Annotated in this window: 58 protein-coding genes, 1 pseudogene and 2 riboswitches (1 of these 61 running past the window's edge); of the genes and pseudogenes, 49 read left to right on the plus strand and 10 right to left on the minus strand. The window is 43.0% G+C overall.

Translation table 11 applies throughout. From position 1 onward, the window contains the following. Positions 1-139 precede the first annotated feature (139 nt). Entirely contained in the window at positions 140-688 is a 549-nt protein-coding gene (locus AE2B122_RS11135) for a TetR/AcrR family transcriptional regulator (RefSeq protein ID WP_175074130.1), read from the minus strand. Between the two features lie 117 nt (positions 689-805). Between AE2B122_RS11135 and AE2B122_RS11140 the strand changes: the two genes are divergently transcribed. Beyond that, positions 806-1570 (plus strand): SDR family oxidoreductase, encoded by a 765-nt coding sequence (locus AE2B122_RS11140; protein WP_175074131.1) that lies wholly within the window; start codon positions 806-808, stop codon positions 1568-1570. A gap of 204 nt (positions 1571-1774) precedes the next feature. Here the strand turns inward: AE2B122_RS11140 and AE2B122_RS11145 are convergent, their stop codons facing one another. Continuing rightward, a complete protein-coding gene (locus tag AE2B122_RS11145) occupies positions 1775-2371 on the minus strand; it encodes a TetR/AcrR family transcriptional regulator (RefSeq protein ID WP_175074132.1) in 597 nt (198 codons plus the stop codon). Positions 2372-2510: 139 nt separating this feature from the next. Here AE2B122_RS11145 and AE2B122_RS11150 point away from each other — a divergent pair, with 139 nt between their 5' ends. From AE2B122_RS11150 to AE2B122_RS11170, 5 genes are all read left to right on the plus strand, one after another. Further along, positions 2511-3281 (plus strand): SDR family NAD(P)-dependent oxidoreductase, encoded by a 771-nt coding sequence (locus AE2B122_RS11150; RefSeq protein WP_175074133.1) that lies wholly within the window; start codon positions 2511-2513, stop codon positions 3279-3281. 114 nt (positions 3282-3395) lie between these two features. Next, a complete protein-coding gene (locus tag AE2B122_RS11155) occupies positions 3396-5036 on the plus strand; it encodes a sensor histidine kinase (protein WP_175074134.1) in 1641 nt (546 codons plus the stop codon). Then, positions 5002-5703 carry a response regulator gene (locus tag AE2B122_RS11160; RefSeq protein ID WP_095270780.1) on the plus strand — a complete coding sequence of 234 codons (702 nt, stop codon included), beginning with the start codon at positions 5002-5004 and terminating at the stop codon, positions 5701-5703. The genes AE2B122_RS11155 and AE2B122_RS11160 overlap by 35 nt, the downstream gene beginning before the upstream one ends. A 125-nt stretch (positions 5704-5828) precedes the next feature. Continuing rightward, positions 5829-7124: a CitMHS family transporter gene (locus AE2B122_RS11165; protein ID WP_175074135.1), complete on the plus strand. Its 1296-nt coding sequence runs from the start codon at positions 5829-5831 to the stop codon at positions 7122-7124. 80 nt (positions 7125-7204) lie between these two features. Next, complete coding sequence (locus tag AE2B122_RS11170) at positions 7205-7714, plus strand: type 1 glutamine amidotransferase domain-containing protein (RefSeq protein ID WP_095218879.1); 510 nt, start codon at positions 7205-7207, stop codon at positions 7712-7714. A gap of 37 nt (positions 7715-7751) precedes the next feature. Here AE2B122_RS11170 and AE2B122_RS11175 read toward each other — a convergent pair whose 3' ends face one another. After that, the gene (locus tag AE2B122_RS11175) at positions 7752-8390 is read right to left on the minus strand and encodes an NAD(P)-dependent oxidoreductase (protein WP_095218878.1); all 639 of its coding nucleotides are present in this window, start codon (positions 8388-8390) and stop codon (positions 7752-7754) included. A gap of 152 nt (positions 8391-8542) precedes the next feature. On the opposite strand from AE2B122_RS11175, the gene AE2B122_RS11180 reads away from it, so the two are divergent. Then, positions 8543-8980 carry an Rrf2 family transcriptional regulator gene (locus AE2B122_RS11180; protein WP_095218877.1) on the plus strand — a complete coding sequence of 146 codons (438 nt, stop codon included), beginning with the start codon at positions 8543-8545 and terminating at the stop codon, positions 8978-8980. A gap of 36 nt (positions 8981-9016) precedes the next feature. On the opposite strand, the gene hmpA is transcribed toward AE2B122_RS11180, so the two are convergent. Further along, positions 9017-10192, minus strand: a complete 1176-nt coding sequence (gene hmpA / locus AE2B122_RS11185) for an NO-inducible flavohemoprotein (protein ID WP_175074136.1) — start codon at positions 10190-10192, stop codon at positions 9017-9019. Between the two features lie 160 nt (positions 10193-10352). Here hmpA and AE2B122_RS11190 point away from each other — a divergent pair, with 160 nt between their 5' ends. After that, positions 10353-10784: an Rrf2 family transcriptional regulator gene (locus tag AE2B122_RS11190; RefSeq protein WP_095270796.1), complete on the plus strand. Its 432-nt coding sequence runs from the start codon at positions 10353-10355 to the stop codon at positions 10782-10784. 75 nt (positions 10785-10859) lie between these two features. On the opposite strand, the gene AE2B122_RS11195 is transcribed toward AE2B122_RS11190, so the two are convergent. Beyond that, positions 10860-11477, minus strand: a complete 618-nt coding sequence (locus AE2B122_RS11195; RefSeq protein WP_095218871.1) for a cupin domain-containing protein — start codon at positions 11475-11477, stop codon at positions 10860-10862. 192 nt (positions 11478-11669) lie between these two features. Between AE2B122_RS11195 and AE2B122_RS11200 the strand changes: the two genes are divergently transcribed. The 16 genes from AE2B122_RS11200 to AE2B122_RS11275 all read left to right on the plus strand — a co-directional run bounded on the left by AE2B122_RS11200 (position 11670) and on the right by AE2B122_RS11275 (position 27300). Continuing rightward, positions 11670-13415 (plus strand): cell wall metabolism sensor histidine kinase WalK, encoded by a 1746-nt coding sequence (locus tag AE2B122_RS11200; RefSeq protein WP_175074137.1) that lies wholly within the window; start codon positions 11670-11672, stop codon positions 13413-13415. An 82-nt stretch (positions 13416-13497) separates the two neighbouring features. Continuing rightward, positions 13498-14169, plus strand: a complete 672-nt coding sequence (locus AE2B122_RS11205) for a response regulator transcription factor (protein ID WP_095270805.1) — start codon at positions 13498-13500, stop codon at positions 14167-14169. A gap of 15 nt (positions 14170-14184) precedes the next feature. Further along, entirely contained in the window at positions 14185-14331 is a 147-nt protein-coding gene (locus AE2B122_RS11210) for a teichoic acid D-Ala incorporation-associated protein DltX (RefSeq protein WP_038558452.1), read from the plus strand. Between the two features lie 17 nt (positions 14332-14348). Then, a complete protein-coding gene (gene dltA / locus AE2B122_RS11215; RefSeq protein ID WP_175074138.1) occupies positions 14349-15854 on the plus strand; it encodes a D-alanine--poly(phosphoribitol) ligase subunit DltA in 1506 nt (501 codons plus the stop codon). Then, positions 15851-17008 (plus strand): D-alanyl-lipoteichoic acid biosynthesis protein DltB, encoded by a 1158-nt coding sequence (dltB, locus tag AE2B122_RS11220; RefSeq protein WP_175074139.1) that lies wholly within the window; start codon positions 15851-15853, stop codon positions 17006-17008. The genes dltA and dltB overlap by 4 nt, the downstream gene beginning before the upstream one ends. Positions 17009-17023: 15 nt before the next feature. Next, the gene (gene dltC / locus AE2B122_RS11225; protein WP_095270815.1) at positions 17024-17260 is read left to right on the plus strand and encodes a D-alanine--poly(phosphoribitol) ligase subunit DltC; all 237 of its coding nucleotides are present in this window, start codon (positions 17024-17026) and stop codon (positions 17258-17260) included. Next, positions 17260-18420, plus strand: a complete 1161-nt coding sequence (dltD, locus tag AE2B122_RS11230; RefSeq protein ID WP_175074140.1) for a D-alanyl-lipoteichoic acid biosynthesis protein DltD — start codon at positions 17260-17262, stop codon at positions 18418-18420. Before dltC ends, dltD begins: the two co-directional genes overlap by 1 nt. 103 nt (positions 18421-18523) lie before the next feature. Beyond that, positions 18524-19108: a membrane-spanning protein gene (locus tag AE2B122_RS11235; RefSeq protein WP_095218864.1), complete on the plus strand. Its 585-nt coding sequence runs from the start codon at positions 18524-18526 to the stop codon at positions 19106-19108. Positions 19109-19307: 199 nt separating this feature from the next. Next, a complete protein-coding gene (locus AE2B122_RS11240) occupies positions 19308-19751 on the plus strand; it encodes a GNAT family N-acetyltransferase (RefSeq protein WP_175074141.1) in 444 nt (147 codons plus the stop codon). Then, on the plus strand, positions 19741-20355 hold the full coding sequence (locus AE2B122_RS11245; protein WP_175074142.1) for a YitT family protein: 615 nt from the start codon (positions 19741-19743) through the stop codon (positions 20353-20355). Before AE2B122_RS11240 ends, AE2B122_RS11245 begins: the two co-directional genes overlap by 11 nt. A 126-nt stretch (positions 20356-20481) precedes the next feature. Further along, positions 20482-21678, plus strand: a complete 1197-nt coding sequence (locus AE2B122_RS11250) for an ornithine--oxo-acid transaminase (RefSeq protein WP_095270825.1) — start codon at positions 20482-20484, stop codon at positions 21676-21678. Next, positions 21642-22607 carry an aldo/keto reductase family oxidoreductase gene (locus AE2B122_RS11255; RefSeq protein ID WP_245840346.1) on the plus strand — a complete coding sequence of 322 codons (966 nt, stop codon included), beginning with the start codon at positions 21642-21644 and terminating at the stop codon, positions 22605-22607. The genes AE2B122_RS11250 and AE2B122_RS11255 overlap by 37 nt, the downstream gene beginning before the upstream one ends. A gap of 157 nt (positions 22608-22764) precedes the next feature. Continuing rightward, complete coding sequence (locus tag AE2B122_RS11260; RefSeq protein ID WP_095270827.1) at positions 22765-23388, plus strand: TetR/AcrR family transcriptional regulator; 624 nt, start codon at positions 22765-22767, stop codon at positions 23386-23388. Between the two features lie 180 nt (positions 23389-23568). Further along, positions 23569-25047 carry a DHA2 family efflux MFS transporter permease subunit gene (locus AE2B122_RS11265; RefSeq protein WP_175074283.1) on the plus strand — a complete coding sequence of 493 codons (1479 nt, stop codon included), beginning with the start codon at positions 23569-23571 and terminating at the stop codon, positions 25045-25047. 256 nt (positions 25048-25303) lie between these two features. Then, a complete protein-coding gene (locus AE2B122_RS11270; RefSeq protein ID WP_095218860.1) occupies positions 25304-25798 on the plus strand; it encodes a PH domain-containing protein in 495 nt (164 codons plus the stop codon). Then, positions 25798-27300 (plus strand): PH domain-containing protein, encoded by a 1503-nt coding sequence (locus AE2B122_RS11275; protein WP_175074143.1) that lies wholly within the window; start codon positions 25798-25800, stop codon positions 27298-27300. Before AE2B122_RS11270 ends, AE2B122_RS11275 begins: the two co-directional genes overlap by 1 nt. A gap of 59 nt (positions 27301-27359) precedes the next feature. On the opposite strand, the gene AE2B122_RS11280 is transcribed toward AE2B122_RS11275, so the two are convergent. Continuing rightward, positions 27360-27554: a YozQ family protein gene (locus tag AE2B122_RS11280; protein ID WP_095218858.1), complete on the minus strand. Its 195-nt coding sequence runs from the start codon at positions 27552-27554 to the stop codon at positions 27360-27362. Positions 27555-28019: 465 nt separating this feature from the next. Between AE2B122_RS11280 and AE2B122_RS11285 the strand changes: the two genes are divergently transcribed. Further along, positions 28020-28517 carry a GNAT family N-acetyltransferase gene (locus tag AE2B122_RS11285; RefSeq protein WP_095218857.1) on the plus strand — a complete coding sequence of 166 codons (498 nt, stop codon included), beginning with the start codon at positions 28020-28022 and terminating at the stop codon, positions 28515-28517. A gap of 27 nt (positions 28518-28544) precedes the next feature. On the opposite strand, the gene AE2B122_RS11290 is transcribed toward AE2B122_RS11285, so the two are convergent. Beyond that, positions 28545-28832: a hypothetical protein gene (locus AE2B122_RS11290; protein ID WP_038558483.1), complete on the minus strand. Its 288-nt coding sequence runs from the start codon at positions 28830-28832 to the stop codon at positions 28545-28547. A 227-nt stretch (positions 28833-29059) separates the two neighbouring features. On the opposite strand from AE2B122_RS11290, the gene AE2B122_RS11295 reads away from it, so the two are divergent. Then, positions 29060-29272 (plus strand): hypothetical protein, encoded by a 213-nt coding sequence (locus AE2B122_RS11295; RefSeq protein WP_038558485.1) that lies wholly within the window; start codon positions 29060-29062, stop codon positions 29270-29272. A gap of 43 nt (positions 29273-29315) precedes the next feature. Here AE2B122_RS11295 and AE2B122_RS11300 read toward each other — a convergent pair whose 3' ends face one another. Then, positions 29316-31064: a methyl-accepting chemotaxis protein gene (locus tag AE2B122_RS11300; RefSeq protein WP_175074144.1), complete on the minus strand. Its 1749-nt coding sequence runs from the start codon at positions 31062-31064 to the stop codon at positions 29316-29318. 130 nt (positions 31065-31194) lie between these two features. Here AE2B122_RS11300 and AE2B122_RS11305 point away from each other — a divergent pair, with 130 nt between their 5' ends. From AE2B122_RS11305 to AE2B122_RS11315, 3 genes are all read left to right on the plus strand, one after another. Continuing rightward, positions 31195-31668 carry a VOC family protein gene (locus tag AE2B122_RS11305; RefSeq protein WP_095270862.1) on the plus strand — a complete coding sequence of 158 codons (474 nt, stop codon included), beginning with the start codon at positions 31195-31197 and terminating at the stop codon, positions 31666-31668. Positions 31669-31849: 181 nt separating this feature from the next. Continuing rightward, the gene (locus tag AE2B122_RS11310; protein WP_175074145.1) at positions 31850-32659 is read left to right on the plus strand and encodes an N-acetylmuramoyl-L-alanine amidase; all 810 of its coding nucleotides are present in this window, start codon (positions 31850-31852) and stop codon (positions 32657-32659) included. A gap of 215 nt (positions 32660-32874) precedes the next feature. Continuing rightward, positions 32875-33963, plus strand: coding sequence for an N-acetylmuramoyl-L-alanine amidase (locus AE2B122_RS11315; protein WP_175074146.1), 1089 nt, complete (start codon positions 32875-32877; stop codon positions 33961-33963). Between the two features lie 36 nt (positions 33964-33999). Here AE2B122_RS11315 and AE2B122_RS11320 read toward each other — a convergent pair whose 3' ends face one another. Beyond that, positions 34000-34275 (minus strand): hypothetical protein, encoded by a 276-nt coding sequence (locus AE2B122_RS11320; RefSeq protein WP_175074147.1) that lies wholly within the window; start codon positions 34273-34275, stop codon positions 34000-34002. A 257-nt stretch (positions 34276-34532) separates the two neighbouring features. Between AE2B122_RS11320 and AE2B122_RS11325 the strand changes: the two genes are divergently transcribed. From AE2B122_RS11325 to AE2B122_RS11360, 8 genes are all read left to right on the plus strand, one after another. Then, positions 34533-34751 carry an AbrB/MazE/SpoVT family DNA-binding domain-containing protein gene (locus AE2B122_RS11325; protein ID WP_038558498.1) on the plus strand — a complete coding sequence of 73 codons (219 nt, stop codon included), beginning with the start codon at positions 34533-34535 and terminating at the stop codon, positions 34749-34751. An 11-nt stretch (positions 34752-34762) separates the two neighbouring features. Then, positions 34763-35260, plus strand: coding sequence for a cation:proton antiporter regulatory subunit (locus AE2B122_RS11330; protein WP_038558500.1), 498 nt, complete (start codon positions 34763-34765; stop codon positions 35258-35260). Between the two features lie 3 nt (positions 35261-35263). Further along, positions 35264-36481, plus strand: coding sequence for a cation:proton antiporter (locus tag AE2B122_RS11335; RefSeq protein WP_095218853.1), 1218 nt, complete (start codon positions 35264-35266; stop codon positions 36479-36481). A 152-nt stretch (positions 36482-36633) separates the two neighbouring features. After that, positions 36634-37602 (plus strand): MoxR family ATPase, encoded by a 969-nt coding sequence (locus AE2B122_RS11340; protein WP_175074148.1) that lies wholly within the window; start codon positions 36634-36636, stop codon positions 37600-37602. Next, positions 37592-38836, plus strand: coding sequence for a DUF58 domain-containing protein (locus tag AE2B122_RS11345; protein WP_175074149.1), 1245 nt, complete (start codon positions 37592-37594; stop codon positions 38834-38836). The genes AE2B122_RS11340 and AE2B122_RS11345 overlap by 11 nt, the downstream gene beginning before the upstream one ends. Then, entirely contained in the window at positions 38829-41021 is a 2193-nt protein-coding gene (locus AE2B122_RS11350; RefSeq protein ID WP_175074150.1) for a DUF4129 domain-containing transglutaminase family protein, read from the plus strand. Before AE2B122_RS11345 ends, AE2B122_RS11350 begins: the two co-directional genes overlap by 8 nt. Positions 41022-41270: 249 nt before the next feature. Beyond that, a complete protein-coding gene (gene guaA / locus AE2B122_RS11355) occupies positions 41271-42791 on the plus strand; it encodes a glutamine-hydrolyzing GMP synthase (protein WP_095270865.1) in 1521 nt (506 codons plus the stop codon). Between the two features lie 273 nt (positions 42792-43064). Continuing rightward, positions 43065-44801, plus strand: coding sequence for a hypothetical protein (locus AE2B122_RS11360; protein WP_175074151.1), 1737 nt, complete (start codon positions 43065-43067; stop codon positions 44799-44801). An 85-nt stretch (positions 44802-44886) separates the two neighbouring features. On the opposite strand, the gene AE2B122_RS11365 is transcribed toward AE2B122_RS11360, so the two are convergent. Next, positions 44887-45939, minus strand: a complete 1053-nt coding sequence (locus AE2B122_RS11365; protein ID WP_175074152.1) for an aromatic acid exporter family protein — start codon at positions 45937-45939, stop codon at positions 44887-44889. Positions 45940-46118: 179 nt separating this feature from the next. Here AE2B122_RS11365 and AE2B122_RS11370 point away from each other — a divergent pair, with 179 nt between their 5' ends. From AE2B122_RS11370 to purL, 12 genes and pseudogenes are all read left to right on the plus strand, one after another. Continuing rightward, on the plus strand, positions 46119-47633 hold the full coding sequence (locus tag AE2B122_RS11370) for a UDP-N-acetylmuramoyl-L-alanyl-D-glutamate--2,6-diaminopimelate ligase (RefSeq protein WP_175074153.1): 1515 nt from the start codon (positions 46119-46121) through the stop codon (positions 47631-47633). 96 nt (positions 47634-47729) lie between these two features. Further along, a riboswitch (purine riboswitch) is annotated at positions 47730-47831 on the plus strand. 113 nt (positions 47832-47944) lie between these two features. Further along, positions 47945-49279, plus strand: coding sequence for an NCS2 family permease (locus tag AE2B122_RS11375; protein ID WP_095218847.1), 1335 nt, complete (start codon positions 47945-47947; stop codon positions 49277-49279). A 164-nt stretch (positions 49280-49443) separates the two neighbouring features. Continuing rightward, the gene (locus AE2B122_RS11380; protein ID WP_175074154.1) at positions 49444-50214 is read left to right on the plus strand and encodes a tryptophan-rich sensory protein; all 771 of its coding nucleotides are present in this window, start codon (positions 49444-49446) and stop codon (positions 50212-50214) included. A 45-nt stretch (positions 50215-50259) separates the two neighbouring features. After that, positions 50260-50834, plus strand: a pseudogene (locus AE2B122_RS11385) (DUF2179 domain-containing protein). Then, positions 50797-51015 (plus strand): NETI motif-containing protein, encoded by a 219-nt coding sequence (locus tag AE2B122_RS11390; RefSeq protein WP_095270896.1) that lies wholly within the window; start codon positions 50797-50799, stop codon positions 51013-51015. Before AE2B122_RS11385 ends, AE2B122_RS11390 begins: the two are co-directional and overlap by 38 nt. 119 nt (positions 51016-51134) lie before the next feature. After that, a riboswitch (purine riboswitch) is annotated at positions 51135-51234 on the plus strand. A gap of 100 nt (positions 51235-51334) precedes the next feature. Continuing rightward, positions 51335-51826 carry a 5-(carboxyamino)imidazole ribonucleotide mutase gene (gene purE, locus AE2B122_RS11395; RefSeq protein ID WP_095218843.1) on the plus strand — a complete coding sequence of 164 codons (492 nt, stop codon included), beginning with the start codon at positions 51335-51337 and terminating at the stop codon, positions 51824-51826. Next, entirely contained in the window at positions 51813-52940 is a 1128-nt protein-coding gene (gene purK, locus AE2B122_RS11400; protein ID WP_175074155.1) for a 5-(carboxyamino)imidazole ribonucleotide synthase, read from the plus strand. Before purE ends, purK begins: the two co-directional genes overlap by 14 nt. Next, positions 52937-54232, plus strand: a complete 1296-nt coding sequence (gene purB, locus AE2B122_RS11405; RefSeq protein WP_175074156.1) for an adenylosuccinate lyase — start codon at positions 52937-52939, stop codon at positions 54230-54232. The genes purK and purB overlap by 4 nt, the downstream gene beginning before the upstream one ends. A gap of 25 nt (positions 54233-54257) precedes the next feature. After that, the gene (purC, locus tag AE2B122_RS11410) at positions 54258-54971 is read left to right on the plus strand and encodes a phosphoribosylaminoimidazolesuccinocarboxamide synthase (protein ID WP_175074157.1); all 714 of its coding nucleotides are present in this window, start codon (positions 54258-54260) and stop codon (positions 54969-54971) included. Beyond that, positions 54968-55219: a phosphoribosylformylglycinamidine synthase subunit PurS gene (purS, locus tag AE2B122_RS11415; protein ID WP_095218839.1), complete on the plus strand. Its 252-nt coding sequence runs from the start codon at positions 54968-54970 to the stop codon at positions 55217-55219. The genes purC and purS overlap by 4 nt, the downstream gene beginning before the upstream one ends. Next, a complete protein-coding gene (gene purQ, locus AE2B122_RS11420) occupies positions 55216-55899 on the plus strand; it encodes a phosphoribosylformylglycinamidine synthase subunit PurQ (protein WP_095270904.1) in 684 nt (227 codons plus the stop codon). Before purS ends, purQ begins: the two co-directional genes overlap by 4 nt. Then, positions 55883-57411, plus strand: partial view of a phosphoribosylformylglycinamidine synthase subunit PurL gene (gene purL, locus AE2B122_RS11425; RefSeq protein WP_175074158.1) — the 5' portion only. It continues 694 nt past the right edge of the window; 1529 of the gene's 2223 nt are visible here — the first part of the coding sequence; the start codon lies at positions 55883-55885; the stop codon falls past the right edge of the window. The genes purQ and purL overlap by 17 nt, the downstream gene beginning before the upstream one ends.

A 57411-nucleotide genomic window follows, 5' to 3' on the forward strand; every position in this document is an offset into this window, starting at 1 on the left:
TGTGGTAGATCCGCTTAACTTTTTATCTGAATATTGCAAGAGTGTATATCCTTTGAAATGCGTTGATGGGCGTTATTGTACAGCTTGAAAGCAATCGCAATAATTTCTAATTAGAACTTTTTTTATACTTGATTTAATGCTATAAGATTATTCCAACCTCGACTAATTTCCAGACAGCCTCGAATTCTCCTTTGAAGTCAATCTGTGACCAATTTTCGGCAAAGGAGGGGGCTGAAAAATAAGAAAACGCCACTAGTAACGCTTTTAGTGTGCTGTTGTTTTCAATTCTGCTTGCTTCTTTTAAGCTACTTAATAAATCTGTAAGGTGACGAGCTAAAACTGGTGGATTTCCATCAATATATGTCGTATATAACTTAAACATTTCTGGTTCACGACGATACGATTTATATTTTGATTCACTTAAAATCCAAAACCAATCATGAATGATTTCCTTCGTAGAGGAATAATTTTTAATGTCGAAAGGAAATAGTTTTGTTAGTTCATTATCAAGCCATGAAAGAGCAAGCTCTGTCCATAATTCTTCCTTTCCTGTGAAATATTTATATATTGCTGCATGACTCGTTCCTAATTCTTTGCCAACCTTTGAAAGATTAACTTTTTCCATCCCTTGTTCAGCTACCATACGGTGAGCAGTTTCTAATATAAGTTCTTTACTTAAAGTCTTCATGTATTAATTATACTACATAACTTACAGGTTACAAAAATTGACTTTTGTAACCTATTAGAGTAAGGTTTTATTTAAAGTTACAAAAAATAAAAATTGTAACCAAAAAGGAGAAAGTCTATGAAGCTTTCAAATAATACAATTATTATTACTGGCGGTACTTCAGGAATAGGTCTTGCTTATGCTAAAGAATTGTTAAAACGCGGGAATAAAGTAATTGTAATTGGTCGTAATCAAGAAACAATTGATCGGGTAATGAAAGATTGTAAAGGACTGATTGGTTTACAAGGGGACGTTTCAAGTCTTGACTCAATTCGCAGGATGGCGATATTCATTAAGGAAAACTATCCTGAAGCCAATGTTTTATTTAATTCAGCCGGAATTATGCGTTCTTTTAAATTACTTGATGAAGAAATGAAGCTTGAACAGGTGACAGCGGAAGTTGATATAAATCTTAATGGAACAATGTGGATGACCAAAGCTTTGCTGCCACAACTTTGTGAGCAAGATGAAGCAATGATCGTAACTGTCAGTTCTGGTCTATCATATATAACTTCACCTATTCATCCTGTTTACTCTGCTACGAAAGCAGGAGTTCATATGTATACTGACGCGCTCCGTATTCAGTTAAATAAGTCAGGGAAAAATATTCATGTAATGGAGTTGGTACCGCCGCTTGTTGCGGAAACAAATCTTGAATCGAATGGAACAGAAGCAGAGGGCATGCCAAGTATGTCTTTAGATACACTTGTTAAACATGGCATTAAAGGTATGGAAAAGAATAAGAAGCGTGTAGTTCCAGGTGCTTCGAAATTTCTGCGCTTTGCAGGAAAATACTTCCCTGATTTTCTGTCTAATTCAATGGCGAGAGAAGGGAAAATATAATTAATAGATTTATGATTTTGACACAGACCTTTAATATGGAGGGATTGCTATATTTGGAGACTGATTAATGTGATGTTTAACCAGTATGGAGATCTGGGCATTAGCTGCGAATTTTGATTCATGTCCTAGTTACAGATGATGCAGCAGCTCGTATGCTAGTGAATTCTTGATCAAGGGTGTGCCTAAGTAGGTACACCCTATTTTCTAATGCCTGATCATAACACTCTCGGTATGAAACCTGAAAATATGCAGCAGCTGTTCTGCCATGAAAGGAACAGGTTTATCGAACCCTTTTTGAATCCATTCAACAATCAATCCAATGATGCCATGGATGCGATACGTACAGAACAGTTCAAGGTCTATTTCTGCATCAATTTGACGAAAATAAAAAGCATAGTCTCTCCGGAAAAGGTAATGAAGCTGATCTATCATCTTTTCTTTAAAAAAATTGTCCGAAGTGCCGCCAAGCATTAGCTGGTAGAATGCTTTATTTTCCAGGAAATGATCGAACAGAACAAGGGACTCTGCTGGCAGGCTCCGAAAGTCTACCATTCCTAACTGTTCATATGGTTTTCGGAAAGCGATGGTCATTTCCTCAAGCATATCCTCAGAGAGTTCATCCAGAAGATCTTCTTTCTTTTCATAATGGGTATAGAAAGTTCCCCTGCTGACACCAGCTTCTTCGGTTATCTCAGAAATATGGATTTTATGAAGCGCTCTCTCCGCCAACAGTTTCATTAAAGCTTCTTTTAACGCGTGCTGGGTTCTTTCTACTCGTTTGTCGGGATAGGTGATGCTCACAGGTTTCTCCTCACTTTTATTGAACAGTATGGTCTGTCTTGTTCAAAATAAATTTCTATCTCTATTATCGCATATTGTCGCAGCAAATGGATTCTTCTATAGTGAAAATGTAAGCGTAGAACATAAGGGGGGAATAATCATGACATTTCCAGTTTTAGAAGGTAAAGTAGCAATCGTAACTGGTGCAGCAATGGGGATGGGTCTTGCGACAGCAAAACTATTTGCCGAAGCGAAAGCGAAAGTTGTCGTAGCAGACTTTAATGAAGAAAAAGGTAAAGCAGCAGTCGAAGAGATTGAAGCAGCTGGCGGAACTGCTTTCTTCGTAAAAGTTGATGTATCTGATTCAGCACAAGTAAAACAAATGGTAGAAGAAACAATAGCAAAGTTCGGACGTCTGGATGTTGCGATCAATAACGCAGCCCTCACACCGGATAATGCACCAGCAGCAGAATTCGATGAAGCGTACTGGAACCGTTTGATTTCGGTTGATCTAACAGGTACTGCGCTTTGTATGAAATATGAATTACAGCAAATGATTAAGCAAGGTGAAGGCGGCAGTATCGTTAACATTTCTTCTGTCAGCGGCTTCCGTCCACAGCCTAATAACATCGCATACGTTGTAGCTAAGCATGGCGTTGTAGGTATGACCAAGGTTGCAGCTCTTGAAAACGGTCCGATGAACATTCGTGTAAACACAGTCGCTCCTGGAGCAATTGATACACCGATGCTTAGAGGTTCCCTGGAAGAAACAGGTCAGACTGAAGAAGAATTTGCACCGATGCTAAGCCTTCTTGGCAGATTCGGTCAGCCGGAAGAGATTGCTCAAGCAAGCCTATGGCTAGCATCTGATCAATCTTCTTACGTGACTGGTACGACAATTCATGCTGATGCAGGTTATACAAGCAGATAACGAGTTTAGCACCCATTCCTTGAGTGGGTGCTTTTTAATTTTCATAACCTTTCTTCTTCCTACAGCTGTAAAGTAGTAAGATAATAGTAGAGGAGAACAAAGGGGACGACTTATATGGGGGAACTGCGGAGACGACTGCGTTTTGGTTTACTAGGTCAGATTGTCTTATTGGTGACAATATTGCTTATGATTAGTCTATTATTTGTAAGCACTCTAATCATAAGGAAGGTTGATGAGATAGTCGAGGAAGATGCAGGAAACACTGCGATGGTCGTCGCTAAGCTTGCTGCCAAGGATGACACAATTCTTCAGCATCTGGAGGAGAGGGATAATGACGATGCGATACAGCAGGAGTCGTTAAAGATCCAGCAAAATAGCGGTGCAGATTATGTTGTAATTGCTGATACGAATGGAATCCGAATTTCACATCCAGAACCGGAGAGAATCGGTAAACCAACCAAGACGAGCAATGACCAAGTATTAGAAGAAGGAAAGGAAGTCATATACGAAGGGTATGGTATTTCCGGCTATGCGGTTAAAGCAAAAACACCGATAAGAAATGAATCAGGTGATATCATTGGTGTAGCATCAGTCGGTTTTTTGAAGCAGAACTTAAATGATCAGATACTTTCCTATTTGCAGGAGGTAATCATCTGGTTCCTGCTCATCTTTGCTGTTGGTCTCCTTGGTGCCTATCTTGTGGCGAAACGGGTGAAAAAGCTGATTTATGGATTAGAGCCAGAAGAGATTTCCTTCTTATTTAAAGAGAAGGAGACAACACTGGCATCGATCAAAGATGCTACCATAGCCATTGATCGCAAAGGTTATATTACATCTATTAATCGTAGAGCCCAAGAGATATTTAAGCGTAAATCCGTGCTGGAGGATGCAATCGACCAGAAGAATCTGCGATCTCTTTATCAAGCAGTTTTGGCAGATGGGGAAGGAAGGTATAACAAATATACTTTTGTTGCTGGCGATATTTATATAGTAGATGCTTCTCCCATAAAAGAAGCGGAAGAAACATTGGGAGTCGTCTTTACATTACGTCCTGAAACAGAAGTGATTGACGTATCAGAGACAATTGTAAAAATGAAGCAGCAAGCAGATCAGATGCGTGCTTCTAATCATGAATTTATGAATAAGTTAAATACTTTGTACGGCTTGATTCGCTTACAAGAATATGACAAGGCACTCGTATTCATTTCAGAGGAAGTAGAGGAACAGCAAAGTGTCGTCAATTTGCTGATGGCAAGCATAAAGGAACCGATGATTGCAGCCTGCCTGCTAGGAAAATTCAATCGTGCCAAAGAGCTGAAGGTGTCATTGACGATTGATGAAGGCAGCAGCATGAACATTGACCTGCGACCGGAAGCAACAGAGAAGATTGTGACTATCATAGGAAACTTACTAGAGAATGCCTTTGAGTCCGCTTCGAAGCACCAGGGTACGGAAGGAAAGGTTTTTGTGTCTTTCACAGATCTAGGACAAGAAGTGATAGTCGATATCGAGGACAATGGCAAGCGGCTGTCTGAGAAGGAAAAACAGACAGTATTGGTGGATGGATATTCAACTAAAAAGGAAGCTGGCGATGGGCATGGTATTGGACTGACTATTGTACAGGCAGCACTGGAGAAACTGAATGGAGCTTTGTATTATGGAGATAGCGAAGCAGGAGGAACTCTCGCAACGATTGTTCTCCCGAAAGGAAGCGTGAAAAATGGACCGGATGAACGTTCTGATAGTGGAAGATAATGTAGAAGCATCAATGATATTTCAGAATTACTTGAATCAAATGGAAGGGTATCGACTAATTGGTGTTGCAGAAAATGGAGAACAAGCCAAAAGTCTGCTTCAGGCATTGAAGCCAGACGTGGTACTGCTTGATGTCTATCTTCCTGATACGAATGGTATCGATATCCTTTGGTTCATCCGCCAGAATTACCGCAAGACGGATGTAATTCTGCTGACAGCGGCGAATGATACGGAGACAGTCGGTGAGGCGATGCGTGGAGGCGTGTACAGTTATTTGATTAAACCGGTAGATGGTGATCGCTTCCAGCGTGTGCTTCAGGAATATGCTATCTATAAGAAGGAACTTCAATCTGGCAATGAAATCGGTCAGCAGCAAGTAGATGCTATCTTTCATCCTAATATACATACAGCAGAAGCAGTGGAACAGGAAGTCTATCCAAAAGGAGTAGACCGCCACACCTTGGAATCGGTACGACAGGCAATGAAGGAGCAGCAGAACAGCGAAAAGGCTGAGGAAATAGCAGCGAAGATAGGGGTAAGCCATTCTACAGTTCGCCGCTACTTGGAATATATGGTGTCGAGAAAAGAAGCGGAAGTGGAAGTCACCTATGGAACAGTCGGAAGGCCTGTCCGCAAGTATAAATACCGAGCCGAGAACTCATCCTAATAGCCGTGAGAAAAATAAAAAAAATGCACTTAACGTAAGTAAACTGTGCATTTTGTGAACACAATGTTACACTCCTTTCAATTGAAAGCGCTAACAATTAGCGCTGTTTGAAGGAGGACTTTCTTTTGTTATCTTTATTGGGCTTCTCCATGGTTGCTGTATTTATGTATTTGATAATGTCCAAAAAGCTATCGCCGCTTGTGGCGTTGACGCTTATTCCTATTCTCTTTGGTATAATTGGCGGCTTCACTTCTTCACTCGGGCCGATGATGCTGGAAGGTGTAGAAGGAATTGCGGCCACAGCTATTATGATTCTGTTTGCTATCCTTTACTTCGGAGTCATGATTGATGCAGGACTGTTCGATCCCTTGATCAATCTCATTCTGAAAGTTGTAAAAGGGGATCCGCTCAAAATTGTTGTTGGTACGTCAATTCTTTCTATGATGGTAGCACTTGATGGAGATGGTACAACAACATATATGATCACTGTTTCTGCGTTACTACCGCTCTATAAACGATTAGGAATGAATCGTTTGATTCTTGCAACAGTAGCTATGCTTTCAATGGGTGTAATGAATATCACGCCTTGGGGCGGTGCTTCTGCTATGGCTATGGCTGCTTTGAACCTGGAAGCATCTGAGCTGTTCATACCGATTATTCCTGTTATGGGAGTAGGGCTTGTTTATGCGATAACGGTAGCTTTCATCCTTGGGAGAAAGGAAAGGAAGCGTTTGGGGGTTGTGCAGCTGGATGATCAAACGCATAGAGAAATCAGTGCCGCAGAAGAGGTACCAGCTTATCGCCGTCCGAAGCTTGTTTGGGTGAACTTGCTGCTTACAATAGCGTTGCTTGTTTGCCTGATCATGGACTTCATTTCACTGACGATTTTATTCATGGTTGCTTTTGCCGTCGCTCTGATGATCAACTATCCACGTATGAGTGAGCAGCAGGAGAGAATGGCAGCACATGCGAAAAACGGATTAGCTGTCACGACGATAGTTATTGCTGCAGGTATTTTTACAGGTATCATGTCTGGTACGGAAATGATTGATGCGATGGCGAATACGCTTGTATCGATTATCCCAGAGTTCATGTCTCCTTATCTCGCAGTCATCATTGCCATTATCAGTGCGCCGTTTACTTTCTTTATGTCTAACAATGCATTCTACCTTGGCGTACTGCCGATACTTGCCGAAGCAGCACAAGCGTACGGTGTCAGCAAAGTCGAAATCGGTCGTGCGGCATTGCTCGGCCAGCCAGTTCACGTATTGAGCCCGCTAGTAGCCGCAGCCCATCTACTAATCGGTATGGTAGGCATTCAATTCGGGGAACTGCAGCGCTATGCTATGCTTTGGGCATTCGGATCAACAATTGTGATGACAATCGCGGCTTTGATATTCGGAGTTATCAGCATCGGGTGATAACCTGTGAGCGCGATAGTTGAATAGAGTGAGAACCCTCTGATAGTCTTAAGTTAAAGATAAAATAGGAGGGACTATATATGAGTAAAAAAATCGCAGTTCTAATTACAGATGAATTTGAAGATATCGAATATACAAGTCCGGTAAAAGCATACGAAGAAGCTGGTCACAGTGTTGTAAACGTGGAGTTCGAAGCTGGCAAAGAAGTTAATGGTAAGCACGGTGAGAAAGTGAAAATCGACAAAGCGATTTCCGATGTTGATGCAAGTGAATTCGATGCACTATTGATTCCAGGAGGTTTTTCTCCTGACTTGCTTCGCGGAGATGACCGTCCCGGTGAATTCGCGAAAGCTTTCGTAGAAAATGAAAAACCTGTATTCGCTATCTGCCATGGTCCACAAGTATTGATCGATACAGACTTGCTAAAAGGCAAGGATATTACGGGCTATCGCAGTGTCCGTAAAGACTTGATCAATGCTGGTGCGAATTACAAAGATGAAGAGGTAGTCGTAAGCCATAACATCGTCACAAGCAGAACACCGGATGATTTGGAAGCATTCAACCGCGAATCATTGAATCTGTTGAAATAAGAGGAAAGCGCTAGACCAAGTGGTCTAGCGCTTTTATTTATTCCTTTTCTCCAACAACAGAGAAACGTTCATTAAGATGTGCAGGTTTTTCAATTTCATCCAAGACAGCGATAGCATAGTCAGCGTAGCTGATATAGCTGTTGCCTTGTTTATTCAAAATCATGACCTCACCGCCAGTTTGGTAGCTGCCAGTCCGTTTGCCATCTGCATCGAAGAATCCACCAGGACTGATGTAGGTCCATTGGATACCTTCACTGCTTTCCAGTTCCTTCAGGTTTTCACCCATATTGGTAGCTGTCGGTAAAAAGGCAGCTGGGAAGTCAGGTGTTTCAGATACCCGAGTGGTTTTCTGTTCATCTACGAACAAGCTTCCAGCACCGCCGACAACGAGAAGACGAGTGGAAGGAGCATTCTTTAATGCTTCAATAAGAATCCGACCAGCTTCAATGTGCTGTTTTTCTTGGCCAGGAGCAGTATTGAAGGCGTTAACGATCACATCAAAGTCCTTGATATCGGATGTTTGGATATCAAATATGCCTTTTTCTAGTATGTTAATGTTCTGTTTTACTTTTGCAGCGCTGCGTACAATTGCTGTCACCTCGTGGCCGCGATCCATAGCTTCTTTTGTAATTAAGCTGCCTGCTTTACCTGTAGCTCCGATAATCCCTATTTTCATGGTAACTCCTCCTTGTGCTTATCTTGTAATTAATTTAGTTACATGTAGTATAATAAGTTACAGGTTATAACTTGTCAACACTTTCCTTTTACCCGTTTCATTTTGCGTTATACTATAGAGATAGGAATTCATTTGAAAGTGAGCTGGAAATTATGTCAATAAGCAGCCGTTTTGCTGTTGGTATCCATATACTGACACTTCTAGAGGTGAATAAAGACGAGGTGAATTCGTCTGAGTTCATTGCAGCCAGTGTCAATACGAACCCGGTCGTTATCCGTAAGATCATGGGTATGCTTAAAAAAGCGGAGCTGGTCAATGTACGCCCAGGAGTAGCAGGAGCGGAACTAGCACGTAAGCTTGATGAAATCACACTGCTTGATGTGTACAAAGCAGTGGAAGCAGTCCCGGAAAATGAACTCTTCAGTGTTCATGGAAATCCGAATCCACAATGTACGGTTGGCAGGAATATTCAAGCAGCTGTTCTTCCAATATTCGCTGGAGCACAGGCGGTCATGGAAAAAGCATTGGCGCATGTGACGATTGAGGATATTGTGCAAAGTATAGAAGAGCAAGATAAGCAGATTGAATAAAAAAAGCGCACTGCCGAGGCAGTGCGCTTACTTGTTTTATTGAGCTTTTTCAAGATCAGCAGCAGGGCCGAAGAACTCAAAATGAACTTGTTCTTTACTGATACCAGCGTGGTACAGTGTGGAAATGACGAATTCCATGAAACCAGCTGGACCACAGACATAAACATCGCTATCAGTGTTCACCATATCTTTAAGGATAGTTTCATCGATTCTCTTATCTTCATAATATGTCTGATACGTCAAATTAGGCATTCTTTCTTGAATGCTTTGGATCTGCTTAGTAAAAGCAGCAAACTCTGGAGTGCGTGCAGCTTGCAGGAAGACGACTTCCCGCTTGGAATCTTCTGCTGCAAGAGTCTCAAGCATACTCATGATTGGCGTGATACCAACACCGCCTGCGATAAAAGTAATCGGTTTGTCCGCATTTTTCTCAAGAGTGAAGACACCAGCAGGTGCACTTACTTCTAATTTGTCTCCTTCTTTTACTTGTTCGTGTAAGTAGACGGAAACCTTGCCATCCGGATCATTATCGTCTTCTTTCTTCACAGAAATACGGAACGTATCTGATGAAGGTGTCTTAGATAGACTGTATTGACGGATCATCATGTATTTTTCTCCAGGGATTGATACACGGACGGAAATATACTGACCAGGTTCGAAATCAGGCACGCGTTCAGAGTCAGCAGGTTTCAAGTAAAAGGATGTGATAACATTACTTTCTTGGACTTTCTTTTCGACAACGAAGTCTTTAAAGAATGCCCAGCCGCCTTCTTTCTTTTCATTTTCTTCATACATATTGGCTTCTACACCGATAAAAGCATCTGCGATGACGCCATAAGCTTCTTCCCATGCTTTCAGAATCTGAGGTGTCGCAGCATCTCCTAGAACCATCTTGATTGCTTTAAGCAAGTATTCGCCTACAACTGGATAATGTTCGGATTTTACACCTAAGCTGACATGCTTGTGAGAAATCTGTACGACCGTCGGCAGTATTGCCTCCAGCTTATCGATATGTACCGCAGCTGCATAGACAGCATTGGCAAGTGCAGTTTGCTGTTTGCCTCTTGCCTGGTTTGCATGGTTGAAAATGTTCAGAAGTTCAGGGTGCGCTTTAAACAATTCTTCATAAAAGACAGTAGTAATTTGAGTGCCATGCTCTTCTAGCACAGGTACAGTGCTTTTAATGATGTCGATAGTTTCTTGTGATAGCATTTTGGATTCCTTCTTTCTTTGATCTATCTCTATCATAGAACTAACAGTGGATAAAAGATATATTTTAAATACCACTTTAACAAAAGTGTCACATTCTCTTTATGCCCAATCAGTTATTCTGTTATGCTATAATCCTCAAGAAGAGGAGGATATAACCAAGATGCGATTGACGATGTATACTGACTTTTCCCTAAGAGTCCTTCTTTATTTGGGAACAAAAGAAAAAGACAAGCTGTCGACGATTCAAGAGATTGCGACAGCATATCATATATCCAAAAACCATTTGATGAAAGTAGCACATGAAATGCGCCAGGCAGGTTATATTGAAGCTGTGCGGGGGCGTTCAGGCGGTATTAAACTAGCACGTGATCCAAAAGAGATTAATATCGGAGCGGTTGTGCGGAGGATGGAAGATGATTTTCATCTCGTCGAATGCTTCAATAGAGAGAACAATACATGCCCGATTGCTTCTGTTTGCGGCTTGAGAGGAATATTAGGTAAAGCATTGCATGCATATTTGCAAGTGCTTGATGCGTATACGCTGCAGGATTTATTAGAGAATGAAGCAGATTTGCGAATGCTGCTCCGATGAACAAATTAATTTTGAACTAATATCTTTCTTAAATAAGAACAGCCTCTCCTCAAAAGGAGAGGCTGTTCTTATTTCTTATTTGAAACGATAATAGTGATACCCGTCTGTATTTTCTTGGTGAGAGGCTTTTTGTTCTTCAGACCGCTGCTGGCTGCATTCATCTGGCGGACCAATGATAATAGTCTGGTTGTTGAGCGGACGAAGTGTTTCCTGAAGCTTCGTCTTATCCAGACAATAGGTTTTAGCGAGTACTTCTGCTGGTGTCCTCGCTAAGATATCCGAACCGAAAATATATTCAGGGTATGGCGCATCGAAAATGGCCAGCAGATGTGTTTGATCTTCTACTGCTGTTTCCCAGTGCCACCAGCCTTGAGGGACATTTGCGACTTGACCGCGGGTGATGCGTATATTCTCGACCTTATTCGTAAAAGGATTAATCAGGGAAACTTGAGCTGACCCACTAATGCAGTAGACAAGTTCAGCAGCATTTTGATGGTAATGAGGTTCGACTGTTTTCCCTTTGCTCAAATAGATATCGAGAAGAGACACATTCCCAAGTGTATTCAATACATCCCGGCCGAGCCGGTTTATATAGTTCCGGTTATTCCGTGTGAATAGCCGGTTTTTATTCACATCGCTAAAATACTGGACATTACTCTTGGTGTAGTCCATGTACTCATTTTCTTTCCCCATACCTTCCCCTTCTTTCTGATGAAATGCTTCGGAGTTAGATTATGCAAGAGGCAGGCGTTTGGATTTTACAAAAAAAGGGTTCCGTATTTTTATAAATGCGTGTACGCTGATGAAGTGTGCGGACACACAAAAAACATATCTGTAAATTAAAGTATATATAACTAACTGTCGTAGTACATAAAGGGGTACCACATGAGAAAACGAGGCATAACGATCAAGCTGTTCGCTGTGACAGCTTTATTCTTCTTGGCATTTTACGCTATGATTATGATTTTTCAGCTTGTGTTCTTTGATAGCTTTTACCAGCATTATAAAACGAAAGAAGCTGCTGAGCATCTGCATGCATTGGCAGATGGCTATGAAGAGAATTCCTGGAGTGCAGAGGAGCTGACGAAGCACACGCTGTCTTATATGCAGGAGACGAAAAGTCCTTTGACGATTGTTGATGCAGAAGGATATCAGCTAGTACAAGATCCGTTCCATATTATGCTGCAAACAGAAGATGGGGATGTACTTGAAGTGGCATTATCCTTGTTTGTGACTGATTATGGTACCGACTTGGATGCGTTGAACATCAAAAAGGGAGATACGTTAGAGGTTAATGGAGAATCAGATTTGTCGGTCACTTCGGTCATTTATCCTTCTGTAATCAGTAAGGATGAGGAAAGTGTGGGTGAACATCTGGAAGAGAATGAAATAACTCTCCAAGGAAAAGTAAAAAGTGTTTCACTTCCCCAGGGTGGTATGTCAAATAGAGGGTTAGGCCTTCTTTATGATGCGCTGCTGGAATGGTTCCCGCTTGATGAAAATCTACTGAAGCAGCTTAACAATGGAGAAAGTCTACAGCTGAATTGGGTGGAACCATGGACTGGAAAGCATAATCTAGTACTGATGGATCCAATTGAGAAAGACGGCGAAATACAATATCTCTTCTCTGTCACTTCCTTACAGGAAACCAAAGATACGAATGAAGCACTGCGCGTTTTTTATCTTTATATCGGTATCGCCGGTATTTTACTCATTCTTTTGCTTTCTTTGTTTTACTCACGTCTTGTGAGCAGTCCATTGATCAAACTGAATGAGATGGCTAAAAAAATGGTACATCTGGACTTTTCATCGGTGAAGCCAATCAAGCAAAAAGATGAACTTGGCAGCCTTTCCAATAACATGCTGATTATGGCGCAGAACTTGGATGTAGCACTGGATGATTTGAAACAAGCCAACGAGAAGCTGAAGCAGGATATGGAGAAGCGCAAAAAGATGGAAAAAGCGCAGCGCGAATTCTTTGAGCATGCTTCTCATGAACTGAAGACACCGCTCAGTATCGTCAAAAGCTTTGCAGAAGGGCTACAGGATGGTATCAGCCCAGACAAGCACGATCACTATATTGACGTAATTATTGAGGAATCAGACAAGATGCAAGTACTGATCGGGGATATGCTGGATTTGGCCAAGCTTGAGAACGGAGCTATTAAGCTAAGAAAATCATCATTCCTGCTGAGTGAAATGATAGAAGATCTTTCCGATAAAATGTACTGCATGGCGAAGGATAAACAGGTTTCCATTGAAGTGATGCCGAGGAATGAGATGCCGATTACGGCAGATTATGAGTGGATGGAGCGAGTCATGCGGAATCTGCTTGTTAATGCAGTCCGTCATAGCGAAACAGATTCTGTCATTAGTATCCGTATCGAAACAGACCTGGACACTGCTCGCAGTGTGTTCATGATTGACAACAAAGGTTCTCAAATACCAGAAGAACAGCTGGATAAGATCTGGAATCGTTTTTACCGCACGGAATCCTCCAGAAGCAGATTGACAGGTGGCACAGGATTGGGACTTGCTATTGTGCAGCAAATACTCGATTTGCACCACTACAGCTATGGAGTCGAAAATACGCCAGAAGGAGTCCGTTTCATCGTGCAATTTTATCAGTAATGGGAAAAATTACTTATTTGGACACATGAAGGACATATGAGCTTGTTAATTTATGTATATCAGTTGGAAGGAAGGATTCGCGATGAGAAAGAAAGTGCTGCTTGTCGAGGATGAATTACGTATCCGGGAAGTAGTGGCGGACTATTTCAAAAAGGATGGCTGGGAAGTGCATGAAACAGATAATGGCAGCAGCGCTATTGATTGGTTTGACGCTATTTATCCCGATCTAGTCATTCTGGATATCATGATGCCGAAGATGGATGGCTTTGCTGTTACAAAAGAGGTCCGTGCAAAATCGGGTGTACCAATCATCCTGTTGACAGCCAAGTCCAGTGACGATGATAAAATCCATGGATTTGATCTCGGAGCAGATGATTATGTAACGAAGCCATTTAGTCCGAAAGTGCTGGTTGCACGGGCTAATTCTTTGATGAAGCGGGCAACCGAACATTACTTGCCGAATGGACATATGCTCAGCTTCGGTCATGCCGTGGTCAATACAAAATCACGTCAGCTGGAATTGGATAAACAGCAAGTCGAGTTGACACCGAAGGAATATGATCTCTTGCTGCTCCTGCTGCAGCATAAAAATAACGTCCTTTCACGTGAAACAATTCTGAATCATGTATGGGGCATAGATTTTGAAGGGGATAACCGCGTAGTGGACACGCATATTAAGAAGCTGCGTGCCAAACTTGTGGATGAATCTCATCATATTCGGACTGTTATCGGTACTGGATACAAATTTGAATAGAAGGCAGAGGAAAAAATGAATAAGATCAAGCAGCTGTATGCACATACAGGTGTTCGCTTTGTTGTGCATACCTGTTTCTATTTGGCAATCCTTGTCACCTTGTTCATGCTGTATGGCTTCCATACAGCCAACACAGGTAACTACATATATAACGATTTTTAATTGGAGAAGATATAACAATGAAACTTTTAACAACTATTGCACAGCATGCGGCAGGTAGCCCTGAGCAAACAGCATTCCGTAATGGAGAGGATGCAATCAGCTACAGGATGCTTTGGGAACGATCGGACAGACTGGCAGTTCTTATCCGTAACAGCTGTCAGCTTGAACGGCAGACACCAATTGTTGTGTACGGTCATATGGGAACGGATATGCCGGTATCCTTCCTCGCCTGTGTGAAGGCAGGCTACCCATACATACCTATTGATACATCCATTCCGATGGAGCGGGTGCGTCTAATCGTGGAAAAATCCGGTGCAGGCTTGGTCATCAATACAACGGATTATGACCTTGGGCTTGATAATGTGGCTGGTTTATATACAGCAGCTTTAAAGCTGGAACAAGAAGAGTGTATCAGTCAAAACTTGTGGGTGAAGGAAGATGAGGTATTCTATATCATCTACACATCCGGAAGTACAGGGAATCCAAAAGGTGTACAGGTCACAGCAGCGAACCTGCAGTCTTTTACCGATTGGATGACGAATGACTTTCCGCTCGGACAAGGAAAAGTGTTTTTGAATCAGGCACCATTTTCATTCGATTTGTCTGTAATGGATTTTTATCCAGCATTACAAAGCGGCGGTACCATCCATACGCTGATGAAAGATGTGATCAATAAGCCAAAGCTGCTTTTCGAGAATCTCCGTGGTTCTGATTTACAGATTTGGACTTCCACGCCATCCTTCGTCCAAATGTGCTTTCCGAATCCTGACTTCCACGCGGAGATGCTTCCAGAGCTTGATACCTTCCTTTTCTGTGGAGAAGTACTTCCACTGGCAGTAGCAAAAGAATTGAAGGAACGCTTCCCGGAAGCAAGGATATTCAATACATACGGACCAACAGAAGCAACAGTTGCCGTGACTTCGATTGAAGTTACAGAGGATTTACTGGCAAAAGAGGAAGCATTGCCAGTCGGCCGCCCGAAACCTGATATGCGTATTCTTGTCGTAGACGAAGCCGGTAATCCGCTCCCGGATGGAGAAAAAGGAGAGCTTATCCTCGTAGGGCCGAGCGTGACAAAAGGTTACCTTGGTGAGCCGCTGCTGACAGAAAAAGCATACGGCATTATGTGTGATATGCAAGCTTATCAAACTGGAGATGCTGGTTTTATCAAGGATGGTCTCGTATATTGTCAGGGCAGACTGGATTATCAGATCAAGCTGCATGGCTACCGGATGGAGCTTGAGGAAATCGAATTCCACTTACAGCAATCTGAGTATATTAAATCTGCCATCATCATTCCATATACGCCGAAAGAGGAAATTGAATACTTGATTGCTGCAGTCGTTCCAGAGGAACATGACTTTGAAAAGGAATATCAGCTCACAGCAGCTATTCGGAAAGACCTTGCTTTACGTCTGCCTGCTTATATGATTCCGCGTAAATTTACCTATCAGATGACTATCCCGATGACGATGAACGGGAAAGCGGATCGTAAGAAGATGAAGGAAGAGGTATTCGCATGACCCCGTATAGTTCGTTCCTTTTCTTTATTATTCTAGGCATTCTGCTCCTGCCGACGATGATTCTCGGTATCATGGGCAAGCATTTGCGTTATTACAATGTGTTCGTTTCGATTGCTGTCCTGGCCTTGATTTTTTCTGACGGAGATGAAGGATTTTATTCACTCGTCCTTTTCACCGTTCTGCAGCTGATTCTGATCAAAGGCTATATTTCGTACAGGCAGAAAAAGAATAGCAGTCTAGTATTCTATCTGATGAGTTTCCTATCGATATTGCCTTTGATCCTCTCAAAGATCCTGCCGTTCCTGGCAGTGGATAACTGGGCAAGCTTTCTCGGAATCTCGTATCTGACATTCCGGGCTGTTCAAATCATTATCGAGACGAGAGATGGATTGATCAAGAAGCAGTTATCGATTTATCAGCTGGTCAATTTCATGCTGTTTTACCCGACGATTTCTTCTGGTCCTATTGATAGATTCCGCCGTTTTCAGAAGGATGAAGAGAAGCTATGGGCGCAAGAAGAATACAAGGAGCTGCTTTATAAGGGTATCAATAAGATCTTCCTCGGCTTCCTGTATAAGTTCATTATCGGGTATGCAATCAACACCTATTTCATCATGAATCTCGAACATATAGCAGATGGCAGGTTCAGCTACCACCTGCTGTATATGTACAGCTACAGCCTGTATCTGTTCTTCGACTTTGCTGGCTATACAGCGTTTGCTGTCGGCGTCAGTTATATCATGGGTATCCGTTCGCCGGAGAACTTCAATATGCCGTTCATCAGCCGGAACATCAAGGAATTCTGGAACAGATGGCATATGTCGCTGTCGTTCTGGTTCCGAGACTATGTATTCATGCGTTTTGTCTTCTTGATGAAAAAGAAAAAATGGATACAAAACAAAATGCTCGTGTCGAATCTAGGCTATATCCTCTTATTCCTGTTGATGGGAGTATGGCATGGATTAGCGATTCAGTACATCGTCTATGGTGCTTATCATGCCCTGATGATGACAGCTTTTAATTTCTTTGAGACGTGGAACAAAAAACATAAACGCTGGCCGACCGGCAAAACCATGACAATTGTTTCGATTGTCATCACTTTCCATGTCGTCTGTTTCGGATTCTATCTGTTTTCCGGAAGACCATTTCAATAAAAGGGGAATTTACTAATGGATTTTAAAGAGAAAGTACTACAAGTTATTGCAGAAGTTTGTGAAGATGATGTTGTAAAAGAGGAGAACGATCTTGATATTTTTGAAGCAGGATTGCTGGATTCATTTGCTACAGTGGAGCTGATTGTGCAATTTGAAGAACAGCTTGGCATCAACGTACCGATTACAGAGTTCGACCGTGATACATGGAATACACCGAATGCAATTATTGATCGTCTGAATGAGCTGAAATAATGAAGAAGAAGTATCTATTCGGACCGATTATATTAGCATTGGTCCTGTTCGCTGCGCTCGTTTTTGTGCCGGCTTCCTGGCTGGCCAAACTGGTGCCAGCGGATCGTTTGGAAGAATCAGCAACGAGTCTGGAGCCGAATATGTTTCAGGGGACATACTTACAGAGTGAAATGCTTGCTGATCCGAAGTATGTTCCGATCTACGGGTCCTCCGAGCTGTCACGCTGGGACCCGTTTCATCCATCGAATTACTTCGAAGCAACTGGTGCTGACTTTACGCCTTACTTAGTAGGGAAAGGCGGTACAACATCCATCATTAATGATCTCAACTTTGCTACACATGCAGAAGAGCTGAAGGACAAGCAGATGGTCATCATCGTCTCGCCGCAGTGGTTCGTCAAGCATGGTACAGATGAGCAGCATTTTGCACCGAACTATTCCTCTTTACAGGCATACCAGCTGCCATTCAATAAAGAAATAGATGAACAGGTGAAGCGGGAATTGATGCAAAGGCTGATGTCATATGATGCGGTGAAAAATGACACGATGCTTTATGAGCTGTATGATGCGTACTTGAATGATGAGGAAATCAAGTTCAACCTATTAACCGCACCAGCTAAAGCTTACATATCAATGCTGAAGAAGAAGGACCTATATTACACACTTATCAAGGATGATCCATCGAACCGGCGTCAGTCTGATAAAGTAAAAAACAAGACTTGGGAGGAACTGCAAGCTCAAGCAGATGCGTATGGCGAAAAACGCACAAAGGATTCAAAATTTAATATCGACTATAAGGTCTATAAGCATAAAAAAAATCACATCAAAGAGATGGAAGGCAAAAACAAAGGGCATTCCTATGCGGAATCACCTGAATATGCAGATTTTCAGCTAATGCTCGATATTCTGAAAAAAGCAGATGCCAAACCGCTATTCGTCATCATACCGGTTAATGGAGAGTATTACGATTACACAGGTTTCCCGAAGCAGGGACGGGAAGACTATTATAATCGCATCAAAAAACAAATTGATGATAATGGTTTTACTTATGCCGACTATTCCGACCACGAATATGATCCGCATTTTATGCGTGATACGATTCATATTGGTTGGAAGGGCTGGGTCTACTTAGATGAGGATATAAAGAAATTCATTCAATAAAGAAGATGGTTCACCGAGCTGGTGAATCGTCTTTTTTCGTTTCTGCACTAGAATCCTCCTTAACTGGTTAGACTATGGAAAAAGAGTTAAGGAGAGATGAGGTTTGAAGAAAACGATTATTGTCTTGAGCTTTTTATTCATATGCTTCATGGTGGTCTCCTTTGTGATAGAACTGAAAAATGGAGATACGAATTCCTGGACCAAAGGCGGAGGCAGGGTGATTATGAGTGCACTGCCGCTAGGCTTGCTCTTTCTCAAGCGTAGCCCATTCCGTATACCTCATATTCTTGGATTTTACGGTCTGCTTGTTTGTACTTTCATCTTGGGTGCCATATTCCATTTTTATGATAAGTACAAGTGGTGGGATGTTACGCTTCATGTGGTAGGCAGTATGTATATTGCCTGGCTTGCCTTGGCTATCTATCGCTATAAAGTACTGCGACCAGCAGGCATCTATATTTCACGCTGGATCATCTTCCTATTTGTCTGCGGTATGGCGACAATAGGGAGTGCGATATGGGAAAGCGTCGAGTTCATCGGAGACATGACGGTGACAAGTGTCATGCAGCGGAGCGGAAATACAGATACGATGACGGATTTGATTGCTGGATTGCTCGGAGGAGTGATTTTAGGTATATATGCTTTATTTCGGAATAAGCCGCTGGAAGGGAAAGAGATACGTGGTTGAAGAGAGCTGCATTTTTTACTTGCAGCTCTTTTTTTATTGTTATTAGGTATTTGTTTTTTTACCCGTACACACTTCTCTGAAATAGGGTGAAACATATTTTTAAAAATAGCAAGGAGCCCTAATTTCACCTTTACATTATGTTGCATTTACAACATAATGATGTTTGAAGGATATATTAATAGTGAAGGTAGGTATTATTTTGGCTTCATATAAAATTATACAAGATAAAAATGATCTGGAAAAAGCAAAAGCGATACGGCTAGCTGTATTTGTAGAAGAGCAAGGAGTCGCGTTAGAGGATGAATTCGATCAGTTTGATGTGTTAGAAGACAGCTGCCAACACATCCTTGTCTATCATGAAGGAGAAGCAGTTGGAACTGGGCGTATTCGTTATGTAGATGATTATGCTAAATTGGAACGCATTTGTATGCTGGAACAGTATCGGAAGTATGGATTAGGCAGCGTTATCATTTCAAGTCTTGAAGAGATAGCGAAGCAAACAGATAAAAGGAAATATAAACTCCATGCGCAAGTCCAAGCTAAAGGATTCTATGAGAAGCTCGGTTATAAGGGCATTTCAGATGAATTCGATGAGGATGGGATTCCTCATCTTATTATGGAGAAACAGGAAAATGTGGGTTAGAGGCATACTCTTTTTTTCGGGTCTTCTCTTGATGACTCTAGGAATTGCCCTTACTATTGAAGCGGATTTGGGAACATCTCCTTTCGATGCGGTACTTGTTGGATTAGCGGATAGTGCGGGTATGACGGTGGGAATCTGGGAAATTATCCTTGCAGGTCTTTTCATTCTGGTAAATTCCCTTCTTACTCGAACAGCACCTGAATTAGCAGGGTTGCTGACTGCATTCGCAACTGGTCTTTTTCTCGATGGGTGGTTATTTCTGCTGGTAGGGATGGAACTTGAGTCGATAATCAGCCGAGCCGGTTTGTTCCTTTGTGCACAGCTTCTTCTTGCTGCAGGAACAGCTTTGTACCTGCATACAAAGTTCGCACCTATTCCGATTGATCGACTTATGCTTGTATTAATCGATAAATTACATTCAAGTGTAGCTGTCACTAAGACATTTTTGTACGCAGTCTGCCTTGTTTCTGCCTTTTTGCTTGCAGGCCCGATTGGACCGGGTACTGTACTGACTGTTTTATTAGGAGGCTTTTTGCTGCAATATGCTTTTATTGTTCTTCAGCGCCTAGGTATAATGCCAATCTATGAATCGTCTAAATCCTAACGGAAGACGATTCATTTTTTTATTTCTAATATAGCGCTTACATAGTGTTATTACTTTGTTAGAATAAAAGCAGAATGATTGCGCTGTATCATGGGCGCCAAATGAACCTGGAAAGGGGCAGTTGGGATGAAGGCTACAGATGCACAAGATTTGATGCAGTTGACAGAGCAATACGGAGCAAATAATTATCACCCGCTTCCGATCGTCATAGCGAAGGCGGAAGGAGTATGGGTAGAGGATACCGCTGGCAAGCGTTACATGGATATGCTCAGTGCCTATTCGGCAGTGAACCAAGGGCATCGCCATCCGAAAATTATCAAAGCGCTAATCGAGCAGGCACAGAAGGTTACGCTCACATCCCGTGCCTTTCATAATGATCAGCTAGGTTTATGGTATGAAAAAGTTGCATCATTAACTGGCAAGGACATGATTCTGCCGATGAACACTGGTGCTGAAGCTGTGGAGACAGCTTTTAAAGCAGCAAGGCGCTGGGGATATGATGTGAAGGGAATTTCAGATGAACAAGCAGAAGTCATTGTGTGCAGCGGAAACTTTCATGGCCGGACGATGACTGCAGTCTCACTATCCTCAGAAGCAGAATATCGCCGCGGATTCGGTCCGATGATCCCGGGAATTAAAGTTATTCCGTATGGTGATCTGGATGCTTTGAAGTCAGCCATCACGCCACACACTGCTGCCTTCATACTGGAGCCTATCCAAGGGGAAGCAGGCATTATCATCCCGCCAGAAGGGTATTTAAAAGCAGCATCGGAATTGTGTAAGGAAGAGAATGTCTTATTCATCGCTGATGAGATTCAAGTAGGGTTGGGACGTACGGGTAAGCGTTTCGCTTGTGACTGGGAAGATGTCACTCCTGACTTGTTTATCCTTGGAAAGGCCCTGGGCGGCGGAGTCTTCCCGATTTCCTGTGTGGCAGGGGATAAAGATGTCTTAGAAGTCTTCAACCCTGGCTCGCATGGTTCCACATTTGGGGGGAATCCATTAGCTTGTGCTGTTTCGATTGCAGCACTGGATGTGCTCGAAGACGAAGATCTTGCTGCCAGGTCTCAACGTCTAGGAACGTATCTCCAGGAACAGCTGCAGCAGCTAACTTCAGATAAGATCAAAGAAATCAGAGGCAGAGGATTGTTTGTCGGTATCGAATTGACGGAACCAGCAAGGCCGTACTGCGAAAAACTGAAAGAGCTTGGTGTGCTTTGCAAAGAGACACATGAGACGGTAATTCGCATTGCTCCGCCGCTGGTTATTACCGAAGATGAGCTGGAATGGGCTTTGGAACGATTGAAGCAAGTATTACAGTAAAAGACAAGGGAGAGATAACGATGAAGCTAGGAACGAGTGAATTGAATACAGCTCCGATTGCCCTTGGCTGTATGCGGATGAATGATTTGAATACGCAGGAAGCTGTAAAAGTAATTGAAGCAAGTGCTGAGGCTGGTATCAACCTATTCGATCATGCTGATATTTATGGCGCCGGAGCGTCAGAGGAAGTTTTTACTGCTGCACTTAAAGAAAGCACGATTAAGCGAGAGGATGTAATTCTACAGTCGAAATGCGGAATCCGCAAAGGGTATTTCGATTTTTCAAAGGAACATATTCAGTCCAGTGTGGATGCTATCCTCAATAGGCTGCAGACAGATTATCTCGATATCCTATTGCTGCATCGTCCGGATGCGCTGATGGAGCCAGAGGAAGTAGCGGAGGCTTTCCAGAAGCTGAAGGAAAGCGGAAAGGTAAGGTACTTTGGTGTCAGCAACCACCATCCTCATCAAATAGAGCTGTTGAAGCAATATGTAAAAGATGATCTGATTATCAATCAGCTTCAACTCAGTTTGATGCACACGCCTTTAATTGACGCTGGATTAAATGTGAACATGCAGAACAGAGAGTCAGTCGTGAGGGACAGCGGTTTACTTCCGTATAGTCAGCTTAACAAGATGACGGTACAGGCGTGGTCGCCATTCCAATTTGGTATGATAGAAGGCGTATTCGTCGACAACCCAGACTTTCCGGAAGTAAATGCAGCACTACAGGAACTGGCGGATAAGTATACCGTAAGCAAATCAGCGATTGCGATTGCCTGGATATTGCGCCATCCTGCCTCAATCCAAGCTGTTATAGGTTCTATGAATCCGGAACGAATCCAAGCTATTTGTAAGGCGCAGGATGTACGGTTGACTAGGGAAGAGTGGTACAAATTGTATCGAACAGCAGGTAATAATCTACCTTGATTAAATAATGACACAGGAGCGGATTGTCCTTTGGGCAATCTGTTTTTTAGTATGGTAATAACTAGTAGAATAAGCTTGACATGTGACACGGTGTCACATATAATCTATTTATCATCAATTGTGACACGGTGTCATATGTTTAGGCAGGAGGGAAGAAATGCCGAAGCAAACCTTTCTTTCTTTACCGGAAGATAAACAAAATACATTGATTCAATCAGCAAAAAAAGAATTTTCTCGTGTCCCCCTGCATGAAGCGTCTATAGCGAACATCATTAAAGATGCCGGAATACCTAGAGGCAGCTTTTATCAGTATTTCGAGGATAAAGAAGATCTGTATTATTATCTGCTGAATCAGGTAGCGCAGGAGAATAATAAAAAGCTGAATTCTATTCTTCAGGAAAAGAAAGGGAACTTATTCGAAGCCTTGTTAGAACAGTTCCGATATATGATTTCTTTACGTCATCATGAAGAGCATAATGACTTTCTTCGGTATGCTTTTCTGAATATGAACCATAGGAAAGAAAATACTATGGCAAACAACATATATAAAGAAAGCTTGAAGAATGAGCGCTCTCAAACACTTGAGATGGTGGATATCTCTTTTCTGAATATAGAAGATAAGCAGGAGCTATCGCATGTCATTCGAATTGTCGGAGCTATTACTTTTCATAATCTTGTGCAGGTATTCGTTCATGATCTTACGGATGAAGAAGCCATCTACAATTATGAAGCACAAATTAGTTTGATAAAAAAAGGACTGCAAAGGAAAGAGGTCGACTGATGTACAGCACTGTAATCAAAAAAAGTGATGATTTGATGAAGAAGCTAGTGGAGACACTGCAAAAGCAAGGAATCAACGCAACACTCTGCAAACGGCCGCTTTTGCAGCACTAAAAATTAAATAAAGGGAGATAGAAATTTGAACACCGATGCAACACAACCTAGAAAAGTACCATATTTGATGCTGGCGATTTTATTTGTAGGAGCATTTGTCTCCTTCTTAAATAACTCTTTACTGAATGTCGCCTTGCCATCTATCATGGTTGACTTAGATATTAAGGATTATTCAACAGTACAATGGCTTGCGACCGGTTATATGCTGGTCAGCGGTGTGCTGATTCCAGCCTCCGCATTTTTAGTTACTCGATTCTCTAACCGTATGTTGTTTATTACAGCGATGATTATCTTTACATTAGGTACTGCCTTGGCAGCATTCGCACCGAACTTCGGCCTATTGCTGACTGGGCGTATGATCCAAGCGGCGGGTTCTTCTGTAATGGGACCTTTGCTGATGAACATCATGCTCGTTAGTTTCCCACGTGAAAAACGCGGTACAGCTATGGGTATCTTCGGTTTAGTTATGATTACAGCACCAGCTATCGGACCTACTTTATCAGGGTATATCGTAGAGTATTATGATTGGCGTGTATTGTTTGAAATGATTCTTCCGTTGGCAGTAATCAGCTTGTTACTTGCTGTCTGGAAGCTTAAGAATGTGATGCAGCAAAATACAGAAGCTACACTAGATTATCTATCTATTGTGCTTTCTTCCATCGGTTTCGGTGGTTTGCTTTATGGATTCAGTTCCGCAAGCTCTGACGGCTGGACAGATCCAATCGTACTTACAACATTGATTGTCGGTGCAATTGCTTTAATTGTCTTTGTCATGCGTCAGTTGCGCATGGAGAAACCATTATTGGATTTGCGTGTTTATAAACATCCGATGTTTGCACTTTCTTCCGTTATTTCTGTCGTAAATGCTGTGGCAATGTTCTCAGGTATGATTTTGACACCAGCATACGTTCAGAATGTACGCGGAATTTCACCATTGGATTCAGGATTAATGATGCTTCCTGGTGCCATCATCATGGGTGTGATGTCACCAATTACCGGTCGTCTATTCGATAAATTCGGACCGCGTATCTTGGCAGTGGTCGGTTTAGCTATAACGGCAGTTTCTACTTATATGCTTGCACACCTACAGCTGGATTCCAGCTATGCCTATATCATCTTCATCTACACATTGCGGATGTTTGGTATGTCGATGGTAATGATGCCGATCATGACAAATGGTCTGAACCAATTGCCAACGGTTCTGAACCCGCATGGTACAGCAGTGAACAACACGGCTCAGCAAGTATCCGGTTCAATCGGTACAGCTATCTTAGTCACAATCATGAACTCTGTTACGAAAAATGAAGGTGAAAGCTTGATGGCAGGAGTGGACCCGACTACTTTAACAGAAGCATCTACTGCGCTAATGCAGCAGAAAGCACTGTTAGCGGGTATTCATGCTTCCTTCTATGTAGCACTAGCTATTAATATTGTGGCATTGGTGCTGGCACTGTTTGTAAAACGTGTGGACACTAGCAGTGATGCTGTAAGGAAAATTGAAAAACAAGATAGGAGCGGTCAGGTTAATCCTGAGCCCGCAAAATAAAAAGAATGGATCCGGTTTTACCGGGTCCATTCTTTTTTGTAGATAATATATTTCGGTTAGGTCACAGTCACTGCAAATCTCAGGTTTTTCCTTCCCTCTACACTCATTTTATCTTAAGAAAATCTTAAGAATATTTTTCCAAAAATTATATTGCTTGCCTTTTGGTAGTGGTGTACTATTTCCTTAGTACAATTTTGGAACTTATTCCTATTCGTCCACGTAAAGAATTAACAGAGAGAGAAAAGGGAGGAAACCGATGCAAACTCAAGTAAAAGAACCTCAGAATAAATTGCCGAAAGAATCATTGCGCGTCGGATTGATAGGAGACGTCATTTTTGATGTGGTAGTACTGCTGATTTTTGCTGTTCTGTTTGGACTAGATTTTCTTTTCGAATGGCCGGCTTGGATTGGAACAGTACTTTTAATTCTGTTAATCATCTCTGTACCGCTCTTAATCATTGGCTACTTAGGAACCGTTATCGACCATCGCAACTGGCGCTATGATATAGACGAGGAATATGTCCAGTTGAGACAAGGAGCATGGTTCCAAAAGGATCAGCTTATTCCAGTCACGAAAATTCAGTCTGTTGAAACGAAGCAAGGACCACTTCTGAGGAGATACAAACTTCGGGCAGTGGAGATCGAGACAATGGCTGGGGAGTACAGCATCCCGGCATTACCTGATAAAGAGGCCTATGCATTGAGGGATGAAATTGCAGCATATGCTAAGGCAAAGGAAGAGGATGACTGATGGAGAAGAGACGTTATCATCCGGCTAATATGTTGTTTGCTATTGTGAAGATAATTAGGGGCTGGATTGTGCCGCTTATAATTGTTTTCTTTTTCAACAATACAGATGGTTGGGGATCATATGCAAAGTACGGCATTCTAGGAATAATGCTGCTTTCTATTATCAGTAGTATTCTAAAATGGCTTACAGATAAATATACAGCCGATGAGCGAGCGTTTCACTTGTACAGCGGTATCTTTTCAAAATCAAGTCGAACTGTTCCGTACGAAAAAATCCAAAATGTAACGAAGCATACAAATCTCCTACATCGCTTACTTCGATTAACTGCGATTAAGTTCGAAACAGGTTCCAAGGAGAAAGCTGTAGACTTTCAAGTCCTGACGAAAGAAGAAGCCTCTCGAATAGAGCAGTTGACCAAAGGAAATGTACAGGAGCAAGCTGCTATACAGGAAATAGAGATAAGCGGAGACGATTTAGAAGAAGAGGATGCAGTATCTGAACAGACAGTTCCTCATACTGAGAAGAAAATTATCCACTTCAAACCTACAAAAAAAGAACTTATCAGAGCATCATTCACTTCGTTGAGCTTTTTGCTGGTTCCGCCGCTGTTGATATCCTTCTTGCTGAAATTCGATATTTTCTTTGACTGGAGCGAAATGCGTCAGTATTTACCACTATTGAAAGTCTGGTGGATTACGGCATTTGGGCTTATCGGAATTATTGTGGTGTCCTTGCTTGTCGGGATGTGGCGGGTTGTGCAAAAGTATGCCAACTATGAGCTGGCGTCAGATGATGAATATATTTATATCCAGACAGGGCTTTTAAGTGAATCAGCCTTTTCCATTCGGAAAGATAGGGTACAAGGCATTGAAATCACCCAGCCGGTCTTGCATCGACTGTTAGGGTTAGCGAAGGTGAAGCTGATTAGTACAGGTTCTCTGGATATTAGCGACGAGACGGAAACTATCAACTCGCTATATCCTTATTTTCCGCTGAAACAGGCAAAGATCCTGATTACCGAAATATTACCGGAGTATGAGGTACAGCTTTCGATGGAGAGACTGGAGCAGAAGGTATTGCTTTACCGCTTGCTGCAGCCGAGTATTATTTGGCTCGGCGTGACCATCACCATGTATTTCTGGCGCCCAGAGTTGCTGGGCTATGAAATAAAGTGGTGGATTGTTTCTATCGTTCTGCTTATCGTGATAGAAGGGTATCGCTATTTGGATTTTAAACATACGAGCTATCTGATTAGCGAGAAATTCTTCCAGACTAAAATGGGAGCATTAACAACAACACTGTTTGTGACAAAACGAAACAAAATGATTGAGATTGCTCGCAGTCAGAACCCGATGCAACGCTGGCTTAAGCTGGCAACAATCGAATCCGTCAATCGAGCGAAGCCGGTTCTGCATAATAAAATAAAAGATATTCCAGCAAGTGAAGCGAATCGTTTTTATGAATGGTTTCACCAACGGACAAAAGATGTCCGGAGAAGATAGGGAGAAGGGACAGCCCAATACGGGCTGTCCCTTTTTAATCAGTACACTTCACCTAGTATTTATTTGTCCTTCTCGGACCCATCTTCTTTTGCGTTATCTATCTTTTCATCAACAGTACCCTCTGTATACGTATCCTTAACTTGCTCATGAGTATCCGAAATACCCTTATCCACTGAATTTGATGATTCATTGTCTTGAGGTTTGTACATCTTTTCGGCTACCTCATTTGCAACTTCTTGCTTTGAATTATCCATCTTTTATTCCTCCTTCCATATATTCTTTAGTTTCCCGAATCGGAGGGAAAATATGTTTGGTAATTTGAATGAATAATATTCTGATCTATATAATTAATAAGTTCTGTCCTTTTGCTGGAACGTTTATCATAGGGTTATTATGGGAAACCTTGAAGTAAGAAAGCGGATAGTGCAGAAATTTGACATAAGGAAATTCTTTACTGTGTAAACGCTTTCATTGTAGAATGTATATAAGCAAGTTCTGCATCCTCAAAAAAGAAGGAGTGGACAGTAATGAAGAAAAATGAGAATAATTTTTTCGTAGGATTATTATATGGTACAGGCTTGAGTATTCCGCTTTGGGTTACGTTCTTTGCAGTAGTGAAAGGTATTTCCGAAGTGGTGTCCTAAAGCAAGAAAAGAAGCGTCAGCTGCGGCTGACGCTTTTTTTCATGTATACTTATAGAAAAAAAAGGACGTTTTAAAATGCAGGATTTCAATACAATCTATGAACTGATGGAAAATGCTTTTCCGCCTGAGGAATATCGCAGCTATGCGGAGCAAAAAGCGCTGCTTGAGAGGGAAGATTATCACATTCACATATATGAAAAACAAGATAAACTTGCGGCGTTTTGTGCGATTTATAACTTGCAGGAATTAACGTTTATTGAACATATTGCAGTCAATGAAGATTTTCGAGGCCAAGGTATGGGCAGTAAGATCATGAAAGAAGTTATAACCAGCTCAGATAAACCGATCATTCTCGAGGTGGAACCGCCAGAAAGAGAAGAAAATGCTGCCCGCCGCGTGCGATTTTATGAGAAACTAGGGTTTCACCTGCATGACTTTCCTTATGAGCAGCCGCCCTTGCGGCAGGGAGAAGCACCTCTTCCTTTGCAGCTTATGAGCTATCCATATGCTTATGAAGCAGAAGCATTCGAACGAGTCAAAGATACAATTCTCCAGAGCGTTTACGGAATATAAAAGAACGCCTGCCCGGCGTTCGTCTCGTTATCGATAATCATGCTTGTCTTTCCGATAGGCGCGAAGGGTAGATCGTAAGGCTGCATAGCTTCCAATAGCGGCATAGCCATAAAAATAGCCCATAAAAATAGCCGCAATCAGATTGTGGGGATGGCTGAAAAAGATAGATAAAATCAAACCGCTCAGTAAGGCAATCGTAGGCGTATACTTGCCGGGAAGCGGCAGCAGGTGCTTTACGATTTGCGTAAAAATAAGAACGATGGGCACACCGAGCACGGCATCCCAGAAGTTCGTCATGATCATAGGAAATTCCAACGTCCCTACCTCCTTTGTATAACGTATGCTGGGCTGTCCCAACTTATTAAGGATGGAGTTAAATTTCCTTTATGAGCTGAAAAACCGTTTAGCAAACGGCGGGGTTGGGAAACAGATTATTAAGAAAACTAGCAATATAGTAGAAGTGCATTTTTACAATTGACCTGTATATATGGGATGGTGTATAGTGAATGTACACAAGATATAGTGTAACGGAGGCCATGAATATGCAAAGATACCTATTCGAGTACAAAATCCTGCCAACTGGCGAAACAAGTGAATTCAGTCACGTTGCAGCTTCTGAGGAAGAAGCGCGCCAGTCCATTAAGGAACGTGTGGCAGATTTGGAATTCGTTGAACCAGAAGAAGTCGAAATCGGCACCTTGCTACGTACATTGGATGCAAGCAAACAATATTACGAATGTGAAGGATGCACCTGATTAAAAAGGCGACCCAGAGCTAATGCTCATGGGTCGCCTTTTTTTATAGCTTGAATACTGCAATTGATTCATTAAGCTGACGGCTTATATGCGTCAGTTCTTCTGCGGATGTTGCGATATTTGCGACAGCTTGAATTTGATCGGCAATCGAGGCTGCGATTTCTTCAACACTGGCAGCTGTTTCTTCAGATACACTGGATGCATTTTGGATGCTGTCCGTAATGTCATTCGTTTGTGCAGTGACTTGCTTGATTTCTTCGAGTAATCTGTTGCCGGCATTCTTTGTGGCTTCTGCTGCCGCCTCGATGGCTGTGAACTCAGCAGCTGTAGCAATGACAGAATGATTTAGCTGTTCTGCCTGCTGTTTATTTGATTCAATTCGAGCTACATTTTCTGCTGCTTCTTTCGTAATGGAGCTAATCATTTGCTGAATCTCTTTCGTAGCAGCATTAGACTGATCAGCAAGCTTTCGAACTTCGCTTGCAACTACAGCAAAGCCTTTGCCATGTTCTCCTGCCCGTGCTGCTTCGATACTTGCATTAAGAGCAAGTAAATTCGTTTCTTCTGTTATATTCTCTATTACATCAGTAATTCGGACAATCTGCTGCAAGTTCTTATCAAGTTCCTGCATTCCAGCTGAGATAGCTTCTACTGATTGCATCGAAGCATTATTGGCCGACGTCAAATCATGCATCATATTGCTGCCTTTTGTTGTTGCTTCACTTGTTTGAAGTGCGGCTTGGGCTATTGCATCACTTTGCGCTGTCATCATGTGGATAGAATCGTTGAATCCGCTTAGATGATATGTTGTCGTTTCCAGATCAGATGCTTGAGAGCTAGCTCCATTGGCAATATCATCTACTGCCACGCCGACTTGTTCGCTGCTTGCAGATGTTTCCTCACTGACTGCGGAGAGCTCGGAAGCTGCATCTGATACTTTATCACTGGATTGGATGATGCTTTGTACTAGTGAACGCAGTTCGCCAGACATTTTCGTGAAAGCATTACTTAGAACACCAATTTCATCCTTGGTTTCTTTTAGCTCTTGTTCTCTGAAATCACCGGCAGCAAGCTGTGTAGCTGCGTCCGTCACCGCTTTTAATTGTGTCAGTTTCGGCCGGATCAAAAAATAAAAAAGAACGAGACTCAGTATGGTAAGGGCTGTTGTAACCGCAATTATAAACCATTTAACACTTTCCAGATCCTTATAGAAAAGATCCGTATAGACAGTTATACCTACCGTCCAATTCCAAGGCTGGAAATAGTTCACATAAGCCATCTTCTCCCTAACATCTCCTGATTTCTCATCGGTGTCATCGTAGCTTAGAAAGCTATCTGCATCTTCTTCATCGGTCGATTGGGCTAATAAAATCATATCTTCTCTATTTTTCTTTGTACTGTCATCCGCCGGAGGTGAGCCAATCTCCTCGGTTGGGTGAAGCACCATATTAGCTTGGTTATCGTAAGCGATAATATATCCGGCGCCGTCTTTATAATTGAAATTTGATTGCGATAAGTCATGTGCGCCGTCTTCGATAGGACCATTCAAGATATTACGTGCTTCTTCCTGTGCTTCTTCTAAGGTCATTTCACCATTTTCCACGCGCTCGTTCAACACTGTGAGCAGACTGGTGGCACTATTGGCCATATGCTGCAAATCCATCTTTCCAGCATCAATCAATTCATTCTTTGCTGTCATATAACTGATGGTACCGACAGCCGCGCCGCAGATAATCGTGATCACTGCAACGACAATCATTAACCTTGTTGCTAAGCCATGTCTCTTTTTCATGGTAATCCCCCTCTGAACATAGATCCGTTCACCTATATAATCGGTGTTTGAAAACGTTTGTGAAGTGAAAAAGAAGAAGGATATAATTTTTTTGTAAATATCATCTAAAAATTGGAAAGGAAGATGCGCAATGACGGCAATAACGCATATTGGCATGACGGTTTCCAATCTCGATGCTGCAATCAATTGGTATAAGGAGGCATTAGGCTTCCGGATCATTGCTGGACCATTCGACATGAAAACAGAAGAAGGTGACATGACCCGTGATCTTCAGGGAGAGAAAGTGAAGCACATCCGGAATGTCCATATGAGTGCATCAAATCAAGTTGGTATTGAATTATTCGAGTTTGTTGTGCCGGAAACAAGAGGAGAGGCGTCTAGAAAACCTTGGGAACCGGGAATATTCCATTTATGTGTAGTAGCAGAAGGTGGAGATGTGCATGGCATGGCAAAAAAAATAGAGAAGACAGGCGGAAAAATCATCAGCAAAATATGGACGCTGGATGAAGAAAAAGGTTATTGTCTTGTATACTGCCAGGATCCATTCGGAAATATTATTGAGGTTTATTCACACAGTACAGAACAGATTTATGCTAACCGTTAACGAATCATGGCAGTTTAGTAATGGGAAAAAGGTTATGCAGATGCACCCATGTCTGGAAAAACAAGTATGGCATCTAGACAGTCCGCACCCTTTACCGGTTTGGGTCTATCTGCTATACAGCATGTCCTCTATAATTGTGACAATATCTGATTAGTATCAGCAAAGGAGGACATGCATGTATATGAAACGACAGTTACTTATAGGGATTTTAGTTCTTTTTGGCGCATTTATTCTGCTCTATCCATCAACGAGTTTCGCCCAAAGCGGCACTGTTGATGTTGATACGACTTTAAATGTCCGGGCAGAGCCGTCCACTTCTTCCGCTATTATCGGGAGTCTTCAACCGGGCGAGACAGTCAATCTGTTGGAAGTGACAAACAGCTGGGGCAAGATTACATACAAAGGCAAAACAGGTTATGTAAGCATGACTTACATACAGACAGGTTCTGGTGCATTAGAAGGAAAGACAATTGCTATTGATGCTGGGCATGGCGGCAAGGACAGCGGTGCTGTCGCAAACGGTGTGCTCGAAAAGAATGTTGTTCTGCCTATTGCACAGAAAACAGAAGCGAAGCTCAAAGCACAAGGTGCTGATGTGATCATGACTAGATCAGGGGATACATTCATTGAGCTGGAAGATCGAGCTGCTAAGGCAAATGCAGCAGGAGCGGATGTATTTGTGAGTATTCATGCAAATGCTTCCTCGGCAACATCTGCTAGCGGCACGGAAGTCTATTATTATCCTGGGTCATCTAGCGGCCAATCACTAGCGAACAGTGTGCAAAGTGGTCTCGTGAACCAGCTTGGATCACGTAATCGTGGCATTAAGAGTGCTGATTTCAATGTTCTTCGAAACACAAGCATGCCTGCTGTACTAGCAGAGATCGGGTTCGTCACAAATGCTGCAGAAGCGGGTAAGCTGGCATCGAGTGCATATCAGGACAAAGCAGCCACTGGACTTGTGCAAGGAGTAAAAGAATACACAGAATAATCTATTTATTTATTCCGGTAAAAGGCAGCAAATCTAGTATTTGCTGCCTTTTACTTTCATTGACTTGATCAAGTAGCGTATAAAAGCTCTGATTTCCTTTAAGGAGAGGAATTGTAAAATATTTGGCAAGACTATTAGACTATTAATTGGTAACATATTCATCTATAATGGATGGCGAATCTACAAAATTCTACAAACACGGAAGGGGAAATCGTATGCTAGGAAAACATCTGACGCACCGCTCGCTGTTGGTCTTTATTATCGCACTTATAGCAGTTGTTGCTTTTATGCCGGCAACGAGTTATGCGAATAGCGGAACTATCGACGTATCAACGTCTCTGAATGTAAGAGCAGAGCCTTCTAATGATGCAGATGTAATTGGTAAACTGCAAGGCGGACAAGCAATTGAAATTAAGGAAGTCAATCATGACTGGGGCAAGATAGATTATTATGGGCAAGAAGGATACATAAGTATGGTGTTTGTCAGCGGAGCCCAAGACTCGGGTTCTGCACAAGCAGATGTGCAGCAGACTTCACAGACTGCTGACGCAACCGAAGGCTATGTCCAAGTTGCCACTTCGTTGAATGTCCGATCAACTCCGGATATGTCAGCTTCTGTAGTAGACAGTCTGTATAATGGTGATGCTGTCTCTATTCTTTCGATTGATAATAATTGGGCACAAATTGAACATAATGGAACAACGGGTTATGTGAGCATGGACTTCATTACGACAAGTGAAAATGAAGCATCTTACAGCCTGTCACCGTTAAAAGGAAAAACTATTGTAATTGATGCAGGTCATGGCGGAAAAGACAGCGGCGCAATCGGGGATTACTTTTATGAGAAGTCCGTCGTCCTGTCCATTGCATTAAAAACACAAGCACAGCTGGAGAATTTAGGCGCGAATGTAATCATGACGCGGGATGATGATACATTTGTAGCGCTGGAAGCAAGAGCAGCCATGTCAAATGCTGCGAATGCATCTATGTTCGTGAGTATTCACTTGAATGCTACTTCAGAGGAATACGTCAGCGGTACGGAAGTTTACTATTATCCGGATGGAGATACGAGTGTCCAGCTCGCTTCGAAAGTACAGGATAATCTTTCTTCTCAGCTTGGATCGATTGACCGAGGTACACAGGCAGCTGATTTTAGTGTCCTGCGTAATACCAATGCACCAGCGATCCTAGCGGAAATTGGTTATATTACCAATTCAGCAGAATCTGCTAATCTGGCAACAAGCAGCTATCAGGAAAAAGCTGCATCTGGAATTGTGCAGGGACTGGAGAATTATTATCAATAAAAAACACGAAACGATGCGGAAATTCCGCATCGTTTTTTATTTTGCCAATTCGACATCAGCAATGTAATAGGAAGACCCATCTGCTAGTTCTTTGTACATCTCAATATAGATCTGGTTTATTTCCTGGCCATCCTTATTTATGATATTGCGCCAATCCTGTCGAATTTGTCCTTTATTAGTTGAAGCTGTCTTCTTGGAATAGAGTCGATGTGCATCCGGGATGATTTCCTTTACGTAATCGGAAATGCTCCGCTCTAGCTCATGCCGGATAACTGCTTCTTTGCCTGCAGTATATGCGTATCGAAATTGCATCTGGCTGTTCGTCCTCCTAGGTATGCTCTATAAATTAGAACATTTGTTCTTGTTTATAGTATAAAGGATATGCAGTAAGTTGACTAGTGTAAATTGGCAAAATAAACCTTGATTGATTGTGACAAATTATTGAACAGCAATGATAGAAAACATTCAGTAATGTAAGCGCGCTATTTGCACCTATCCTGAATGTATAGTAAACTTTAGTTGTAAAGAAAGTAAAGAATGTAAGGAAAACTTGAAAGAAGGGCGAAATCATGGAGTTAGCAAAGCTTAGTTCAAAAGGGCAGATCACCGTTCCGAAACATATCCGGGATGTGCTCAGCGTCAAAGAAGGAGAACATGTCGCATTTGTTGAAGAAGGCGGTATCGTGTTCATGGCGAAGGCGGATCTTGATTCGATCCACGATCTGCAGGAAATACTAAGTGACAGTAAGTTCAAGGAAGTCGTCCGGAAGGCAAAACAATTGAAATAGGAGGCATCAGTATGAACATCCGTGAATCAGATTTGCCGGGTATCGGGAAAAAGTTCGAGCTTATGACGGATAATGACGATAAGGTAGTCGTTATCATCCATGACGATGGCCGTCGGGAAGTTTACCATTACGATGACGAAGATTTGGATGAAAGCATCTCCGGTGTTACTTTCACCGACTCTGAGGCAAGACAGCTCGCTTCCATCATCGGCGGCATGACGTATAAGCCGAAGGCAGTGGAAACAATTGAAGTCGCATTCGATGACCTTGTGATCGAATGGTATAAGCTTGGCCCCAATGCTCCGATCATCGGGAAGACCATTGGAGAGATCGGTATCCGCCAGAATTACAACATCAACATCATTGGAATCGTTCGCAAGAATCATTCGAAGCAGCTGAACCCTGGTGTCGATACAGCATTCAAGAGTGGAGATACTATTGTTATTTCAGGAGAGCGGGCCGATATTAAACGTGCCAACAGTGAATTATTCTTGAAAGAAAGGGGATAGGCTATGGACCATTTAGTATTTGAAGTAGGGACTGCGCTTGTTTTAATTGCAATCGCAGCCATACTTGCCAACAAGTTAAACTTCTCCATCATCCCGTTCCTCATTATCATCGGGATGCTGGTCGGACCACATGCACCTAGTTTTGGCATAATTAATCTCCAGTTTGTCCACAGTGAAGATATCATTGCATTCCTCGGACGAATTGGTGTTCTATTCCTCCTGTTCTATCTAGGGTTGGAATTCTCAATAGGGAAACTGATTAAATCAGGTAAAAATATTGTTGTAGGCGGCAGTATCTATATCGGTATCAACTTTGCCCTCGGCTTCCTGTATCCGTTTATACTCGGTTTTCCAATCAAGGAAACATTGATTATTGCAGGTGTCATAACAATCAGTTCCAGTGCGATCGTCGCAAAAGTTCTTGTAGATTTGCGTCGTACCGGTAATACGGAAACTGAATTGATTCTAGGTATCATTATGTTTGAGGACATTTTCCTCGCAGTTTATTTATCCACTGTATCAGGCTTGGTATTAGGAGACTCCAGTTCCTTGGGAGGAACAATCCTGTCCATTCTGATCGCGCTAGGTTACATGCTGTTGTTCTTCGTCATTGCACGGAAGGCAGCACCTCTTTTAAGCAAGCTTCTACGTATCTCCTCAAATGAGATATTTATCATCGTCATTTTCGCATCACTATTCTTTATCGCAGGCTTCTCGGAGACAATCCATGTAGCCGAAGCAATCGGAGCCCTCTTACTCGGACTTGTATTCTCTGAAACCGATCAAGGTGAACGGATCGAGCATATGGTTGTCCCATTCCGTGATTTCTTCGGGGCCATCTTCTTCTTCAGCTTTGGTCTGAGTATCGATCCGACTACACTGGGAGACGCTGTATGGCTTGCACTCGGAGCTGTAGCCATCACAATAATCGGTAACTTTGTTGCTGGTATGATCGCAGGCCGGCGGGCAGGTCTATCACATAAAGCGTCCACGAACATCGGTCTGACCATTGTCTCTCGTGGAGAATTTTCTATTATCATGGCCAATATAGGTTTGGCCGGAGGACTTATGGGTGTGCTGCAGCCGTTCTCAGCGTTGTATGTGCTGATTCTTGCCATACTTGGCCCATTGATGACAAAAGAATCCAAGCATATCTTTAACTTCCTTAATAAAATATTCAAATGGCAGGAAGTCAAACCGAAAAGGGTTCGTGAATCCTAATTTAAAAGGAAGGTGCACAAAGTGTGCCTTCTTTTTGTTATGACAATAAATTTACAAGTATATAGCTTGCGGCAAGCCGTATATGGCAGGTAACATATAAGGAACACTTGTCCAAAATATTCTGTCGAATCCAATTTGAAGGGAATGCTTGTATGACGAAGCTATCAATCTATAATCCGTCAGTCTCGCGGATTATAGATAATATTAATAAAGTAATCATTGGAAAAGAAGAACCAATTGTACTTAGTCTGACTGCACTCCTTGCTGGTGGTCATGTTTTACTGGAAGACGTACCGGGTGTCGGTAAAACGATGCTGGTCCGCTCCCTTGCTCGTTCAGTTGATTGTGATTTCAAACGTATCCAATTCACACCTGATTTATTGCCATCTGACGTTACAGGTGTTTCTATCTACAATCCAAAAACGCTAGAATTCGAGTTCCGTCCTGGACCTATTTTAGGGAATATCGTGCTTGCCGATGAGATTAACCGTACATCTCCAAAGACACAGTCTGCTTTGCTTGAGGCGATGGAGGAGAAGAATATTACAGTAGAGGGTAATGCACTGCCGCTAGCGGATCCTTTTTTTGTCATGGCAACACAGAATCCTGTCGACTATGAAGGTACGTATTCGCTGCCTGAAGCACAGTTAGATCGCTTCCTTCTGAAGCTGCGAATGGGATATCCGAATGCACAAGAAGAAATGCAGATGCTGGATTCTGTTGGTATGAAACATCCAATTAATCGTGTTGAGCCGGTTATGACTAAAGCAGATCTATTAAAAATGCAGGAAGCAGCAGCCAATGTGTATGTTGCTCCTCAGATACAGCAGTATATAGTAGATTTAGCGCAGATATCCCGCAGTCATCCAGATGTTTATTTAGGACTTAGCCCGCGCGGATCTATTGCCATGATGCGGGCAGCGAAGGCTTATGCTTATATCCATAATCGCGACTATTGTTTACCAGATGATGTCCAAGTTTTGGCGCCGTTTGTACTTGGCCACCGGATTTTACTCCGTTCAGAAGCACGCTACGATGGCCTGACACCTGAAAGATTGGTCCAGCGTCTGCTGGAAGCAGTGGATGTACCTGTAGAGAGGGAATCTGTACATGAAAGGTAAGTTCCGCTTCGCCTTTAGGCTCGGAGGCATCGTCTTGCTGGCTGCCATCCTATTCTGTTACAGCATGTTCCAAGGCGGTTTTGTCAGCTGGTTTCTGTTTTATGCTTTTCTTCCGATTCTGCTTTATGTGCTGCTGGTTCTGTGCTACCCGCTTGCTAGCTGGAAGGTGGATCGTACGCTTTCCAAAACATATATCAGGAGCGGTGGAGAAGTAACTGTCGAAGTCAGTTTGACCCGCCGTTTTCCCTTCCCGCTTATATATTTGGAAATGGAAGATCTTCATGACCGATCTCTGCTAAAAGTAAGCCGACCAGACGGAACCCTGCAGTTTGCCCAATCTCGTCAGCCGAAGCAGCATATTCTATTTCCTTGGTTTCGGAGGAATCTTAAAATCCAATATGTGCTGGACAGGCTTCCTCGAGGGGAGCATAGCTTCTATCAAATTCGTCTGCGTACTGGCGACCCGTTTCAGCTGGTCGAAAAAGAAGCGGTTTTTGAAGTCGTACAGAAGCTGCATGTTTATCCAGCTGAAAGGGAGATTACAGTTGGGAACCCGCAAACCGTTTTTGAAGAAGGTGCTGCTGTTGCCTATGCTCCGCGTTCAAAGCAGACTAGCGTTGTCTCTGGCATTCGGGAGTACACCCCAGGTGACCGGTTCAGCTGGATCGACTGGAAAGCGTCTGCCAGAAAACAAGATATGATGACGAAAGAATTCGAACAGGAAAAAAGTGCGGATGTACTCGTGGTTTTCGATAGAAGAGGAGCAAAGCAGACAGAAGAACTTTTTGAATATAGCGTCGTCATTGCTTTTTCTGTCTACCAGAAGCTGAAAAGCAGAAATGAGCAAGTCGGCTTCATGAGCATCGGCAATTCAGCTAAGTGGCTGCCAGCTGCAATGGGCAGTGCTCAGCTTCAGCGTGTGCAGCAGTTTTTGACTACTGTGCAGCAGGAGCGGGAACAGCCGCGGCTACACACTTTGGCAGCAGAGCTGTCCAGACAGCCTAAAGGTTCAACAGTTTATTATGTAACAACCGATATGGACAGTCGGGAGCTGGCAGTGCTCCGCAAATTAAGGCAAAGCGACTATGTATTGACCGTTTTATACATCTGTCGTCATGCAGAAGTAGGAACAAAGGAAAAGAGCCTTATACGGGAAGTTCGTCAGCTTGGTCATCATATGGATATCTTTCCGATACAGCAAACGGTCCAAACGGAGGTGCAGCAAAATGCGTGAAAAAATCGGTCAATTACAGTGGCTGCGTTATCTCATCTTTGTGTGTGGATTCCTCTTGTTTTGGGAATGGCTCCGTCCGCTTGAACAGATTAGTGATACAGGCAATTTACCCATCTTCGTAGTATTCACAGCAATCTGCTTTTTGCTGTCCGCGCTTAAACTGCGCTGGTGGGTCAGCTTTTTGCTGAAGTTTATTTTAATGGTAATAGTTCTGCAAGTATTTCTTATTCAGGAAAACTTAATATCCGGAAGCTGGTTCACGTTTATCCTAACGGAGCTTGAAAATAATCTCCAATTGCTGTTTACGGGTGATTTTGTCTCGTTGACACCATTTTTTAGAACGTTACTATTTTTGACTTTGCTCTGGCTGATGAGCTATTTGCTTTATTACTGGTTCATCGTAGTCAATCGTATTTTCTTCTTTATTATCATGACTTTCCTTTACATCGGGATTCTTGATACATTTACCCCTTACGATGGCAGCGGAGCAATTGTCCGTGTCTTTCTGATCAGCTTTTTTGCGATGGGCATTTCTACTTTTGCAAAACTATATCAAGGCAGAGAAAAACGGAAGTTTCCGAAGCAGGTGCTGCTGTGGAGCATCCCGCTACTCTCTATACTTGCTGTTTCCGCTGCAGTAGGCTATGCAGCACCGAAGCTGCCGCCGCAATGGGCTGATCCTGTGCCATTTATCCAAACGATGTCAGATAACAATAATGAAAATGAAGGGGAAGGCGGCATCCAAAAAGTAGGCTACGGAGAAAATGATTCCCGTCTTGGAGGTCCGTTTGTTCAGGACAATTCAATCGCATTCTGGGCAGCAACAGAAGCAAGCGGCTATTGGCGTGTTGACAGTAAGGATGTGTATACAGGCAAAGGCTGGGAACGTTCAAGGGAGGCAGAACCGCAAAGCTTCCAAAGCGGAGACCAGGTCGGTATTGATCTTTACACAGAAAATGTAGCCACTGAAGCGCGGGAAGCGATTGTCTATCCAAGTCAAAATCAAATACTGGATAGGCTCGTATATCCTTATGGTGTGCAGACATTTTTCAGCGGGCAGGTAGGAGCTGCTGTTGATTCTGATTTCGGTGTCGTAGAAACATTCAATCGAGCGCAATATCCAGATGAGAATTATACGATTGCCTTTGAAGAACCACAGTATAATATCGATGATCTGCGCAATGATTCTGAGCTGGATGATGACAATACCCATTATCGTTATACGCAGCTGCCTGAATATTTGCCGGAGCGTGTCCGTGAATTAGCCGAGGAGATCACTTCTTCTGCCGATACACGGTATGATAAGGCAAAGGCAGTGGAACAATATTTCAATCAGAATGGCTTCCAATACCAGACACAGGATATACCTGTACCAGAAGATGATCAGGATTATGTCGATCAGTTTCTATTTGAAAGCAAAATCGGCTATTGTGATAACTTCTCGTCTGCAATGGTTGTACTGTTACGAGCAGCGGATATTCCTGCGCGCTGGGTGAAAGGGTTCACGGCAGGACAGCCTGGGTCGAACCCAAGTGTATCTACCCCTGATGGTATGTCCTCTTATCTAATTACGAACGGAAATGCTCATTCATGGGTAGAAGTGTATTTCCCGGAAACTGGTTGGGTCCCATTTGAACCAACTCAAGGATTTACAAACCCAGCAGAGTTTACTAGCGAAGAAGATGAGACGCCAGAGACTCCGGAAGCAGAAACAGAAACGCCAGAAGAAGAAGAACAAAGCCCGGCTCCAGAGCAGCCAGAAGAGCAGCAGCAGGAAGAAGAGCAGGCGGCAGATAGTCAAACGGATAGGGCTTCCATTCATCCACTGTATTGGGTCATTCCGTCGGCAGTATTTCTTATAGCAGCACTTGCCCTGTATTTCACCCGCTACAAATGGCTGACAGCTTATTACATTCGAAAATACCGAAATGAACAATCTGAGGAGACATATGAAAAAGCCTATCATTATTTGCTGCGCCTGCTAGCACATAAGGGCTTCAAACGTCATTCCGGTCAGACGCTCAGGGAATACGCCATTACAATTGACCGGGAATTCGGCAATAAACAGATGTCTGAACTGACGAGCGAATACGAAAGAATCTTGTACCGCAACGAAAAAAGCGCACCTGCATGGATAAATGCCGTCGAATTGTGGGAAAATTTAATTAAACAAGCGGCATCTTGACCCATTTTGGGCACATTGATAGAATAAGAGGCAATAAGCACCTTCAGAAGGACGCAGTTTAGTGTTGCTGACGTTTGTGAAGGCTTGAGCCGACAACGTTACTTTTGCTGGATTCCGCCTTAAACATGGCGCGAATTCAGCTTCTGTTTTTTCAAGACGTGATAAAGGTAAAATATGGTGCATGCACCCAACCTGCTTATATCTAGAGAATAATGAAGGAGTGGACAGACTTTGGATATCGATACAGATATGATATTGGTACTGGACTTTGGAAGCCAGTACAATCAATTAATCACAAGAAGGATCCGGGAGTTCGGTGTATACAGCGAATTACATTCCCACAAACTGACAGCAGATGAGATTCGTAAGATGAACCCGAAAGGAATCATCCTTTCCGGCGGACCGCACAGTGTATATGACGAAAATAGCTTCCGTTGTGACGAAGAAATCTTCGAACTTGGAATTCCAGTATTGGGTATCTGCTATGGTATGCAGCTAATGACGCAGCATTTCGGCGGAAATGTTCAGCGTGCTGACAGCCGGGAATACGGCCGTGCGGAAATTACATTGACAAACCCATCTGTCATCTTTAAAGATTCACCGGAAAAACAGCTAGTCTGGATGAGCCATGGTGATAAAGTATTGGATCCAGCACCAGGCTTCAGCGTTGATGCGACAAGCCCGTCCACCCCAGTTGCTGCCATCAGCAACAAAGAACGTAACCTTTATGGTGTTCAGTACCACCCTGAAGTGCGCCATTCCGAGTACGGAAACCATATGCTGAAGCAGTTCGTTTTCGACGTCTGCCATGCAAAAGCGGAATGGACGATGGAAAACTTCATCGAAATGGAAACAGAAAAAATTCGTCAGCAAGTCGGCGACAAAAACGTTCTTTGCGCATTGAGCGGCGGTGTAGACTCTTCCGTAGTAGCTGCCCTTATCCACAAAGCAATCGGCGATCAGCTGACATGTATTTTTGTGGACCATGGTTTGCTTCGTAAAAACGAAGGCGCAATGGTCGAGAAGACTTTCCGTGACGAATTCAAGATCAATTTGGTTGCAGTGCATGCACAAGACCGTTTCTTGGGCAAGCTGAAAGGCGTTTCAGATCCAGAACAGAAACGTAAGATCATTGGTAATGAATTCATCTATGTATTCGATGATGAAGCATCCAAGCTTGAAAACATGGACTTCCTTGCACAAGGTACACTGTATACGGATATCGTAGAAAGCGGTACAGAAACAGCACAGACAATTAAATCTCACCATAACGTGGGCGGACTGCCAGAAGATATGCAGTTTGAATTGATCGAACCATTGAAAACATTGTTCAAAGATGAAGTACGTGAACTAGGAACTGAGCTTGGTTTGCCGGACGCGATCGTTCACCGTCAGCCATTCCCTGGGCCTGGACTAGCAATCCGTGTTATCGGTGAAATTACAGAAGAGAAGCTGGAAATCGTGCGCGAATCCGATGCGATTCTACATGAAGAGGTTGCAAAAGCAGGTCTTGAACGCGATATCTGGCAGTACTTCACTGTCCTTCCAGGATTCAAGAGCGTCGGTGTAATGGGAGATGCTCGTACGTATGACTACACACTAGGAATTCGTGCGGTAACTTCTATTGATGGTATGACCTCCGACTGGGCACGTATCCCATGGGATGTATTGGAGCGTATCTCTGTACGTTTCGTCAATGAAGTGAAACATGTAAACCGCGTCGTGTATGACGTGACGAGTAAGCCACCTGCAACAATTGAGTGGGAATAGTAAATGAAAGACGCACAATCCTTAAATAGGGTTGTGCGTCTTTTTTTGAATCATAAGTAGCACCTATGGCTGACTATATTAATTATTCTATGGCATGCTACTGTAACCTAAACGATCATATAGAGCAGTGCCTAAAAGAATAGCTAACAAATGAGGGTCTTTATATCTAAAACCACCTCTTCTATTAATAGGTCTTATTGTTTATATTTAATTGTAATATAATGATTTAAAAGGTATAATTACCCTTATAATACATAACTTAGAGGTGATGGAGTGTTTAAAAAAGTTTTACCGATCTTATTAGTGTTATTATCATTAGGTATTATAGGTGCACAAAGTACACATGTTTGGGCTGATAACAGTGAAGCTGGACCAGTAGCCTATTACCAAAGAGACTTGAAAATAAAAGTAAGTGATGGCGTACATAAGCCAGGTGAAGAAGTTAAAGTCAGTCTCACAGGTATACCCGAAGAGTATTCTTGGAATAGAGTACACCTTGATTATACGAATACAGCTTGGTATGAGAAAAATGAAGGGACACGTGTATATAATCAGAATGCTCGAACTGATGTATATTTAAAGTATAACGAGGAAACTAAAGCATTTGAAGGCAGTCTGTATCTTCCTGAGAAAGCTCTGAATGGGGAGTGGAAACTAACCAATGGTTTACTTCCTTCTATACCTTATAATGAAGCGGGATTAGATATAGAAAGTACATTTCAAGTTGAGAGTGGTTTCTCTGATATAACTGCTCCTGAGATTAAAGATTTTAGTTTCTATAATGGAACATATGAAAACGAAGATTATCAATCTGAGCCGGTTTATGTAAAAGCCGGAGAGACATTAACTGCAGTGATTGATGCCCGTGATGAAGGTTTTGGACCAAATTCGGATGTATTTATCAGTTTCAACAATATAGATAATGCTGGAGAAGTTCAAATGGTAGCGGAAAGTGTATCGCTGAAAAGTATACCAGGCACAACAAAGTTCACAGGATCAATAACCGTACCAGATAAAGTGAAAAGTGGAGAAATTGGATTAAGAGTATGGGGAGTAGAAGATGACGCCGGAAATTCCCTGTATGATCCTGATATAATACAAGATTATAAAAAAATCCTTGTTGGGGAAGCACCTGTTAAAGAGATTGAATTAGATGCTGATTATAAGCCAGAATTAACTATTGAAAATGAAATTGGCACAGTCAATGCGGATGCCGATTTTAATGCGTACATAAATAACAGCCAAAAGCATATGTCCTTCCAGTTTTCTAGCGCTGATGTAAATCAACTTAAGCTGCCGTTAACGAAAGAACAAATTCAAACATTGAAAGCCAATGGTACAGAAAGCATTACATTTGGAAGTGATAAAGTAAGCTTTACTATGCCTGTAGCTAATCTGAGTGAGAACGAGACAGAGTTCATTCTTGTTAAGAAAGGTTTGCATCAAAACTCACTAACAAACATTTTCGAATTTCAAATTGTCCAAGATGGTAAACAGCTTCATAACTTCAAGGAAAAAGTTACACTCGTGTTCCCGGGTGTAACACAAGCGAAAAATCCGGCCGTTTACTATATCGATTCAGAAGATAAATTAAGTGAAATTGATAGTAGGTATGAAGGTAGTACCGTCTACGGTTACACAGATCATTTTAGTCAATATGTAGTTTTGGAAAAACCGGTAAAAGCACCAGCAAATAAAGCGGAAATTGTCGACACAAATAATGTAGACAGCGGACTTCAACAAGGAGGAATATCAGAAAGAAACAATGCGGAACAACCGGATGATACTCCTAAAGAAGATTCAGTTCAGGAGACAAACAGCGTCGTATCTTCTGTTGTTCCAAAAGTAACAAATGAAGAAAAGCAGAGTAATGAGAGTAACAATATTGAGGGAAAGAAGCTACCAAAAACTGCTTCTAACCACTACAATCTAATAGTATTAGGCGCAATCGCTACGCTATTCGGTGCCGCAGCAATGCTTCTGCACAGAATAAAATCAACTCGAAGATAAACCATATCAGAAGGAAAATGAAGGAGGCTGTATGAACCAACTTATTGGTTCATACAGCCTCCTTTAAATTATTCAGTAAAAGTCTTCATATGTCACAATTAGATAAATTCTGACCTTCTGGATGTGTGTTCCCGTCCTGCTGGTCCTCAATCAATTGATGTATGGAAAGTAATTCATACAGATAAATGCTTTCCATTGGGAAGTATCCATCTTTCGGTGTTTCCGGCATTCTAATATTCCAAAACAGCCGGAACAGCTCGTGTAAGGGTTGCTGATTGGCTGGTCGGTCTTTGTGAATCCAGTGCAGCAGGTTTTCCTGGATTGATCCTGCTGCCAGGATGTAGCGGTGGCGTTGCTCTTTACTCCAATGCAGTTGTCTGCCGCTGTGACCTTCGTGAATCAAGTTCCAAAGATGATAGTGAATGAGAGTGAGCTGCCGGGCTTGGGTCACTTCTTTTTCCAATAATACTCTCACTTCTGAATACGGAAAATGGTAACGCATTTCTAGCTTCTGCAGCTGAATGTATTGCTCCAGTTTGAGCCGTTCTTCGGTCAGTTTTCGGAATGATTCCGTCAACACTTGTGTTGTCTGGCTTGGAGTAGTTTGTTTGATTCGAATATCAATAAAATCACGTAATAACTGGTTGGTATGGGTGATGACCAGCTCCAGTTGGGAGCGGCATTTTTTTACGTAATCAGGCGGCAGAATTAGCATATTCACAATAGTCGAAATGACAATTCCAATTACACTGCCGCCAAGCCGTGACCAAAAATCAAGCCATAAACTATCGTGCTGTACATCAATCATCGCAACAGCAGTAATGGTCGCAACAATTAGGCCAGCTTGTAGTTTAAGTTTGTAACAGACGATAATCGTCAAAAAAGCCGCTGCCGTGTAGGTCAGCGGAGAAGCTCCGAATAAATAAATCGAAAGAACAGAAAATGCTGCTCCGACCATACTGGCTGGTAAACGGATCAGACCTTTTTGTATGGATGCATGAATTGTCGGCTCTATCGTCACGATAGCTGCAATAACCGCAAAAGCCGGTGATATGTGTACAATTTCACAAATTAATGCAGTAAAAAACACAGCAATCCCTGTCTTGATGACACGGCTGCCGATGAAATATTTCTTCACTGTCTGTCAACACCTTTGATGTAGCATGTTTACATTATAAAGTGTATAAAGCTGGCAATCAATGGTTGAATGTGGAAGAGTTATAGGGCTTGGAGCATGTTTTTTGAAGAACTGGTATAACCGCCGTAAATTTCGGGTAAAAAAAGAAAATACTTGGACCGGAAATACAGGGGGTAGCCATGATTATCAATTTAATGAAACAGAATAAGGTCAATTTTAAGCGTATTTACGGTGCTTCTAGTACGATTGCCAATATTGTCCGTTTTGATTCCCGTTACGTAACGAAACATGATGTTTTCGTTTGTATCCAAGGGGATAACCATGATGGGCACGCTTTTATAGAGGATAGCATTGCACAAGGTGCTTCTATCATTGTAGGAACAAATGAAGATCTGCTGAAATCCTATTATCGCCAGTTTGAGGATTGCACCTTCCTTGTTGTAGAGGATGCCCGGCTGGCGATGGCACAGTTGGCAGTGCTGCTATCAGATGAGGCTTGGACAAAGCTTGTTACAGTTGCTGTCACCGGAACAAATGGGAAGACGACAGTAGCGGCGTATGTCCGTTCCTTGTTGAATCAGCTCCAGCTTCGGACAACGTCAATTGGAACATGCGGTATTGTTACGTCCAAAGAGAAGCTCGACTTCTTTAAAAGCACGCCTACTACGCCTGAATCTGCTGATTTGCATGCGCTTTTCAAATTGCTGGAATCGGAGGGCGAAAAAGCGGTAGTTATGGAGGCAACGTCTATTGCATTGGATCAGAAGCGTACGGCAGCCATGACATTTGATGTTGCAATTCATACAAATTTATCTCCAGAGCACTTAGAATTTCATGAAACAATGGATAATTACAGACATGCAAAATTGAAGCTATTTCAACAAGCAGAATCTGCGGTTGTGAATATAGATGATGAGGGTATGGCCAATGACATTTTGGCGATGTATCAAGGAAAGCTGCTGACATACAGCCTCAGAAAAAACAGCGGTGCAGATTTGATAGCAGGCAATTTAATCACAGATACAGAAGGAATACATTTTGACCTAGATACAGCTGAAAAAAAGTACACAATACATGCACCGATTTTTGGGGAATACAATGTAGCTAACCTGCTTTCTGCTGTAGGTACAGCTTTGCATCTTGGCTACGATATGGACGATATCGCTGAAGCCTTAAAGACAATTGAAAGCCCTGAAGGTCGTTTTGAACTGATCGAAAAGTACGGCGGAAGGAAAATTATCCTTGATTATGCGCATACACCGGTTGCACTTGACCAACTGCTGAATGCCGTGAATGCAATTCCACATAAACGTTTGATTGTAATGATTATGGGCATCGGAATCCGTGATTTTGGGAAGATGCCGAAGATGGCGCAAACGGTGGAGGGACGAGCTGATGAGATTGTCGTATCCGTTGATCATCCTGGATTTCATGATCCGAAAGATATTGTCCAGGCTGTTTGTAACGGTTTCTCTGAACAGGTACAGAATGTTTCCTCTGCAGAGACTAGAGAAGAAGCTGTACGGCTAGCACTAGAGCTCAGCGGTGAAGGAGATATTGTACTGCTTACGAGTGGGCAAATTAATGGCGCGCAATTAATAAGAGGGGAAGCTGTTCCTCATTCTGATCATGCAATTATCCATGACTTTTTTGAAACACATACTACCGAAAAAATACAATCCACAGTCAGCTGAATAAGATGGAAACGATTACTAATACTATTCTTAGGTCTAATTACCGAAAAAACATTGACGAAGCAGGCAGAATGCTTTTATAGTGAAAGAGTATTAATACTATATATTTTTCGTCTTCGTATAATTTTGGGAATATGGCCCATGAGTTTCTACCAGGTTACCGTCATTAACCTGACTACGCTGACCTCTCAATCTGAGTTACATACGCAGATGTGGTGTAGATAGGAAACGCTTCTTGCTCTTAGGGCAGAAGTGTTTTTTATTTGAAAGCTTATCCTGCCCAATCGAAGCAACAGGAGGAGTAACAAGTTATGAAACGTTTTTTCCGTTTTGATGAATTGAACACATCTTACCGAACTGAGATTATCGCCGGTATCACGACATTCCTGTCGATGGCGTACATCCTGTTCGTTAATCCTAATGTTCTGACTCTGCAAGGTGTGCCTGACAGCGCAATCCCTGGAGGCCGTATGGATGCTGGTGCAATTTTCACTGCAACAGCGATTGCTTCCGCGATTGGTACATTGATAATGGGAGTATTCGCTAAATTGCCGATTGCGCTCGCTCCTGGTATGGGATTGAATGCCTTTTTCGCTTTTACAGTTGTTCTAACTTATGGTATTCCGTGGGAAACAGCATTGGCAGGCGTTTTTGCTTCCGGTGTCATTTTCATGATTCTTTCTCTCTCGGGTTTGCGTGAGCTTTTGATTAACTCAATTCCACCGACTTTGAAATTGGCTGTCGGCGCTGGTATTGGTCTTTTCATAGCTTTCATCGGTTTAAAGAACGCTAACCTCGTTGTGATGAGTGAGGATACAGTTGTGGCTCTTGGAGATATCCATAGCGGTCCAGCACTGTTAGCTATCTTTGGTATTTTTGTGACAGCAATTCTCTTGGTAAAAGGATTCCGCGCAGCGATCTTCATTGGAATGATCATTACTGCAGTAGCTGGTATGGTTGTCGGATTGATTGATCCGCCAACGGCAGTCGGAGACGTTGTCGGAAGCGTACCAAGTCTTGCTCCTACATTCGGGGCAGCATTTGCGCATTTCGGTGATATCTTTACGATTCAAATGCTGACTGTCATCTTGACTTTCTTATTCGTGGATTTCTTTGATACAGCCGGTACATTGGTTGCAGTAGCTACCAAAGCTGGTTTGATGAAAGACGGCAAGCTTCCAAATCCAGGTCAGGCTTTACTTGCGGATTCTGGTGCTACTGTTGCAGGTGCAGTGCTTGGTACTTCAAACACAACTGCATATGTTGAATCAACAACAGGTGTAGGCGCAGGCGGAAGATCAGGATTTACAGCTGTAGTGACTGCGATTTGTTTCCTTTTGGCACTATTTTTCAGTCCGCTATTGTCTGTCATTACCAACGAAGTGACAGCGCCGGCCTTGATCGTGGTTGGTGTACTGATGTGTTCTTCCTTGAAGGAAATTGAATGGGATAAAGTAGAGTTGGCTGTACCAGCCTTCTTCACAATTCTCATGATGCCGCTCACAGGCAGTATTGCTACTGGTATTGCGGTCGGATTTATTTTCTATCCGCTTACGTTGCTTGTAAAAGGGCGTGTAAAAGAGATCCACCCAGTTATGTGGTTCTTGTTCGTCGTATTCATCTTGTACTTCATCTTTTTGGCATAAATAGTAGCCGCTCCTATTGGGGCGGCTTTTTTTATAGGAGATATATGACAGATTTGTGATCGGATTTTACCTTTATGCGTTGATTGCAACGGTGAAGGGTATAATTGTATTATACTTACGAGAGATTACAATCGTCTGTCAGCGGGCGAGGAGGAGGAGTTTCTATGAGTAACCGTTCAGTGAAGCTGGCTTGGTTCAGTTTACTGGCATATATCGCAGCCATCGTCGTCAATTATCTATCCAACGCCTTGCCGCTCGGTGGGAAGAACACCCGTCAATTATCTGATCAACTTGGCGTATTATTTCAGCCAGCAGGATATGCTTTCAGCATTTGGGGAGTCATTTATCTATTCGCTTTTATTTGGGTCATCCGCTTATTCTTGCGGTCGACACGCGAAACAGAGTGGTATGGAAGAGCCGCTGGAGCATTCATTGCAAGCTGTATCTTTAACATCGCTTGGCTTTTCAGCTTCCATTATCAATTGTTTAGTATTTCCATCATTCCGATGGTGGGACTGTTAATCTCCTTGATCATCCTTTATCAAGCCATCTCCACTTCATCTGACCGCCGGAAATTTGATTTGTTTCCGTTTTCTATCTATATCGGCTGGGTTTCCGTCGCGACAATTCTGAACGTCGGAATTCTCTTTGTATCGCTTGGGGTAGATAATATTGAAGGGTGGCTTTTGTCAGGAGAAGTTTGGACAATCATTTTGCTGATAGTCGGTGCTGTTCTGGCAATTGGCTTCATGCGTGTTTTCCGTGATAGTATCTATCCACTCGTGTTCATTTGGGCATATGTGGCTATTGCTTCTGCGAGAGCGGAGAACTTTCCGGCAATTACAGCAGTTGCCAGCATTATGGCGCTGCTCATTTTGATTGCCATACCGATTCATTTGTTTCGAAGACGAAAACGTAAGCAGTACGGCTACTGATACACATAAGCAGCAATTTTTTATTAGCAAGAAGGAGGAAGTAAGTTGTTAGAAATCCCACTCGTCATGTTATTGATTATCTTTGTCGTCAATATTGTTTATGTGAGCCTGAATACATTACGGGTGATTTGACATTGAAGGGACGGCGTTATATAGCAGCATTCGTTAGTGTTTTCGAGGTTACGATCTATACGATTGGTCTCGGCTTAGTTCTAGATAACTTGGATCAAATCCAGAACCTGATTGCCTACGCACTTGGTTTCGGGATTGGTGTTATTCTTGGTTCGAAGATAGAGGAGAAGCTTGCACTCGGCTATATTACCGTCAATGTTATCTCGTCTGACCCGAGTATCGAGTTCACGAGAAGACTTCGGGAAAAAGGGTATGGTGTCACCAGCTGGTTTGCTTATGGAATGGATGGGGACCGCCTCGCCATGCAAATTCTGACGCCTCGTAAATACGAGCTCCAGTTGTATGAGGCAATTAAGGAAGTCGATCCGAAGGCTTTTATCATTGCCTACGAGCCTCGTCAAATCTTTGGCGGTTTCTGGGTGAAAAGTGTAAAGAGGGAGCGTATCCGTAATGCCAAAAGAAAAGAAACCAGCAAAGAAACGATTTGAGCTCGGTGAGAATGAGACAATCGATGCTTGCTTGGATCGTATCAAAGCAGAGGGCTATCTGCCAGTCCGGAAAGTGGAAGAACCGGTCTTTCGGGAAACCACCGAGAATGGGGCAAAGAAGGTAGAACCGATTGGAAGAAAAGTTATTTTTGATACAAAATTACTAAAAACCGAACATTAAATATAACAATATAATCATCGTTCGATTTTTTCATTGACGATGTGTGTCAGAATTGTTATCATAAACATGCATGAAAGACACGGCTAGATTTGACAACACTACAGCGTGAGATGTGAAGCTGTGCTTTATAGATCGTACCTCATATATTTCCGGAAATACGGTCCGGAAGTCTCTACCTGCTACCGTAAATGGCGGACTATGAGGGAAGATGGACTGCATGATTATGAGCCTACGACACCGTATGCCTATTCGTCTTCTCTCAGTTAGCGGGAGAGGTGAATAGGCTTTTTTTACGGCAAAAAGAGAAAAGAGGGATTGGATGGCGGAGATTGGAATCATCATGGGAAGCATCTCTGATTGGGAGACAATGGAGCATGCGTGCAAGCTATTGGAAGAGCTGGATATTTCTTTTGAGAAAGAAGTGATTTCAGCTCATCGTACACCTGAGGATATGTTTGACTATGCAGCGAGTGCTAGAGAAAAAGGCTTGAAAGTTATCATTGCTGGAGCAGGCGGTGCAGCCCATTTGCCAGGTATGGTGGCAAGCAAGACGACGTTGCCTGTGATCGGTGTTCCAGTACAGACAAAAGCGCTTGATGGAATGGATTCTTTGCTCTCTATCGTTCAGATGCCAGGCGGTGTTCCAGTAGCTACGGTAGCAATCGGAAAAGCAGGAGCTAAAAATGCCGGCATCCTGGCGGCCCAAATTCTCGGTACTCATGACAAACAAATTGCTGAACGTCTGCTGGATTATCAACAAGGGATGAAGAAACAAGTAGCGGAAATGAGGAATCAGCTTGCGACCAAATAATATCATCACTATCGGCATTCTTGGAGGCGGGCAGCTTGGCCGCATGATGGCTATAACTGCTAAGCACATGGGATACCGAATTATTGTCCTCGATCCTACGCACGATTGTCCTGCTGCACAAGTAGCGGACTTGCATATTGAAGCAGCTTATGATGATAGGGACGCTATCCGGAAACTAGAGAGCTTAAGCGATGTTGTCACCTATGAATTCGAAAACGTCGATTTGGATGCAGCAAGACTGCTGGAGGAAAAGGGGAAACTTCCACAAGGCTCCCTTCTTTTGGAAATCAGCCGAGATCGAGCGAATGAAAAGAATCTCATGAAGGAACTGAATCTTCCCGTAGCGCCCTTTACGATAGTCACAGACGAAAAGGAACTGCTGACAGGTGTTAGAGAAATCGGTTTTCCATCGGTCGTAAAAACTTGCCGCGGCGGATACGATGGCAAAGGGCAGCTAAAACTGGAATCTAAGGATGACTTGCAAGAAGCTGCTGCATTCGTCCGGCAAAATGGACGCTGCATTGTTGAATCATGGCTTACATTCGATAAGGAGATATCGGTTGTGCTGACTAGAGGCAAGGATGGAGAAATTACTTATTTTCCGGTGGCAGAAAATGAACACCGTGATCACATCCTTTATCGGACGATTGCACCTGCAACTGTCTCTGAGAATGTGGCGGAGCAAGCGCGTACTGCTGCTGGAAAGCTGGCAGAAGCAGCCGGGGTTGTCGGTACCTTTACCGTCGAGATGTTCGTCTCAAGCGATGAGCTTTATATGAATGAAGTGGCACCGCGACCGCATAATTCCGGTCATTATACAATTGAAGCTTGTACGGTATCGCAATTCGAGCAGCATATCCGCGCCATTTGCGCACTGCCTCTTTTGCCGGTCCATTTTATCGGGGCCGCCGTTATGATAAATTTATTAGGAGAAGAGCTGGACCAGTACTGGCAGCAGCCTGACAGACCATTAGCCCACATCCATGATTACGGCAAGCAAGAAGCCAAGCCCAAAAGGAAAATGGGGCATTTCACAATGGTGGGTACGTCACGTAAGGCCTTGCTGGACGCAACCGACGCTTTTACACGATCACTAGGAGGAAACAAAGCATGATTGAACGTTATACAAGAGAAGAAATGGGCAACATTTGGACGGATGAAAATAAATACAAGGCGTGGCTTGAAGTCGAGATCTTGGCATGTGAAGCATGGAGTGATCTAGGCATCATCCCTGAATCAGATGTAAAAGCATTGCGTGAAAATGCATCCTTCGATATTAATCGTATTTTGGAAATCGAGCAGGAGACACGTCATGATGTTGTTGCTTTCACTCGCGCAGTATCCGAGACATTGGGCGAAGAACGCAAATGGGTGCATTACGGCCTGACATCCACAGATGTAGTCGACACAGCTTTATCATATCTTTTGCTGCAGGCGAACCAAATCATTCGCACAGGCATCGTCAATTTCATCGAGATTTTGGAAGCGAAAGCGAAGGAACATAAGCATACGGTCATGATGGGACGTACACATGGTGTTCATGCTGAGCCAACGACTTTCGGTTTGAAAATGGCATTATGGTATGAAGAAATGAAACGTAATCTGGAGCGTTTTGACGCTGCTGCTGATACGATCCAATACGGCAAGCTTTCCGGTGCGGTCGGTACATATGCGAATATCGATCCGTACGTGGAGAAATACGTCACTAAAAAGCTAGGCTTGAAGCCAGCACCAGTATCCACGCAAACATTGCAGCGTGACCGCCATGCACAATACATGGGCACATTGGCATTGATTGCAACTAGCATCGAGAAGTTCGCGACTGAAATCCGCGGTCTTCAAAAAACAGAAACGCGTGAAGTGGAAGAGTTCTTCGCTAAAGGCCAAAAAGGTTCTTCTGCGATGCCTCATAAACGTAATCCGATTGGATCTGAGAATATGGTCGGCATGTCCCGTCTGATCCGCGGACACATGGTCACAGCTTACGAGAACGTTGCTCTTTGGCATGAACGCGATATCTCTCATTCATCTGCCGAACGTGTCATATTGCCGGATGCGACAATCGCGCTAGATTATATGCTGAGCCGCTTCTCTAACATCGTGAAGAATTTGACGGTCTTCCCGGAAAACATGAAGCGTAATATCGATCGAACATACGGCGTTATCTTCTCCCAGCGTGTACTACTTGCGCTAATCGATAAAGGCATGAGCCGTGAGCAGGCGTATGATATCGTTCAGCCGAAAGCGATGGAAGCATGGGAAACAGAAACACAGTTCAAACAGCTTATCGAAGCAACAACAGAAATCTCTGCATTCCTTAGCCAGGAAGAAATTGATGACTGCTTCGACTATACGTACCACTTGAAGAATGTAGATCAGATTTTCCATAAGATCGGATTAGAATAATACTTTGACAAACGGGGTGGAGAACGTGAGAGGAAAATTGCTGTACGAAGGTAAAGCCAAGCAAGTGTTTCAATCAGCCGAAAATGAGCAAGAGCTCGTGCTGTCTTATAAAAATGATGCAACGGCATTTAATGGTAAGAAGAAAGCAAGCTTTGAAGGAAAAGGCCGTTACAACAATCTTATCTCGACCCATATCTTCGAGTACTTGAAAGAGCAGGGTATATCATCGCACTTTATCAAGCCGCTCAGTGAAACGGAGCAGCTAGTAAAGAAGACGACGATTGTACCACTTGAAGTAGTCGTTCGGAATGTTGCAGCAGGAAGCATTACAAGAAGGCTTGGTATACCGGAAAAGACAGTTTTCCAACCCGTTTTGACAGAGCTTTACTATAAGGATGATAGCTTGGATGATCCGATCATCAATGATGCACACGCATTACTGCTGACGGATGTGAATGAGGAGGAGCTTGCCTTCATTAAGCAAGCAGCATTGGAAGTCAACCAGCATCTGCAGACGTTCTTCGATAGAGTCGGCCTGCAGCTGGTTGATTTCAAACTAGAATTTGGCCGTGATCAAGACGGCTCCATCATTCTCTCAGATGAAATTTCCCCAGATACATGCAGGCTTTGGGATAAGGAGAATGGCGGCAAGATGGACAAGGATGTATTCCGAGAAGACCTTGGTAGCTTGATCGACGTATATGATGCAATCTTAAATCGACTGGAGGCAGCAAAATGAAAAAGGTAAAAATCTTTATCACGCTGAAAGAAGGGGTTTTAGACCCGCAAGGTAAGGCTGTTCAGGAAGCATTGCAGGCGAATGGATTCCCGGATGTAGCAGAAACTCGTGTCGGTAAGTACATCGAAATGACGCTGCCGGATGAAGCTGATGTCGCGCTGGAAGTACAGCGTATGTGTGATAAGCTTCTTGCCAACCCTGTCATGGAGGAATACAGCTATACAGTCGAGGAGGGCATACGCTCGTGAAATTTGCTGTCATCGTTTTTCCAGGCTCCAACTGTGACCGGGATATGTACCATGCGGTCAAGGACGGTTTAGGAGAAGAAGTCGATCTAGTATGGTATGAAAATGCGAATCTGGCAGACTATGATGCTATCTTGCTTCCAGGGGGATTCAGCTACGGTGATTATCTCCGCTCCGGCGCGATCGCATCTGTCTCCAATGTCCTGAACCAAATCAAGCTTAAAGCTGAAGCTGGTACACCAGTCCTTGGTGTGTGCAATGGCTTCCAGATTTTATTGGAAACAGGCTTGCTGCCAGGTGCAATGCTGCGAAATGAAAAGCTGAAGTTCATGTGCCATTATGAGACACTCGTTGTCGAAAGAGACGATACGATGTTCACAAGCGGCTATGAGAAAGGCCAGCAAATTCAAATTCCAATCGCTCACGGTGAAGGAAATTACTACTGCGACGATGCAACACTGGAAGAGTTGAAGCAAAATAATCAGATTGTTTTTACTTACAAGAACAATCCGAACGGTTCTCGGTCTGATATAGCCGGGATCGTCAATAAAGCAGGTAATGTGCTAGGTATGATGCCGCATCCGGAACGAGCTGTCGAGGATCTGCTCGGTTCAAGCGATGGACTGGCAATGTTCCAATCCGTACTACAACACTGGAGGGAAATGTATGTTACAACAAGCTGAAATCAGTCCGGAAAAAATCGAACAAGACCGTCTGTATCGGGATATGGGTTTGACAGATGAGGAATTCCAATCTGTTAAGAATATCCTTGGCAGACAGCCGAATTTTACGGAAACAGGCATTTTCTCGGTTATGTGGTCAGAGCATTGCAGCTACAAAACATCCAAGCCATTATTGCGTAAATTCCCGACGGAGGGTCCGCATGTCCTGCAAGGACCAGGTGAAGGTGCCGGAATCGTTGATATCGGGGATGACAAAGCGGTTGTGTTCAAAATCGAGAGTCATAATCACCCGTCTGCTGTCGAGCCTTACCAAGGTGCAGCTACAGGTGTCGGCGGTATCATTCGTGACGTATTCTCTATGGGAGCTCGACCAATTGCGCTGTTGAATAGTTTGCGTTTCGGCAACCTGACTACACCGCGTGTTAAATATTTGCTTGAGGAAGTTGTCCACGGTATTGCTGGATACGGAAACTGTGTCGGTGTTCCGACTGTTGGCGGCGAGATCCAGTTTGATGACAGCTACGAAGGCAACCCGCTTGTAAATGCAATGTGTGTTGGTTTGATCGACCAAAAGGATATTCAAAAAGGGATTGCTGCTGGTGTCGGTAATACCGTTATCTACGCAGGTGCTCCAACTGGCCGTGATGGTATCCATGGTGCGACGTTTGCATCAGAGGACTTAAGTGAAGAATCCGAATCAAAACGTCCTTCCGTACAGGTCGGAGATCCATTCATGGAAAAACTTTTGATCGAAGCATGCTTGGAAGTGATTCAGCATGAAGCACTTGTCGGTATCCAGGATATGGGCGCAGCTGGTTTGACATCAAGTGCAAGTGAAATGGCGAGTAAAGCTGGTATGGGTATGGAAATGAACCTTGACCTTGTTCCGCAGCGTGAACAGCATATGACACCATATGAATTGATGCTTTCCGAATCCCAGGAGCGCATGCTGCTTGTCGTGAAAAAAGGCCAAGAGCAGGGCATCATCGAAGTATTCGAAAAATACGGACTACAAGCTGTTGCTGTAGGTACTGTAACGGATGATAAGCAATTCCGTCTTTTGCATCACGGTGAAGTTGCAGCAGAAATTCCAGTTGATAGCCTAGCAGAAGATGCACCGGTATATTATAAAGAATCAAAGGTACCTGACTATTACACAGAATTCCAAACTATAGATTATACTCCAGCTGTCATGAACCATGCAGCGACGCTGAAGCAGCTTTTGCAGCAGCCGACAATTGCCAGCAAGGAATATGTTTATGATCAATATGATTCCATGGTTGGTGCAAGTACAGTAGTCGCACCTGGAAGTGATGCTGCAATCGTGCGTGTACGAGGAACAGAGAAAGCAATAGCGATGACGACAGATTGTAACTCCCGCTATATCTACTTGGATCCAGAAACCGGCGGCAAAATTGCCGTGGCTGAAGCAGCTCGAAATATCATCAGCTCTGGTGCGAAGCCGCTTGCACTGACAGACGGCTTGAACTTCGGAAACCCGGATAAACCAGA

Source organism: Terribacillus sp. AE2B 122, assembly GCF_902497585.1.
Classification (GTDB): Bacteria; Bacillota; Bacilli; order Bacillales; family Amphibacillaceae; genus Terribacillus; species Terribacillus saccharophilus_A.

What these genes read in the sequence shown, in the direction of transcription:
- AE2B122_RS11270 (WP_095218860.1), top strand. Translation starts at nt 25,304, where the DNA reads ATGCAAACTCAAGTAAAAGAACCTCAGAATAAATTGCCGAAAGAATCA.
- AE2B122_RS11195 (WP_095218871.1), bottom strand. Translation starts at nt 11,477, where the DNA reads ATGGGGAAAGAAAATGAGTACATGGACTACACCAAGAGTAATGTCCAG.
- AE2B122_RS11245 (WP_175074142.1), top strand. Translation starts at nt 19,741, where the DNA reads ATGTGGGTTAGAGGCATACTCTTTTTTTCGGGTCTTCTCTTGATGACT.
- AE2B122_RS11150 (WP_175074133.1), top strand. Translation starts at nt 2,511, where the DNA reads ATGACATTTCCAGTTTTAGAAGGTAAAGTAGCAATCGTAACTGGTGCA.
- dltC (WP_095270815.1), top strand. Translation starts at nt 17,024, where the DNA reads ATGGATTTTAAAGAGAAAGTACTACAAGTTATTGCAGAAGTTTGTGAA.
- dltD (WP_175074140.1), top strand. Translation starts at nt 17,260, where the DNA reads ATGAAGAAGAAGTATCTATTCGGACCGATTATATTAGCATTGGTCCTG.
- AE2B122_RS11345 (WP_175074149.1), top strand. Translation starts at nt 37,592, where the DNA reads ATGAAAGGTAAGTTCCGCTTCGCCTTTAGGCTCGGAGGCATCGTCTTG.
- AE2B122_RS11285 (WP_095218857.1), top strand. Translation starts at nt 28,020, where the DNA reads ATGCAGGATTTCAATACAATCTATGAACTGATGGAAAATGCTTTTCCG.
- dltB (WP_175074139.1), top strand. Translation starts at nt 15,851, where the DNA reads ATGACCCCGTATAGTTCGTTCCTTTTCTTTATTATTCTAGGCATTCTG.
- AE2B122_RS11330 (WP_038558500.1), top strand. Translation starts at nt 34,763, where the DNA reads ATGAACATCCGTGAATCAGATTTGCCGGGTATCGGGAAAAAGTTCGAG.
- purE (WP_095218843.1), top strand. Translation starts at nt 51,335, where the DNA reads ATGGCGGAGATTGGAATCATCATGGGAAGCATCTCTGATTGGGAGACA.
- AE2B122_RS11315 (WP_175074146.1), top strand. Translation starts at nt 32,875, where the DNA reads ATGCTAGGAAAACATCTGACGCACCGCTCGCTGTTGGTCTTTATTATC.
- AE2B122_RS11205 (WP_095270805.1), top strand. Translation starts at nt 13,498, where the DNA reads ATGAGAAAGAAAGTGCTGCTTGTCGAGGATGAATTACGTATCCGGGAA.
- AE2B122_RS11135 (WP_175074130.1), bottom strand. Translation starts at nt 688, where the DNA reads ATGAAGACTTTAAGTAAAGAACTTATATTAGAAACTGCTCACCGTATG.
- AE2B122_RS11175 (WP_095218878.1), bottom strand. Translation starts at nt 8,390, where the DNA reads ATGAAAATAGGGATTATCGGAGCTACAGGTAAAGCAGGCAGCTTAATT.
- AE2B122_RS11210 (WP_038558452.1), top strand. Translation starts at nt 14,185, where the DNA reads ATGAATAAGATCAAGCAGCTGTATGCACATACAGGTGTTCGCTTTGTT.
- AE2B122_RS11200 (WP_175074137.1), top strand. Translation starts at nt 11,670, where the DNA reads ATGAGAAAACGAGGCATAACGATCAAGCTGTTCGCTGTGACAGCTTTA.
- purB (WP_175074156.1), top strand. Translation starts at nt 52,937, where the DNA reads ATGATTGAACGTTATACAAGAGAAGAAATGGGCAACATTTGGACGGAT.
- AE2B122_RS11275 (WP_175074143.1), top strand. Translation starts at nt 25,798, where the DNA reads ATGGAGAAGAGACGTTATCATCCGGCTAATATGTTGTTTGCTATTGTG.
- AE2B122_RS11180 (WP_095218877.1), top strand. Translation starts at nt 8,543, where the DNA reads ATGTCAATAAGCAGCCGTTTTGCTGTTGGTATCCATATACTGACACTT.
- purS (WP_095218839.1), top strand. Translation starts at nt 54,968, where the DNA reads ATGAAAAAGGTAAAAATCTTTATCACGCTGAAAGAAGGGGTTTTAGAC.
- AE2B122_RS11295 (WP_038558485.1), top strand. Translation starts at nt 29,060, where the DNA reads ATGCAAAGATACCTATTCGAGTACAAAATCCTGCCAACTGGCGAAACA.
- AE2B122_RS11160 (WP_095270780.1), top strand. Translation starts at nt 5,002, where the DNA reads ATGGACCGGATGAACGTTCTGATAGTGGAAGATAATGTAGAAGCATCA.
- AE2B122_RS11265 (WP_175074283.1), top strand. Translation starts at nt 23,569, where the DNA reads ATGCTGGCGATTTTATTTGTAGGAGCATTTGTCTCCTTCTTAAATAAC.
- AE2B122_RS11140 (WP_175074131.1), top strand. Translation starts at nt 806, where the DNA reads ATGAAGCTTTCAAATAATACAATTATTATTACTGGCGGTACTTCAGGA.
- hmpA (WP_175074136.1), bottom strand. Translation starts at nt 10,192, where the DNA reads ATGCTATCACAAGAAACTATCGACATCATTAAAAGCACTGTACCTGTG.
- AE2B122_RS11305 (WP_095270862.1), top strand. Translation starts at nt 31,195, where the DNA reads ATGACGGCAATAACGCATATTGGCATGACGGTTTCCAATCTCGATGCT.
- AE2B122_RS11325 (WP_038558498.1), top strand. Translation starts at nt 34,533, where the DNA reads ATGGAGTTAGCAAAGCTTAGTTCAAAAGGGCAGATCACCGTTCCGAAA.
- AE2B122_RS11370 (WP_175074153.1), top strand. Translation starts at nt 46,119, where the DNA reads ATGATTATCAATTTAATGAAACAGAATAAGGTCAATTTTAAGCGTATT.
- AE2B122_RS11300 (WP_175074144.1), bottom strand. Translation starts at nt 31,064, where the DNA reads ATGAAAAAGAGACATGGCTTAGCAACAAGGTTAATGATTGTCGTTGCA.
- AE2B122_RS11380 (WP_175074154.1), top strand. Translation starts at nt 49,444, where the DNA reads ATGAGTAACCGTTCAGTGAAGCTGGCTTGGTTCAGTTTACTGGCATAT.
- AE2B122_RS11190 (WP_095270796.1), top strand. Translation starts at nt 10,353, where the DNA reads ATGCGATTGACGATGTATACTGACTTTTCCCTAAGAGTCCTTCTTTAT.
- AE2B122_RS11390 (WP_095270896.1), top strand. Translation starts at nt 50,797, where the DNA reads ATGCCAAAAGAAAAGAAACCAGCAAAGAAACGATTTGAGCTCGGTGAG.
- dltA (WP_175074138.1), top strand. Translation starts at nt 14,349, where the DNA reads ATGAAACTTTTAACAACTATTGCACAGCATGCGGCAGGTAGCCCTGAG.
- AE2B122_RS11250 (WP_095270825.1), top strand. Translation starts at nt 20,482, where the DNA reads ATGAAGGCTACAGATGCACAAGATTTGATGCAGTTGACAGAGCAATAC.
- AE2B122_RS11155 (WP_175074134.1), top strand. Translation starts at nt 3,396, where the DNA reads ATGGGGGAACTGCGGAGACGACTGCGTTTTGGTTTACTAGGTCAGATT.
- AE2B122_RS11255 (WP_245840346.1), top strand. Translation starts at nt 21,642, where the DNA reads ATGGGCTTTGGAACGATTGAAGCAAGTATTACAGTAAAAGACAAGGGA.
- AE2B122_RS11310 (WP_175074145.1), top strand. Translation starts at nt 31,850, where the DNA reads ATGAAACGACAGTTACTTATAGGGATTTTAGTTCTTTTTGGCGCATTT.
- AE2B122_RS11280 (WP_095218858.1), bottom strand. Translation starts at nt 27,554, where the DNA reads ATGGATAATTCAAAGCAAGAAGTTGCAAATGAGGTAGCCGAAAAGATG.
- AE2B122_RS11170 (WP_095218879.1), top strand. Translation starts at nt 7,205, where the DNA reads ATGAGTAAAAAAATCGCAGTTCTAATTACAGATGAATTTGAAGATATC.
- AE2B122_RS11375 (WP_095218847.1), top strand. Translation starts at nt 47,945, where the DNA reads ATGAAACGTTTTTTCCGTTTTGATGAATTGAACACATCTTACCGAACT.
- AE2B122_RS11260 (WP_095270827.1), top strand. Translation starts at nt 22,765, where the DNA reads ATGCCGAAGCAAACCTTTCTTTCTTTACCGGAAGATAAACAAAATACA.
- AE2B122_RS11340 (WP_175074148.1), top strand. Translation starts at nt 36,634, where the DNA reads ATGACGAAGCTATCAATCTATAATCCGTCAGTCTCGCGGATTATAGAT.
- guaA (WP_095270865.1), top strand. Translation starts at nt 41,271, where the DNA reads ATGATATTGGTACTGGACTTTGGAAGCCAGTACAATCAATTAATCACA.
- AE2B122_RS11350 (WP_175074150.1), top strand. Translation starts at nt 38,829, where the DNA reads ATGCGTGAAAAAATCGGTCAATTACAGTGGCTGCGTTATCTCATCTTT.
- AE2B122_RS11320 (WP_175074147.1), bottom strand. Translation starts at nt 34,275, where the DNA reads ATGCAATTTCGATACGCATATACTGCAGGCAAAGAAGCAGTTATCCGG.
- AE2B122_RS11335 (WP_095218853.1), top strand. Translation starts at nt 35,264, where the DNA reads ATGGACCATTTAGTATTTGAAGTAGGGACTGCGCTTGTTTTAATTGCA.